This window comes from Pseudomonas sp. P39-UII1 (assembly GCF_039672635.1).
GTDB lineage: Bacteria > Pseudomonadota > Gammaproteobacteria > Pseudomonadales > Pseudomonadaceae > Aquipseudomonas.
Window position 1 is genome coordinate 1 of record NZ_JBDFPP010000028.1, and the last position, 54,445, is coordinate 54,445.

Consider the following 54,445-nt stretch of genomic DNA (forward strand, 5'->3'; position numbering starts at 1 on the left):
GGCCCCCAAGCTGCACCCAAACACTCGAAGGACTTTTCAGGTGCGATGCCCCATGCATGGAGGCATTGAAAAATACCGTGTGGCTACTTCCTCAGAGAAGTTGTCTGCTGCCATAGAATCTCCCACATTTGTTGCAACGCGCCGTTCCAGTCAGGCCATGGTTGTCCGCCTTGGCCCATCACTGAAGAGAGGTGAGGCGGCAGCAGTGCCAGCCGAAAAACCTCGTCGAGCCACCAAGGCTAACAACTATGGCCTATCAGGCCATGGCACGTTGCAACAAATGTGGGAGCGGGCTTGCCCCGCGAAGCGCCGCGCGGGCGGCGCTCGATTTGCGCACCACCGCACAACCCAAACCATGCACCCCCAAAAAACCAAAAACCAAAAACCAAAAAAGCCGCAATCAGCGGCTTTCTCTCACAAGCTAAAAACAAACAGTCAGCAAACGCAAAAAAAACAAAGGCGCCCGATTTTACAATCAAGGCGCCTTCAAAAATATGGGGTGGACGATGGGAATCGAACCCACGACAACCGGAATCACAATCCGGCGCTCTACCAACTGAGCTACGCCCACCATATTGCAGTGTTGCGGTACAGCTTACAGAAGCATGGTGCGGACGAAGAGACTCGAACTCTTACAGCTTGCGCCGCTGGAACCTAAATCCAGTGTGTCTACCAATTTCACCACGTCCGCGTAACGCTTAAAACAAAGGCGCCAGATCTACATCGAGGCGCCTTCGCAGAATATGGGGTGGACGATGGGAATCGAACCCACGACAACCGGAATCACAATCCGGCGCTCTACCAACTGAGCTACGCCCACCATATCGCTTTACAGACTTACTTGCTTGCCCAAGCTGCCTAATGGCGCACCCGGCAGGACTCGAACCTGCGACCATCCGCTTAGAAGGCGGATGCTCTATCCAGCTGAGCTACGGGCGCTTAAGCGTGAAGCCTAACCGAACGAGCAGCAAACAAACCACTCATTCTGCCCGACCTCGCCAACCAGTGCTAGGCTGTGCCCGACAAGTGCGGCGAATCTTATAGACGAGCTAGAAAACCGTCAACACCTTTTTCTAAAAAACTCAAAATATTTAAGGGGTTAGAGGATTTGCCCGACCACCCGCCTTTGCCCTCGGGCCATGTCGTGCGAGAATGCGCCCTCTTTATTGTTCCTTTCTCGATGGTTAATCACGCGTCTATGACTGCACACCTAATCGATGGCAAGGCGATCGCCGCCAACCTGCGCAAGCAGATCGCTCAACGTGTCGAGGAGCGTCGCCAGCAAGGCCTGCGCACGCCTGGCCTGGCAGTGATCCTGGTCGGCACCGACCCCGCCTCCCAAGTCTATGTCTCGCACAAGCGCAAGGACTGCGAAGAGGTCGGCTTCATTTCGCAGGCGTTCGACCTGCCCAGCGAAACCACGCAGCAAGCTCTGACCGAGCTGATCGACCGCCTGAACGACGACCCGGCCGTGGACGGCATCCTGCTGCAACTGCCGCTGCCGGCGCATCTTGATGCATCGCTGCTGCTCGAGCGCATCCGCCCGGACAAGGACGTCGACGGCTTTCACCCGTACAACATCGGCCGGCTGGCCCAGCGCATCCCGCTGCTGCGCCCGTGCACCCCGAAAGGCATCATGGCCCTGCTGGAAAGCACCGGCCAGGACCTGTATGGCATGGACGCGGTGATTGTCGGCGCGTCCAACATCGTTGGCCGCCCGATGGCCATGGAACTGCTGCTGGCTGGCTGCACCGTGACTGTTTGCCACCGCTTCACCAAGGACCTCGCCGGCCACGTCGGCCGTGCCGACCTGGTGGTGGTGGCTGCCGGCAAGCCGGGCCTGGTCAAGGGTGAGTGGGTCAAGGAAGGCGCCATCGTCATCGACGTCGGCATCAACCGCCAGGACGACGGCAAGCTGGTCGGCGATGTGGTCTACGAGACCGCCCTGCCCCGCGCCGGCTGGATCACCCCGGTACCGGGTGGTGTCGGCCCGATGACCCGCGCGTGCCTGCTGGAAAACACGCTGTATGCGGCCGAAGAGCTGCATAAGTAAGTAGCAGTGACATGAAAACGGCACCTCTGGCAGGTGCCGTTTTTTTTGCCTGAAGCTTATCGGGTGGCCGTACTGGCCCTATCGCCGGCAAGCCGGCGCCTACAGGTTCGGGTGATTTGCTCAACCCGTGGGAGCCGGCTTGCCGGCGATGGCGCCCACCCGGTCTCTAGCCGGTCACTTGCGCGCCGCCTCCCACGACTTCAGCAGTTCGCTGTAGCTGACCGTCTCGCCCTTGGGCTTCTCGTTGGCCAGCTTCGGCTTCGGCGCACCCGGCTGGTCGAACCAGTACTGGGCATCTTTCTCCGGGTTCATCTTCGGCGCACAGGTGGCCTGGGCGTTGGAGCGCTGCAACCGCTCCATCATCTTGTCCTGGTCGCGGGCCAGGCCATCCAGCGCCTCCTGCGGGGTTTTCTCACCACTGGCCACTTCGGCGATATGGCTCCACCACAACTGCGCCAGGCGTGGGTAGTCCGGTACGTTGGTGCCGGTCGGGGTCCATTGCACGCGCGCCGGGCTGCGGTAGAACTCCACCAGCCCGCCGAGCTTGGGCGCAAGGTCAGTCATGGCCTGAGAGTTGATGTCCGACTCGCGAATCGGCGTCAGGCCGACGATGGTCTTTTTCAACGACACGGTCTTGGAGGTGACGAACTGCGCGTACAGCCACGCGGCCAGGCGCTGCTTCTCGGGGGTCGATTTAAAGAAGGTCCAGGACCCGGTGTCCTGATAGCCCAGCTTCATCCCCTCTTCCCAGTACGGCCCCTTGGGCGACGGTGCCATACGCCATTTTGGCGTACCGTCGGCGTTGACCACCGGCAGCCCCGGCTTGGTCATGTCGGCGGTGAACGCGGTGTACCAGAAGATCTGCTGGGCGATGTTGCCTTGCGCCGGTACCGGGCCGGCCTCGGAGAAGGTCATACCCTGCGCTTCTTTCGGTGCGTAGGCGCGCATCCAGTCAACGTATTTCTGCGTGGCATACACCGCTGCCGGGCCGTTGGTGTCGCCGCCACGGGTAACGCTGGAGCCCACCGGGTGGCAGTCCTCCACGCGTATCCCCCATTCGTCTACCGGCAGCCCATTGGGCAGGCCTTTGTCGCCGCCACCGGCCATCGAGAACCAGGCATCGGTGAAGCGCCAGCCCAGCGAAGGGTCCTTCTTGCCGTAGTCCATGTGGCCATACACGCGCTTGCCGTCGATTTCCTTCACGTCCTCGGTAAAGAACTTGGCGATGTCCTCGTAGGCCGACCAGTTCACCGGCACGCCCAACTCATAGCCGTACTTCTCCTTGAACTTGGCCTTGAGCTCGGGCCGGTCGAACCAGTCGGCGCGGAACCAGTACAGGTTGGCGAACTGCTGGTCGGGCAATTGATAGACCTTGCCGTCCGGCGCGGTGGTGAAGGAAATACCGATGAAGTCCTTGAGGTCCAGTGTCGGCGAGGTGTAGGCCTTGCCTTCATTGGCCATCAGGTCGGTGATCGACTCCACCTTGCCGTAGCGAAAGTGCGTGCCGATCAGGTCGGAATCGTTTACCCAGCCGTCGTAAATGTTCTTGTCCGACTGCATCTGCGTCTGCAGCTTTTCTACCACATCGCCTTCCTGCAGCAGGTCATGGGTCAGCTGGATGCCGGTGATCTCGCTGAACGCCTTGGCCAGCACCTTGGACTCGTACTCATGGGTGGTGATGGTTTCCGACACCACGTTGATCTTCATGCCACGGAACGGCTCCGCGGCCTTGATGAACCACTTAAGCTCCGCCAGCTGCTGCTCGGGCGTCAGGGTGGAAGGCTTGAACTCGCTGCCGATCCACTTTTTCGCCGCGTCTTCGTACTGGTCGGCCCACGCCGCACCCTGCACGCTGGCCAGCACCAGCAACGCGGCCAGGGTCAAATGTCGCCGATTGTGTTTGTTATGGAACATTGTGATCTCCCGATTGAGTTTTCCCCGGAGCCGTCGCTCAGCCCCAGCGCAGCACTACCACCAGCCAGCCCAGCGACAGCAGCGAGGCCACCCACAACGGCCAGTCGCTGGCCCCGACTACCAGCAAGTGCAGGTAGGCGCTGACCAGCAGGCCGATGAACAACCGGTCGCCACGGCTGGTGACGATCGGCAGAAAGCCGCGCCGCTCCACGCAGGGGCGGCGCAGTTCGAGCAGGGTCATGCACAACAGCAGCACACCGACGGCGGCGAAGAACAGCGCCGTGGGCAGGGTCCAGGCCATCCATTCCATGCGTCCCCCTCCTCAGACCCGGCCCAGGGCAAAGCCCTTGGCCACATGGTTGCGGACGAACCAGATCACCAGCATGCCGGGCAGGATGGTCAGCACCCCGGCCGCTGCCAGCACGCCCCAGTCAATGCCCGAAGCGGACACGGTGCGGGTCATCACCGCCGCAATAGGTTTGGCGTTCACCGACGTCAGGGTGCGTGCCAGCAGCAGTTCGACCCAGGAAAACATGAAGCAGAAAAACGCCGTGACACCGATGCCTGAGCCAATCAGCGGGATGAAGATCTTCACGAAGAACCGCGGGAAGCTGTAACCATCGATGTACGCGGTCTCGTCGATCTCTTTCGGCACCCCCGACATGAACCCCTCGAGAATCCACACCGCAAGTGGCACGTTGAACAGGCAATGGGCCAGGGCAACGGCGATGTGGGTGTCGAACAGGCCGATGGACGAGTACAGCTGAAAGAACGGCAGCAGAAATACCGCCGGTGGCGCCATGCGATTGGTCAGCAGCCAGAAGAACAGGTGACGGTCGCCCAGGAAGCGATAGCGCGAAAAGGCATACGCCGCCGGCAGTGCCACCAGCAGTGAAATGACCGTGTTCAAACAGACGTAGTACAGCGAATTGATGTAGCCGCTGTACCAGCTGGCATCGGTGAATATCACCCGGTAGTTGTCCAGCGTGAACCCCTGTGGCCACAGGGTCAGGCCGCCGAGGATTTCACTGTTGCTCTTGAACGACATGTTCAGCAGCCAGTAGATCGGCACCAGCAAAAAGAAGAAGTACAGCAGCAGGGCCAGCGTCTTGCGCGTGCTCATGGCCTAGTCCTTGTCGGCGTGGGTCATGGCTGTGTAGAACAGCCACGACACCAGCAGGATGATCAGGAAGTACACCAGCGAAAACGCCGCCGCCGGGCCCAGGTCGAATTGCCCTACGGCCATGCGCGTGAGGGTCTGGCTGAGGAACGTAGTGGCGTTGCCCGGCCCGCCGCCGGTGAGCACGAACGGCTCGGTGTAGATCATGAAGCTGTCCATGAAGCGCAGCATCACCGCGATCAGCAGCACGTTCTTGAGCTTGGGCAACTGGATGTGGCGGAACACCGCCCAGGCCGATGCACGGTCGATACGCGCGGCCTGGTAATACACGTCGGGGATGGCGCGCAGGCCCGAATAGCACAGCAGCGCCACCAGCGACGTCCAGTGCCAGACGTCCATCACCAGTACCGTGAGCCAGGCATCGAACGGGTCGCCGGCATAGTTGTAGTTGACCCCAAGCTTGGCCAGCGTTGCGCCCAGCAGGCCGATGTCGGCGCGGCCGAAGATCTGCCAGATGGTGCCGACCACGTTCCACGGGATCAGCAGCGGGATGGCCATGACGATCAGGCACACCGAGGCCATGCGCCCCTTGGTCGGCATGGTCAGGGCAATGCCGATGCCCAGCGGGATCTCGATCAGCAGCACGCACGCGGAATAGATGAACTGGCGCAGCAAGGCGTCGTGCAATGCCGGGTCGCGCAGCACCTGGCGGTACCAGTCGGCGCCGACGAAGTAGCGGCTGGACTGGTCGAAAATGTCCTGCACCGAATAGTTGACCACCGTCATCATCGGCATCACGGCGCTGAAAGCCACCAGCAGGAACACCGGCAGCACCAGCCACCAGGCCTTGTTGTTGGGCACCTTGTTCATGGCCCGGCCTCCAGCAGCACATCGTCCACATACAGCATCAGCCACTGCGTCGGCAGGCTGACCCAGGCCTGGCCTACCGGCAACGGCCGATCCTCGGCCAGGCGCGCCTTGAGCGACACGCCGCCCAGCACCAGCGTGACGATGCGGTAGGTGCCCAGGTCTTCGACGTCCAGCACCTGGGCCGGGTACGCGGCATCGAATGGGCTGTCCCACAGCTGCACGAACTCCGGGCGAATGCCCACTTGCAGGCGCCCGCCCGGCGCCGCTGCCAAGCGTTCACGCAGGCCATCGGGCAACGGCAGGTGGACGCCCCCGAACACCACCCCTTGCGTTTCGGCCTGCACATCGATCAGGTTCATCCCGGGGCTGCCGATGAAGTAGCCGACGAAGGTGTGCCGCGGCCGTTCGAACAGCTCCCGTGGCGTGCCGAACTGGACGATGCGCCCGCCGTGCATCACTGCGATCTTGTCGGCGAAGGTCGAGGCTTCCAGCTGATCGTGGGTGACGTAGATCATGGTGATGTTGAACTGCTCATGGATCTGCTTGAGCTTGCGCCGCAGCTTCCATTTCAGGTGCGGGTCGATCACCGTGAGGGGCTCGTCGAAGAGGATCGCCGAGACGTCGTCACGCACCAGGCCGCGGCCCATCGAGACTTTCTGTTTTTCGTCGGCACTGAGGTTGCGGGCCTTTTTCTTCAGCACCGCAGCCAGGTCGAGCACCTCGGCGATCTCCTCGACCCGGCTGCGCACTCGGCCCTCGTCCAGGCCCTGGTTGCGCAAGGGGAACGCCAGGTTGTCGAACACCGTCATGGTGTCGTACACCACCGGGAACTGGAACACCTGGGCGATGTTGCGCTGCTGCGGTGAAAGGTGGTTGACCGGCTTGCCGTCGAACAGCACTTGGCCATGGGACGGTGTCAGCAGGCCCGAGATGATGTTCAGCAGCGTTGACTTGCCGCACCCCGACGGCCCGAGCAAAGCATAGGCGCCGCCCTGCTCCCACACGTGTTCCAACTCATGCAGGGCATAGTCATTCGCGTCGACGGGCTGGCGGCTGTAGCTGTGCGCCAACTGGTGCAAACGGATTTCGGCCATCAGGCACTCCTCGCCTGGCGCAGGCCCGGCGCCTGCACCAGTGCCCCGGTACTGTCGAAGACGAACAGCTTGTGGGTGGGGATGAACACACGGATCGGCGTATCCACCTGATACTCGTGTACGCCAGGCAGGTGCAGGACCATCCGCCAGTGCTCGTTACGCACGTGCAGGAAGGTCTCGGAACCACTGATCTCGGCCAGCTCAACCAGCACCGCCAGCTCCAGGTCATCGTCGTGGGCCGGCACCAGGCTGATGTGACTGGGGCGTACACCAAATTGATAATCGCCATCCACCAGGCCCTTCAGGTCGGCGCTGCGGGCAAAGTGCACCGCCAGGGCCAGGCTCACCTCGTTGCCACTGACGCGCCCGGGCACCAGATTGATCGGCGGCTCAGAAAACAGTTCGGCGGCCAGCACGCTGCAGGGCCGCTGGTAAACCGCGGAGGTAGGGCCGCTCTGGACGATGCGGCCCTCGTGCAAAAGGGTGGTGGTGCCGCCCAACGCCAGCGCTTCGTTGGGCTCAGTGGTGGCATACACGGCAATGCAGTTGCGCGCAGCGAACAGCTCGCGCAGCTCCTGGCGCAGCCCCTCGCGCAGCTTGTAGTCGAGGTTGACCAGCGGTTCGTCGAACAGGATCAGCCCGGCGTCCTTGACCAACGCCCGGGCCATTGCCGTGCGCTGCTGCTGGCCACCGGACAGCTCCAGCGGCAAACGCTGCAGGTAGGGGGCAATGCGCAGCATTTCGGCGGTTTCCTGCACCCGCCGGCGGATCTCGGGCTCGGCCAGGCGCGCCTGGCGCAAGGGTGAGGCGATGTTCTCGTAGACGCTCAGGTTCGGGTAGTTGATGAACTGCTGATAGACCATCGACACGTTGCGCCGACGCACCGGCACACCGGTGACGTCCTCGCCCGCCATCAACACCCGGCCATGCTCGGGTCGGTCGAGCCCGGCCATCAGGCGCATCAGGCTGGTCTTGCCGGCCAGGGTCCGGCCCAACAGCACGTTGAACGAACCGGGCTCGAAGCGCAGGGACGCGTCGATGATCCACGGTTGCCCGTCGACGCTGCGGCTGACCTGCTCCAACACCAGGGACATGGCGTGGCCTTCTTGTGATTATTGTCTGCCAGGCACAGCCAGTTCCGTGCCAGTTGCGCCACAAGGCTCTGGCGCGCGGCTTCCCCTGCGCAAGCCGACCAGTTGCCGTTCACAACTGAACAGTTTCGCTGAACACCTGAACAACGGCGGGTTTGACATTGAACAACCCTGAACGACACTGAACAGCGGTCGGCTGAAAACAACAATCACACAGGACAGGCCCATGGCCACATCCGCTTCGACCCATGCCCAACTGATCCAGGCTTCCTGGGCCCGCTGCCGCGATCTCGGCCTGCAGCCGCAGAGCGCGCCAGACTTCGATTGCCTGACCCACGGCGAACTCAGCGCCCTGCTAGAACGGCGCCAGGCACTGCTGCAACTGACCCGCGATACCGTGCTGCCGCAGTATGCGCACCTGCTGGGCAATGCCAGCTACCTGGTGATGCTCGCCGACGCCAGCGGCTGCCTGCTCGACACCTGGGGTTCGCGACGCTTCATCGACCCACACCATCAGCATGGCTTCAGTGCTGGCGCCCACTGGCACGAACGGGGCGTGGGCACCAACGCGCTGGGCACCGCGCTGGTCTGCGCGCAGCCCATTCATGTAGGCCAGGATGAACACTTCCTGCGCCAAAACCGCTACATGGCCAGCGCCGCAGCGCCGCTGTTCGACGCCCAGCGCCAACGTGTCGGCGTGCTCGACGTGGCCAGCGACGGCTACCTGCCGGCCAGCCAGACCCTCGGCCTGGTGCGCATGATGAGCCAGAGCCTGGAGAACCGGCTGATCCTTGCGCAGCACGGTGACCAGCACGCGCAACTGCTGTTCAACAGCGCCTCGGACAACCTCGACAGCCCCTGGGCCGGGCTGCTGATCTTCGATGAGCGCGGCCAGGTGCTCGCCGCCAATCACCGCGCCGACAGCCTGCTCGGCGGCAACCCGCTGCGCCAGAACCTGGAGCAGCTGTTCCAGATGCCCATGCGCCAATTGCTCGCCCATGCCCAGCAACAGCCATTCGCCCTGCAGGCCGCCGGGCGCAACCGTTTCCACTGCCAATGGCAGGCGCCCCGGCAACGCCCCACGCGTCCTGCCCCTCGTGCGGGCGACCCGCGCCTGGACAAAGCCCTGACCCAGGCCAGCCTGCTGCTGGAAAAGGACATCCCGGTCCTGGTCCAGGGTGAAACCGGCGCCGGCAAGGAAGTCTTCGTCGACACTCTGCACCGCGCCAGCAGCCGTGGCCACCAGCCGCTGATCGCGGTCAACTGCGCGGCCATCCCGGCGGAGCTGGTCGAATCGGAACTGTTCGGCTACGACAAGGGGGCCTTCACCGGCGCCCACCACAAGGGCAACCCCGGGCTGATTCGCAAGGCCGACCACGGCATTCTGTTCCTCGACGAAATCGGCGATATGCCGCTACCGACCCAGGCCAGGCTGCTGCGTGTACTGCAGTCGCGCAGCATCCAGCCACTGGGCAGCGGCGAACCGGTGACGGTGGACATCCGCGTGGTCTCGGCAAGCAACCGGGACCTGGCCGAAGAAGTGCGCGCCGGGCGCTTCCGCCAGGACCTCTACTACCGCGTGGCCGGGCTGACCCTGACCCTGCCGGCTTTGCGCGAGCGCAGCGACCGGCGCGAGCTGATCGAGCAGGTTCACGCCCGGTACCTGGAGCCAGGCCAGCCACGCCAATTGCCTGCGGCCACACTCGCCCTGCTGCTGCGCCACCCATGGCCCGGCAACCTGCGGCAATTGCACAGTGTGCTGCAGGTAGCGCTGGCCTTGGCCGGGGTGCAGCCGATCGGCGCCGAGCACCTTCCCGACAGCTTCCTCGCCCAGGCCAGCGAACTGCCCGCATGTGCGACCGTATCCGCACACGACGCAGCGTCGGGCGACCTGGCCGACCTGCTGCAGCGCTGCGGCGGCAACCTGTCTTCGCTGGCACGCCTGCTGGGCATCAGCCGCACCACCCTGTACAAGCGCCTGCGCGAACAGGGCACGCTCAACGCTGCCCCCTGATGCTCACAGCCGATTCGGCTGTGAGGCACTCCAATTCAGCTGCAACCGCTGTATTCAGCCCCCTCCAACACCCATGCTCGTGCTGCATCTGTCAGAAAATATACCTACAGCCCACCCTGAATGCCTGCCCGACATTCCGGTGCGTCGCTGCAGGGAGAATGTGATGACCCGCTTCATCGATGTGCAAGACCTCGCCCGCCTGGCCAATCGCAAGGGCCTGGCCACCTGCATGGTGGAGATGGCCGAGTACATTCGCCAGGACTACCTGCGCTGGCACGCCTTCGAAAAATGCCCGCGCATGGCCAACCACTCAAAAGACGGCGTGATAGAACTGATGCCGGTGTCCGACGCCAGCCTGTACGCCTTCAAATACGTCAACGGCCACCCGAAGAACACCCGCCATGGCCTGCCCACGGTCATGGCCTTCGGCGCGTTGAGCGACGTCGATTCCGGCCTGCCGCTGCTGCTCAGCGAAATGACCCTGGCCACCGCAATCCGCACCGCCGCCACCTCGGCCTTGGCCGCCCGCTACCTGGCGCGCGACGACAGCCGCAGCATGGCGCTGATCGGCAATGGCTCGCAAAGCGAGTTCCAGGCCATCGCCTTCAAGATGCTGCTGGGCATCGATGAAATCCGCCTGTACGACATCGACCCCGCGGCCACTGCAAAACTGGTGGCCAACCTGTCGGGCCGGCCTGGGCTCAAGCTGATCGTCGCCCACTCGGTCGCCGACGCGGTGCGGGGTGCCGACATCGTCACCACGGTGACGGCGGACAAGGCCTACGCGACCATCCTTACCCCAGACATGATCGAGCCGGGCATGCACCTGAACGCGGTCGGCGGCGACTGCCCCGGCAAGACCGAGCTGCACCGCGACATCGTCGAGCGGGCCCGGGTGATCGTCGAGTACGAACCGCAAAGCCGCATTGAAGGCGAGATCCAGCAGATGCCTGGCGACTCGCCTGTCACCGAGTTCTGGCAGGTGGTGGCGGGCGTTGCCAAGGGCCGTGAAAGCGTTGAACAGGTCACCCTGTTCGATTCGGTAGGCTTTGCCCTGGAGGACTACTCAGCGCTGCGCTATGTGCTGGATACAGCGCGGGCTCTGGGTATCGGCCGGGAGATCGAGCTGGTGCCGACGCTGGAGGACCCGAAAGACTTGTATGCGCTGCTACAACCACGGGTGGTAGAAATGCGCCCAGCGCAGCAGGCCGACAGCGCCTGCGCTTGAATAGACCGGGGCTGCCTCGCAGCCCAATCGCCGGCAAGCCGGCTCCCACAATGTGGAGTGCCCCCAAGAAGTTGGACACCAATCCAACCCTTGGGGGCAGCCCAGCCCTGTGGGAGCCGGCTTGCCGGCGATTGGGCCACCTCGTAATTGAGGAAGCTCACCCGATAAGCGCCTACCCTGTCCTTGCCCCTTTTTGCAAAGAAGCCGCGCGCATGGACACCAAGGACGCCACCCAGCCCCCACTGGACCGCATCGACCACGCCATCATCGACGTGCTGCGCGTCGACGGTCGCATCACCTTCGAAAAACTCTCGAGCCTGGTCCACCTCACGCCGCGCCCGTGCCTTGAGCGTGTGCGCAAGCTGGAGCGGCGCGGGGTGATCCGCGGTTATGGCGCCATCCTCGACCTGCAGAAGATCGCCCCGGGGCTGTCCCTGCTGGTGCTCGTGGCCTTGTCCAACCAGAGCGGGCGGGCTGCGCAAAAAGCCTTCGAAGCGACCATGCAGCAGTGCCCGCAAGTCTTTGAGTGCCAACTGATCAGCGGCCACTTCGATTACAGCCTGCGCATGCGCTGCCGCGACATGGAGCATTACCGGGTGCTGAGCGAAACCTGGATGAACGATGACGCGCTGCACATCGACAAACTGGTCGCCCACCCCGAGCTAGCCTCGGTCAAAAGCATGGCGCCGCAGCCCTGAGCTGCGGCAATTGGCAGGCTGCTTGCTAAGACTACCCAGGCATCGGCAAAAGGCGCCTGGTTGCGCGAATTCATAATCCTCAGTACGCACCGAATTAGAGCCCGCCAAGCCAAATTGCCCCACAACTGGTCAGACCGGTAAGGCCAAAAACCCTTGCAAAGGAGGATTTTTCGCGCTTTTATGGTCCCGCGCTGAACAAACCGGTAAGACCACAAAAATAATTAAGTCCTGCGCTCTTTCGCCCCGTGCGGCACCGAAGCAAGGACACCGATCAGAGATCACTCCCATGCTCAAATGGTGCTCGCGTTCGATCTTCCTGCAAGTCGTGCTCGGCCTTGCCCTCGGCATCGCCTGCGGCCTCAGCTTCCCCGACCTTTCCCTGCAACTCAAACCCCTCGGTGATGGCTTCATCAAGCTGATCAAGATGCTGATTGGCCTGATTGTCTTCTGCGTGGTGGTCAGCGGCATTTCCGGTGCCGGCGACCTCAAGAAAGTCGGCCGCATCGGCCTCAAGTCGGTGATCTACTTTGAAGTGCTGACCACCATCGCCCTGGTGATCGGCCTGATATTCGCCTTCAGCAGCGGTATCGGCAGTGGCGCCAACATTCACCTGGACCAGCTGTCCACCGCCGACGCCAACGGCCTGGCCGAGCGCGGCCAGCATATCCATGGCGCTACCGCGTTCTTCATGGACTTGATCCCGACCTCGGTGGTCGGCGCCTTCGCTGACAACAACATCCTGCAGGTGCTGCTGTTCTCGGTGCTGTTCGGCAGCGCGCTGAACCTGGTGGGCGACTCGGCCGCCGGCATTTCGCGGCTGATCAACGAGCTCAGCCATGTGATTTTCCGCATCATGGGCATGATCGTGCGCCTGGCGCCGATCGGCGTGTTCGGCGCCATCGCCTTCACCACCAGCAAATATGGCCTGGAGTCGCTGCAACACCTGGGTGGCCTGGTGGCCCTGTTCTACCTGACCTGCGCCGGCTTCGTGCTGATCGTCCTGGGCACCGTGATGCGGGTGTCGGGCCTCAAATTGCTGCCGTTCATCAAGTACCTGCGTGAAGAGCTGACCATCGTGCTCGGCACCGCCTCCTCCGACGCCGTGCTGCCGCAGATCATGCGCAAGCTCGAGCACCTGGGCATCGGCAGCTCCACCGTGGGCCTGGTGATCCCGACCGGCTACTCGTTCAACCTCGATGGCTTCTCCATCTACCTGACCCTGGCCATCGTGTTCATCGCCAACGCCACCGGCACCCCCTTGGAAATGACCGACCTGCTGACCATCCTGCTGGTGTCGCTGGTGACGTCCAAGGGCGCGCACGGCATCCCGGGTTCGGCGCTGGTGATCCTTGCCGCCACCCTCACCGCCGTCCCGGCGATCCCGGTGGTGGGCCTGGTGCTGGTGCTGGCGGTGGACTGGTTCATGGGCATTGGCCGCGCATTGACCAACCTCATCGGCAACTGCGTGGCAACCGTGGCCATTGCCCGCTGGGAAAAAGACATCGACCTGGAACGTGCGCAGAACGTGCTCGACGGCAAACCCGGCTTCGCTCACGCACCGCGCAAGCCAGCCACCGCCCAGCAACAGGAATTCTGAGCCCACGAGGCCGGCGCTGGCGCCGGCCCTTTCCAGGAGCGAACCGTGATCAGCTCATCAACCGTTGTCACTTCAGTGGTGGAAAAACTGCGCCAGGCCCTGGCCCGCGGGCAATGGCGCTCCGGCGACATGCTGCCCGGCCAGCGCGAACTGGCCGAGCAGCTGGGTATCAGCCGGCCGAGCCTGCGCGAGGCGGTGACCGTGCTGGAAACCCTGGGCCTGGTGCGTTCGCTGCCGGGCAAAGGGGTGCTGGTGCTGGAGGCCGAAGCCGCGCAGCTGGAACCCGGCGTCGACACCACCGCTGCGGCCAGCCTGGCCGATGTGCTGGAGCTGCGCTACACCCTCGAACCCTTCATCGTCGGCCTGGTGGCGCAATCGGCCAACAGCCAGGACATCGGCCAGCTGCGCCTGACCCTGATGGACATGCGCGAAGCCCTGGATGCCGACGACAGCGAGGCCGGGGCCAAGGCGTACATTGCCTTCCATGAGGCGCTGTTCGCCCTGACCACCAACCCGATCTTCCAGAGCGTCGTGCAGCAGACGGGCAACGCCCTCAAGCAAAGCGCCAGCATGCTGCGCAACTCCCCCGAGCACCTGGCCGCCCGGCTCAAGGAAAACGAAGCAGTGGTTCGCGCCATCCGCGACCGCAACAGTGCCCAGGCCAGCGCCCAGATGCGCCAGCATATCCTCGCCGAAGGCCTGCGCATGGGCATCGAACTGAACATCCCGGATGACCATCCGCGTCCATGACCCCAGGAGAGCGACCATGACCGCCTGCGCCCACGCCGCCCCCCACCTGCCTGCCCTGCTCGCTGTCGGCGAAACCCGCCTGTCGGCCGAGCAGATCTACCCGCGCCTGTTCGACGCCATCCTCGAGCAGCGCCTGCCGCCCGGCAGCCTGCTGCCCGAACAGGCACTGGGCAACGCCTTTGGCGTCAGCCGCACGGTGATCCGCCGGGTGCTCGGGCGCCTGTCGGACCAGCAAGTGGTGGTGCAGCGCCCCAGCCACACCGCACACCTGGCCGCCCCCGACCCACAACAGGCGCGCCAGGTGCTCAGCGCCCGGCGGTTGGCCGAAACCACCCTGATCAGCCTGGCCGCGCAACGCGCACGGCCGGCGCACATCCGCCAATTGCGCGCGCTGGTCGAACGGGAACGCCACCATCACGAACGCGGCGAACGCTGCGCGGCGATCCGCCTGGGTGGCGAGTTTCACCTCAAGCTCGCCCAGGTGGCGGCCAACGCGCCGCTGGCGCGGTTTCTCAATGGCCTGGTGCCGATGACCTCGCTGATCATCGCCCGCTATGAATCGCCTTGTTGCGACCATTGCGCCTGGGAAGAACACACAGCGATCATCGATGCCGTCGAGGCCGGTGACAGCACCGCAGCACTGGCGCTGATGCACGAGCACCTGAACCGCCTGGAAGAAAAACTCGACCTGGAGCAGTGACGCGATGGGCTGCACAGCAGCCCGCCCGAGCCCCTCTTATACTCGGGTAACCCCCCAAGCCTCTTACCCAGGAAGGCGGTCGCGTGAGCACGCGCATCCTCTTGCTGCTTTGTCTCCTGCTGGCCCTCGCGGCCTGTGCCGGCAAGCGCCCGCCTGCCCCGCCGCCGCCTGCCGTACTCACCCCCGCCGCCTGGCAACGCATCGACCAGGAGCTGATCGATGCCTCGGTGGGCGCTGCCGGCTCTGCCAACGACTATGCGCGGCGCTCGATGCGGGTGTGGAAGGAGCAGGTGCAACAACGTACCGAAAGCGATTTCATCCCGTGGTTCACAGGGTACTGGACCCAGCAATGGCTGACGCTCAAGGTGGCCTGGTACAAGCTCGACAGCGGCCAAGGCCGTGAGCCTGCGGAAAAACGCCTTGCCCTGTACCTGCAGGAGCAGTACCACAAAAGGGTGATCGAGCCCGTGGCCGAGCAGATCAACCCCGAAGGTATCCGCGACCGTGCCAGCGAGTTGTACCTGCAACTGTTCGGCCAGCAACTGCAGGGCATCATCCAGCGCTACAACGCCCCGCCCGACCAGCTCAGCCAGCGCCTCAACCGCATCCCCGCCATCAACCTGGGCCCGCCGCCGGCGCGCAATGCCAGCCTTTATCAATTGCTCAAGGCCAAACCGCTCGACCAGCAACCCGCCTGGCTCGCCCTGCGCGAGCACTTGCATCAACAAGCCACAAAAGGCCCTGGGAAGACCGATGTGGGCCTGTCGTCGGTGGCCAACCGCGCCAGCGAAAAACTCGGCGCCACCCTGGCCCCGCGCGGCATCGCCAGTGCCGTGGCGAGTGCGGTGGGCAAGGTGGCCGGGGCGATGATTTCGATCGCGGCGGCGGGCTACGGCATGATGACCCATGACCGCGAGCACCCGGAGATGGTCGAACAGCTGCGGGTGATCCTCAACGTGGCGCTCAACCAGGAATGGCAGGAGCTGATGGAAAACCGCCAAAGCGGCGCCATGGCGGGGGTGTACTACCTGTCGGGGCAAGTCGAGGACAGCTTGCTGTTGGCCAGTGCACCGCGGGCACAGGGGCAAGAACAGCAACCGCAGCCGGCGCGGCAGGCGCCATTATTGATTCGCCTGCCGCCTTAGCGGTTGTTTTTTCGGCCGCTCAGGCCGTGGCCATGGCCGATGTCGGCAAACCGAAGATCCGGTCGAACGCCCAGTTGTAGGCGAACGTGTAGCACGGCACCAGGATGATGAACGCCAGATCCACCAGGAACGCCTCTACCAGGCTCATGCCCAGCCACCAGGCGATCAGCGGAATCAGGTACACCACCAAGGTCAGCTGGAAGCCGATGGCATGCGCCACCCGCCGCGCCACGCTGCGCCCGCGCTTGGCCTGGCGGCTCTCCCAGTACTCGAACAGGCTGTTGTAGATCAGGTTCCAGAGCATGGCGATGGTGGTGATCATCACCGCCAGCGGCCCGGTGTGCGAGGCCTCGGTATCCGACAGGTAGGCCAGCCCCAGGGTCGACATGCACAGGCCGATCAATTCATAGAAAGTCACGTAGACCAGTTTGCGTTTCAGTCCCTGCACGGGTTTACCTCATGTGACAAAAAGCGAAGGGGCGCAAGGATGCTTCAATCCGCTTGACAGAAAAAGTCGGTAGCTTTCAGATTGACTGACAGGAGGCTGCCATGAACTTTTCCAGCGACAACATTCAGCTGTTTCTTGCCGTGCTCGACCGCGGCTCATTCTCGGCTGCTGCCCGCACCCTTGGCCGGGTGCCTTCGGCCGTCAGCATGGCCATCGGCAACCTTGAGGCGGAGCTGGGCTACGCCTTGTTCGAGCGCGGCCCGCGCGAGGTGCGCGCCACTGCCCAGGCACTGGCCCTGGAGCCGCACGCCAGGTTGATCGCCGAACAGCTCGGGCTGCTGCAGGTGCATGCGCTGGAGCTGTCCCAGGGCCTGGAAAGCAGCCTGACCCTCGCTGTGGTCCCGGACATCGACCACCGCCCGCTGCTGGCGGCCATCGCCACGCTCGGCGAGCGCTTTCCGTTACTGGACATCCAGGTACTCAGCGCCCCCCAGGAAGAAGCGCTGCAACTGCTCGACAGCGGCCGCGCCGACCTGTGCCTGGCGTTTGCCGGCCTGCAGGTGGATGCGCACCGGGGGTTTCAGCACATTGGCATGGAGTCGCTGGTGGCGACGCTGTCACCCGCGCACCCGGCACTGCGCGACGGGCGCATCCAGTACCTCGAAGACCTGATCAATGTGCGCCAGATCCTGGTGCGCAGCCGCGACCTGCCATTGGCCGACCCGCGCGCGCTGATCGGCGCCGCGCACTGGTCCACCGACAGCTTCGACCTGGCGCTGCAAATGGTCGAAGCCGGCCTGGGCTGGGGCGACTTGCCACTGGCGCGGGTGGCGCCGCTGATCGACGCAGGGCGCCTGGTGCGCCTGCAATTTCGCAATACCCGCAACGAACTGCAGCTGCCGCTTCATGCCTGCTGGCGCAAGCGGCAACCGCTGCGCCAGGCCGCGCGTTTGCTGATCGAACAGCTAGCAAAACGCTAGCGCACCGTCCGTCGAAATCGCCTCAGCTAGATGACGTAAGTGTTTCAATTTTTTAGGCGAATAGCCGATATCAGAGTGGACAGGCCCGCCATCGCGCCACGAGCGCGCGGCGCCCTCCCCTCAATGGCTCAAGGTCTCGAAACATGAACCTGAAATTTCGCCACAAGATCCTGCTCAGCGCCTGCGGCGTCGTGGTGCTGGCATTTGCCCTGTTCACGCTCTACAACGATTACCTGCAACGCAACACCATCCGCCAGAATATCCAGTCATCGGTGCAACAGGCCGGCGCACTGACTGCCAGCAGCGTGCAGAACTGGATGAGCGGGCGCATCCTGGTCCTGGAAAACCTGGCGCAGGACATCGCCGAACAAGGGGCTGGCGACACCCTGGCGGGGCTGATCGAGCAGCCCTCCTATACGCGAAACTTCCTGTTCACCTACCTGGGCCAGGCCAACGGCGTATTCACCCAGCGCCCCGACACGCAAATGCCGGCCGGCTATGACCCGCGCCAACGGCCGTGGTACGCCAGCGCAGCGAACGCTGGGCAAACCGTGCTCACCGCCCCCTACCAAGGCGCTGTCGGCGGCCTGATGGTAACCATCGCCACGCCGGTGAAAAGCAAGCAAAACGGCGAGCTGGTCGGCGTGGTCGGCGGCGACGTGACCCTCGACACCCTGGTGCAGATCATCAACTCGGTCGATTTCGGCGGCATCGGCCACGCCTTCCTCGCCGACAGCAGTGGCCAGGTGATCGTCAGCCCGGACAAAGACCAGGTGATGAAGAACCTCAAGGACATCTACCCAGGCGCCGGCCTGCGCGTTGCAGCCGACATGCAGGATGTCACCCTCGATGGCCAGCAGCGGTTGATTTCCTTTGCCCCGGTGGCCGGCCTGCCCTCGGCCCAGTGGTACATCGGCCTGTCGATCGACAAGGACAAGGCCTACGCCGCACTCGCCCAGTTCCGCACCTCGGCGATTATCGCGATGCTCATCGCCGTGGCCGCCATCGCCGGCCTGCTGGGCCTGCTGATCCCGGTGCTGATGCGCCCGCTGACCACCATGGGCCGCGCCATGCGCGACATCGCCGAGGGTGAAGGCGACCTGACCCGCCGCCTGGACGTGCAGCACAAGGACGAGTTCGGCGAACTGGCCACCTCGTTCAACCACTTCGTCGAGCGCATCCACACCTCGATCACGGAAGTGTCTTCGGCCACGCGGCTGGTGCACGACCTTTCCGAGAAAGTGGTCCATGCATCCAATGCCTCGATCATCGGCTCCGAAGAGCAGAGCATGCGCACCAACAGCGTCGCCGCAGCCATCAACGAACTGGGTGCCGCCACCCAGGAAATCGCCCGCAACGCCGCCGACGCCTCGCAACATGCCAGCGGCGCCAGCGAGCAGGCCAATGGCGGGCGGCAGGTGGTCGAAGAAGCGATCAATGCCATGACCGCCTTGTCGCAGCGCATCAGCGAATCGTGTGAGCAGATCGAAACGCTCAATGCCAGCACCGACGAAATCGGCAAGATCCTCGACGTGATCAAGGGCATCTCCCAGCAGACCAACCTGCTGGCGCTCAACGCCGCCATCGAAGCCGCCCGCGCCGGCGAGGCCGGGCGTGGCTTTGCGGTGGTCGCCGACGAGGTTCGCAACCTGGCGCACCGCACCCAGGAGTCGGCCGAAGAAATCCACCGCATGATCACCAGCCTGCAGGTGGGCTCTCGCGAAGCGGTGCACACCATGAACACCAGCCAGGTCTCCAGCGAACAGACCGTGCAGGTTGCCAACCAGGCCGGTGTGCGTTTGGCCAGCGTGACCCAGCGCATCGGCGAGATCGATGGCATGAACCAGTCGGTGGCAACCGCGACCGAAGAACAGACTGCCGTGGTCGAGAGCCTCAACCTGGACATCACCCAGATCAACGCGCTCAACCAGCAAGGGGTGGAGAACCTTAACCAGACGCTGCAGCATTGTGATGCGTTGGCCCAGCAGGCCGGGCGGCTCAAGCAACTGGTGGGCAGCTTCCGTATCTGACGGCGTCGACGGGGGGCTGCCATGCAGCCCCTACACCCGCCTTGCCGAGTGCGCGGCCAGGCGCGGCCGGTTATAACCTAATAACGAACAAGTCTATTTGGCTATAAAAACTACCTATATGCTGGCACCCATCCGATCACGGGCTAAAGCTGGGCAGTCGAGTAGCGTATGGATGTAGGTTCTTTCGGTTTCACCATTGCCGGACTGGTTGTGGGTTTCATCGTCGGCATGACCGGCGTCGGTGGCGGTTCGCTGATGACTCCGATTTTGCTGTGGTTCGGCATCAGCCCGGCCACTGCCGTGGGCACCGACCTGCTCTACGCCGCCATCACCAAGGCCAGTGGCGTCTGGGTGCATGGCCGCAACAAGAACATCGACTGGAAGATCACCGGCTGGCTCAGCCTGGGCAGCGTGCCGGCTGCCGCCCTGACCCTGTGGTTCCTCAGCACCCTGCACACCGACACCTCGGCGCTCAACGCCGTCATCAAGCAGGGCCTGGCCGTGGTGTTGATCCTCACCGCGCTGGCGATCCTGTTCAAGACCCGCCTGCAGGCGTTCGCCAATCGCCATGCCGGTGACCATTACTCGCTCAGCGACCGCAGCCTGAACATCCTCACCGTGCTGACGGGCGTGGTGCTGGGGGTGATGGTCACGCTCACCTCGATCGGTGCTGGCGCACTGGGCACCGTGGCGTTGTTCCTGCTGTACCCCTTCCTGGTCACCCGCCGCCTGGTGGGCACCGAGATCGCTCACGCCGTGCCCCTTACGCTGGTTGCAGGGCTTGGCCACGCCGGCATGGGCAACATGGACTGGTCGCTGCTGGGCTACCTGCTGCTCGGCTCGCTGCCAGGCATCTACCTGGGCAGCCACCTCACCGGGCGCATTTCCGACCGCGTGCTGCGGCCTTGCCTGGCGGCGATGCTGCTGTTGATCGGGTACAAGTTGGCGTTTTGAGTGGGGCGCAAGTCTTGAGTATTGGCGGTGGGGCGCAAGTCTTGAGATTGGCGGTGGGGCGCAAATCGAGCGCCGCCCGCGCGGCGCATCGCGGGCAAGCCCGCTCCTACGGTCTACCTCCGGCCAATTATGCCAGTGGCATCTTCACCGTCCGCCTTGTGTGCTCGACTCGATATCAAGGCGGGTACTGTTAGCTTCACCTCAATCGCAAGCCATGTACCAAGGCTGGCAGTGGAGATGTAGCTGACAGCACTGGCCGCAGGTAGACCGTAGGAGCGGGCTTGCCCGCGATGCGCCGCGCGGGCGGCGCTCGATTTCGACAACGCTGAAAGACCCACGACAAGCACGCCCCCAAGCCAAATCACCCAAACCGCAACCGCCACTCCCCCGCAAAGCTCAGCTCAACCCGCGATAACGGCAACACATCGACAAGCCGATACGCCGACATCGGGCAACCCAGCACCTGCACCAGCACCGCGCGAATCACCATCGGGTGGGTCACCGCCAACCACTCACCCGGCGCCTCGAACCCCGCCAGCCAAGCCGCCATGCGCTGGCACAGCGCAGCGAACGATTCACCGCCATGCGGCGCGCTGTGCGGGTCCTGCAGCCACTGCGCCAACGCCTCGGGTTGCTTCGCCTGCAGCGCTTTGAGTGAGCGCCCCTGCCAACGCCCAAAGTCACAATCGGCCAGCGCCGGCTCGACTTGCACCTGCGTCGAAAACCACGCCGCTGTCTCACCCCCACGCCGCTCAGGCGCTGTCAGCACCCGCACCTCAGGCACCAGGGGCAATGGCTGAGCGTCCAGCGCCAGGATGCCATCGTCAGGACGGTGCAGGCGCCCGACCTTCTGGGCCTGGGTCAGGGCATGGCAGATCAACGTGAGGCGTACGGCTTTCACCAGAAGGCTCTTTGCAAGGGCGGGGGCGACTGGTTTAGCACGCCCTGGTTTTTTTCCGCAACATTGTCGCTGCCGATGAGGAACACTGCGCTACGATCGCCACTCCAATTTAGGCGAAATGCCACCAGAGCCCACCCGATGCCAGCCAGTTCCTCCTCTCCTAGCCCGTTGCTGCTCGCCCTGCGCGAAGGCACCCGTGACTGCCACAAGGCGCTCGAAGCCCGCCTGCCATTCTTCGAAGCCAGCTTCGACGTCGCCGCCTATAGCCGACTGATCCAGGCTTACTACGGGTTTCATGCGCCGCTCGAGGCCCGCCTGGGGGCTTATCAGGAGCCCATGCGGACCAAGACGCCAACGCTCACGCTGGACCTGCAGGCCCTGAGCTTGAGCGCTGCCGACATCGACGCCCTGCCCTTGTGCCAGGCGCTGCCCGCCATCAGCAGCGAGGCCAGCGCGCTGGGTGTGATGTACGTGGTCGAAGGCTCGACCCTGGGCGGCCAGGTACTGAAGCGGGCCATGGCCGAACGCCTGGGGCTCGGGCCTGCCGAGGGCACGGGCTTTTTCGACGTGTACGGCGCTCAGACTGGCAACTACTGGCGCAGCTTCCTCGACCGGCTCGGCCAGGCGTCGGCTACCCCTGCAGCGCAGGCCGCGACCGTGCAGGCCGCCATCGAGACGTTCCAGTGCTTCGAAAACTGGCTTGGGCAACGCCACGTGCTGAACTGAAAGGCCCCACTCAGGCAAACACCTGTAGCCCGCCCCATGCTGGCAGCAGGCCCACCAACCCCACCGCTAGCCGTGGCCAATAGGGCAACAGCAGCACCAGCACCAACCCCGCCAACGACATCACCGCGAACCAGGCCACAGGCCCCATGGCCCAGCCCCAGGCCTGGGCGCAGAGCACCAGGCTGAGCACCAGCGCCAACCAGCCTGCAGCGCGCAGCACGCGACGCACAGCCGGCGGGCAACCCCTGCTCCAGACCTGCTTGTAATGCCGCTCCAGCCCTTGGCACAACGCGAGCATCCCGGCGTAGGCGAACAGCACGCCACCTGCGAACAGCATCATCATGCTCCGGCCTCCACGCTGCGCCCGGCTCTGCCTTTGAGCGGCGCTGGCGCGGCATGCTGCACGCGCCACGCCACCATGCCGAGCAGTACGCCCAACACCCCGGCGCACGCCACCACTCCCTGGCGCAACCCATCAGCCAGCCCGCCGAACACGCCAAGGCCGACGCACAGCAGCGCCGTCAGCCCCAACTGCTCGACCCATGCCCGGCGCGCCGGCCGGATCCCCGCATGCAATAGCGCCAGCAGCCAGACCCCGAAGAACGCGCGCACCTCCCAACCTTCGCGGTGCGCAAGTTCCACCGGCAGCAAGCGGCTGGCCCACAGCAACCCCACACACGCCAGCAGCAACCCGGCGACGAAGCCGATGTTGCACACCTCGGCAACCCGGTACCACCGCCGCGCCGAGGCATCAGCGCTGGCAGTGGCATACTTGCGCCCACGCTTGACGCAGAACAGCACCAGGCCACTGGCGATCATCACGCAGCTGATCGCTCCGCAAACGAAGTACAGCCAGCGCATCGGGTACCCGCCGAACTGGGCGAAATGCAGGCCGACCATCACCCGCTGAGTCAACGGTGCCGCGCGCCACTCGGTCACGTCGCTGAGCAGTTTGCCGCTGACACCGTCAAAGACCATTGCCTGCCCCTTGGACAGCGCGATGCGGTTACCCAGTTCGGGGCGGATTTCGATACGGGCGCCAGCGGTGTTGGGGTTGCGAATGTTGAAGCCGGATATCGGCCCCAGCGCTGCCTCGGCCTGGGCCAGCAGCGGCACCACATCGGTCAGTTGACCCGGTTGTCTGGCCTGCCCGCGCGGCTGCTCCAGGCGGCCGTTACCCTGGGCCTGGAAGTACGCACGGTTATCACCGGCGAACAGCGCATCCACACCTGCCGGAATGTAGATAAGCATGAAGATCACCAGGCCGGTGTAAGTGATCATCAGATGGAACGGCAGCAGCAGCATCGCGCTGGCGTTGTGAAAGTCCAGCCAGGAGCGCTGGCCCTTGTTTGGCCGGAAGGTGAAGAACTCCTTGAAGAGCTTCTTGTGGATGACGATGCCGGTGACCAGCGCCGCGAGCATCACCAGCGCCAGCCCCCCGACAACGAAGATGCCCCAGTTGCGCGGCAGGTCGAGGGTGAAGTGGAAGCGGAAGAAGAAGTTGCCGCCCACGCTGTCACGCACGTCGATGGCCTCGCCGCTGTGCGGGTCGAGGTGGACCGCTGTGCCATGGCGCCGATCGCCGGTGGACACCCGCAGCCCGGGCGAGCGCTCGCTGGGCAGGCTGACGCCCCAGTTGCCGGCCTGCGCTTCGTGGGTTTGCAGATAGCCGATGGCACGCCGTGCGGCATCGGCCTGGGACACGCCACTGGCCGGGATCTCCGGTTGCATCCAGTGGTTAAGTTCCTTGTCGAACACCGCCAAGGTGCCGGTCACGAAGATGGCGAACAGCAGCCAGCCGAAGATCAAGCCGCCCCAAGTGTGTAGCCAGGCCATCGATTGGGTGAAGGTGTTTTTCATGCCAGCCACTCCAGCGCCTGCGGCCAGAAGCCAACCAGCGCCAAGGGCACGGCCGCGGCCAGCGGCGCCCAGGCGCGCCAGGCGTCACGGCTGGCGAAGGCCCAGAGGATGGCGGCGGTGTAGAAAACGAACGCCGGCAGTGTGGCGACGATGACGGCGTCGGCAGGGGCCAGCGGCAGGAGGCGGGCCAGGCAGGCGCTGGCGGCGTAGCTGAGGGCGTAGCCACCCAGCAGTGCGGCGCTGCTGCGGGAGAGGATCTGCAACCAGGCGGGGGCTTGGATCATCGGGTAGTCCTTTGCAGGGGGCAGTGGCTTCTGGGGCTGCTGCGCAGCCCTTTCGCGACGCAAGGCCGCTGTTACAGGGGGTCGCGTAATGCCTGTAAGAGTGGCCTTGCGTCGCGAAAGGGCCGCAGAGCGGCCCCTTGCAATCAAAACGAGATATTCAGCGAAGCAAACACCGCCCTGCCCGGCTGGTTGTAAGTGTTGGCGCCGGAACTGCTGGCGTTGCCCCCACGCAGGATCTGTTTATCGAACACGTTGTTCACCCCCACCCGCACGTCATAGTTGGCGTTGAATTTGTACCCAGCGCTGACGTCCACCAGCCCGTACGCCTCGACATCTTCCTGTGCCTCGACGTCGTAGTCCTCCTGGGTGCGGTAGTTGTAGGTCGGCGACTTCTGCTTGCCGTAATAGGTACCCGCCACCTGGAACGACAGCTTGTCGGTGGCGCGCCAGTCCAGGGTGCTGTTGACCGTGTATTCGGGGATCACCGACAGCGGCTCGCCCGTCTCGCGGTTGTCGTTGTCGAGCATCCAGGTCAGGTTGGTGTTCCAGTCCAGCGTCGGCGCCAGTTCGATGAAGAAGTTGCCCTCGATGCCTTCCACGCGCGCTTCGCCCGCATTCTCCCACTGGGTCACACGGCGGCCGCTGTTGATGGTGTAGAGCACATCGGTATCACCGATGATCTTGTTCTTGTAATCGTTGCGGAAGTAGGTCGCGCTGGTGCGCCAGGTGCCACGGTCGTACAGCAGGCCGATCTCCTTGTTGACGCTGATTTCCGGCTTGAGGTCGGCGTTGCCCTGCAGGTAGCAGCCACCCGAGTTGGACTGCTGCACGCTGCAGCCGTTGCCACGGCTGTAAAGCAGGTAGTTGGGGTTGGACTGGTACAGGTTCGGCACCTTGTAGGCCCGGGCGATGCCACCTTTGACCGACAGCGCGTCAGTCAGCTTGTGCGACAGGTTGAGGCTCGGGCTGAAGTTGTCGCCGAAGGTTTCGTGGTGGTCAAAGCGCAGGCCCGGGGTGACCGTGGTGTTGCCGAGGATGATGTTGTCCTCGACGAACAGCGCATAGCTCTTGGCGGTCATCTTCGAGTTGCTGCGGTCGAAACCGCTGATCACATCGCTGCCACCGCCACTCGGGTCGAAACTCTGCGGGCGGAACGAGCCTTGGTCGTTGAGCGATTCGTACAGGTACTCGCCGCCCAGGGTCAGCACGTGTTCGCTGCTGCCCATGGCGAACGGCAGGTTTACCTCGCTGCTCAGGCGGGTGTTGCGCAGCCGCGACATGGCCGCGCCACTGTCGTTGATCGCGCCTTCCGGCCCACCGGCCAGGCCTTCGTTGAGGCGCCAGTTGCGCACGTACTCGTAGGCCAGGCTGGTCTTGCTGGTGCCCCAGCTGAAATCGCCCAGGTGGGTCAGGTCGTAGGTGTTGCGCTGCATGACGTTGGTTTCATGGCCGTACAGGCTGTTGATCAGGTCGAGGTTGCCACCCCCGTTGCTGTTCATGGTGTCGCCGGCGTAGATGTTGCCTTGGCGGCCATAACCGGCGCTGGCTTCGAGGCGGTGCTCGTCGTTGAGTTTCCAGCTCAGCAGGCCGTTGATGTCTTTATTGCGCACGCCTTCACGCCCGGCGACCAGTGCGCTGTTGGCGTGGTCGGCGTTGATGTCGAGGTCGTCGGCATCGGTCTTGGCCAGGCCGCCATACACGCGCAAACCGAGGTTGTCGGTGAGCCCGCCGCTGACGTTGAAGTTGGCACGGCGGCTGACGCCCTCGGCGCTGTCTTCGGGCATCTGCGTGTAAAGGTTGAGGTTGCCCTTGAACTGTTCGGAGGGGCGCTTGGTGATGATGTTGACCACCCCGCCCATCGCCCCCGAACCGTAGCGCGCCGCAGCCGGCCCGCGAAGGATCTCGATACGCTCGACCGCCTCGGCCGGCACCCAGTTGGTGTCGCCACGGGTATCACGGTCGCCGTTCCAGCCATAGCGCACGGCATTGCGCGCGCTGGACGGTTTGCCGTCGATGAGGATCAGGGTGTTCTCCGGGCCCATGCCGCGCAGGTCGATCTGCCGGTTGTTGCCGCGCGCGCCACTGGCGCTGTTGCCGGTCAGGTTGACCCCAGGTTCGCGGCGGATGATGTCGGACAGGTCGTTGGCCGGTGGCCGGCGCTTGATGTCCTCTTCGGTGATGACCGACGAGCCCAGCGCCTGCCGGGCTTCGCGCTCTGCGGTGACCAGGGTGTCCTGGATCACCAGCGCATTGTCGGCGACCGGCACCTCCAGCACCTCACCGGCGCGCCGCTGCTCGGCTTCGGCTGCGGTCGCCATCATGGCCGGCGACGCCAGCGCGACGAAGGCCAGGGCCAGGCTGTTGGGTGAGGTTCTGGACTGCATTGCTACATCTCCTGCGGTAGGTAAGCGAATGGGCACATCCCTGCCAGGAAGCCGGGGGCCCACGCCCACCGGCCTCGCAAACACTGCTTGGGGGCCAACAGGGGTGGTAAATATAGTGATTCTCAATTGAGGTGGAATCTTATTTACGAAACTTACATGTTTGTAACGGAACTTTTCAAAAGCCGAGATGGCCCGTGTACAGTCACCACACCCCTCCTCCCTGTGTCGAGACAGCGTGTTCATGCTCCCAGCCGCCCTGATCTTCCTGTTCACCCTGACCCTGGTCATCTGGCAACCCAAAGGCCTCGGCGTTGGCTGGAGCGCCACCCTCGGCGCCGTTCTGGCGCTGGTGTTCGGCGTGGTGTCGTTGCATGACATTCCTGCGGTGTGGGCGATCATCTGGAACGCCACCGCCACGTTCATCGCCCTCATCATCATCAGCCTGCTGCTGGACGAAGCGGGGTTCTTCGAGTGGGCGGCGCTGCATGTGGCACGTTGGGCGCGCGGTGACGGGCGCCGACTGTTCGCCTTCATGGTGCTGCTGGGCGCGGCAGTGTCGGCGCTGTTCGCCAATGACGGCGCGGCACTGATCCTCACCCCGATCGTGATGTCGATGCTGCTGGCGCTACGCTTCTCCCCGGCGGCGACCTTGGCGTTTGTCATGGGCGCAGGGTTCATTGCAGACACCGCCAGCCTGCCGCTGGTGGTGTCCAACCTGGTGAACATCGTTTCGGCGGATTACTTCAAGCTGGGTTTCAACGCCTACGCCGCGGTAATGGTGCCGGTGAACCTGGTGGCCGTGGCGGCCACGTTGCTGGTGCTGTGGCTGTACTTTCGCCGCGACATCCCGCTGCGCTACGCCACCGATGAGCTCAAGCTGCCGGCCATGGCCGTGCGCGACCGGGCGACCTTCCGCGTCGGCTGGGTAGTGCTGCTGGCGCTGCTGGCCAGCCTGTTCGTGCTCGAACCCATGGGCATCCCGGTAAGCGCCGTGGCCGCAGCGTGCGCTGCGGTGCTGTTCGCCGTCGCCGCCCGTGGCCATGTGATTTCCACCCGCCGCGTGCTGCGTGAGGCGCCGTGGCAGATCGTGGTGTTTTCGCTGGGGATGTACCTGGTGGTCTACGGCTTGCGCAACGCCGGCCTGACCGACTCGCTCGTCACCGCACTCAACTGGCTGGCCGGGCATGGGCTGTGGGCTGCGTCGCTGGGTACCGGGCTGATTGCGGCGCTGCTGTCGTCGGTGATGAACAACCTGCCCAGCGTGCTGATCGGTGCATTGTCGATTCACGCCAGCGATGCCCAGGGCGTGGTGCGCGAGGCGATGATCTACGCCAACGTCATTGGCTGCGACCTCGGGCCGAAGATCACCCCGATTGGCAGCCTGGCCACGCTGCTGTGGCTGCATGTGCTGGCGCGTAAAGGGGTGTATATCGGTTGGGGGTATTACTTCAAGGTTGGGCTGCTGTTGACCGTGCCGGTGTTGCTGGTGACGTTGGCGGCGCTGGCGCTGCGGTTGAGCTTTTGACGTCTAGGCCAAGCGACGCAATGTCTCTACGTCTGAGACGTAGGGATGCAGTATGCTGACGATCATTGAGTCGCCACTTTCCACCAAGCAGTGGCCCGATTAATGGATCGCACAAATCATGCCCCTGACCGAAAAAGAACTGATGCTGCGTGATGCCACCCGCAACATCGGCGAAGAACTCCTGGCGTCCATCCGCGATGTAAAAGCTGGCCGCCAAGGTGCGGTACATCAGGTGGAAGTGACCGAAGCCGCTGAGGCGCGAAGCAGAACAGGGCTTTCACAACTGAAATTTGCAGCGTTGCTGGGCGTCTCGGTACGTACGCTTCAAGAGTGGGAGCAAGGTAGGCGCACGCCTTCTGGCGCGGCGCGGTCGCTGCTGCATATTGCAGCTTCCCGTCCCGACGTTTTCCGCGACGTACTCCAAGGCCGCTGATTTCGGAGCCAAAAGGGCCGCATCAGTTGGCGCCCACCCACCCATCCCATTTGCATCCTGCGCACAGGCTCCTACAGTTTCGAACGTAGCTACCCTGCCGAGGCGCCCATGCGCAGCGTCGAAAAAACCACGCAAATGGCCACTTCCAAGGCCCTGGTGAAAATCCCGCGCAGCGTCTGGGTGCTGGGGTTCGTGTCGATGTTCATGGACATTTCCTCGGAGATGATCCACGCCCTGCTGCCGCTGTACATGGTCACCGTGCTCGGCACCTCGGTGGTGGCGGTGGGCGTGATCGAGGGTATCGCCGAGGCCACCGCGTCGATCACCAAGGTGTTCTCTGGTGCACTCAGCGACCGGCTGGGCAAGCGCAAGCTGCTGACGGTGCTGGGCTATGGCCTGGGCGCCCTGACCAAGCCGGTGTTCCCCATGGCGTCGGGGCTGGACTGGCTGATGGGTGCGCGTTTCGTCGACCGTATCGGCAAGGGTATCCGCGGGGCGCCGCGGGATGCGCTGGTGGCCGACGTGACCCCGGCCGAGTTACGCGGCGCAGCGTTTGGCCTGCGCCAGGCACTGGACACCGTCGGCGCATTGCTTGGGCCGTTGCTGGCGATCATGCTGATGTGGCTGACGGCAAGCCATTTCCAGACGGTGTTCTGGGTGGCCGTGATTCCGGCGTTCATCGCCGTGTACATCCTGGTGGCTTTCGTCCGCGAACCTGAAGCCTCGCCCACTGCGCGCCCGGTACGTGCGCCGCTGGCATTGCACGAGCTCGCACGCCTGGGCCCGGCCTACTGGCGGCTGATCGGCCTGGCCATGGTCTTCACCTTGGCCCGCTTCAGCGAAGCTTTTCTGCTGCTGCGCGCGCAGGACATGGGCCTGGCGCCGTTATGGGCGCCAGCCGTGCTGGTGCTGATGGCGCTGGCCTATTCGCTGTCGGCCTACCCCGCCGGCGCGCTGTCGGACCGCGTGGGCCGGCGTGGCGTGCTGGTGACCGGGCTCGGGCTGCTGATCGCCGCCGACCTGCTGCTGGCGCTGATGCCGGGCTGGGCCGGGCTGGTGCTGGGGGTGGCGGCCTGGGGGCTGCACCTGGGCTTCACCCAGGGCATCTTCGCCGCGCTGATTGCCGACACTGCGCCGGCCAACCTGCGGGGCACGGCGTTCGGCCTGTTCAACCTGCTGACCGGGGTGGCGCTGCTAGTGGCCAGTGTGGTGGCAGGGCTGCTGTGGGATGGAGTCGGGTTTCAGGCCACGTTCCTGGTCGGTGCCGGTTTTGCCGGCGCTACCCTGGCGGGGGTGGCGTTGGGGGCTTCATGAGTCGGTTTTCGTCAAAGGGGGGGTAGATGAATGTTTGAGATGCGGGCGCATGCCTGCAGGTAGTTGTCGCCATCAAGATCGAGCGCCGCCCGCGCGGCGCATCGCGGGCAAGCCCGCTCCTACGGTCTACCTCCGGCCAATTATGCCAGTGGCATCTTCACTGTCCGCCTTGTGTGCCCGACTCGATATCGATGCAGTGGAGATGTAACTGACTGCACTGGCCGCAGGTAGACCGTAGGAGCGGGCTTGCCCGCGATGCGCCGCGCGGGCGGCGCTCGATCTCATGAACATCAATCCAACAACGGCGAGCGCTTGAAGCTCATGCCGCATCCGAGAAGCCCGCGAAGCGGCCGGGGCCGTCGACCTAGACCTGAAGCTCAACCTCCGGCCGCTGCTCCAGCAACGCCCAGCCACCCTGCCCGTCCACTTCCAGCCGATGGGTATGAAACGCACCCAGCGTGCTGCGGTGCCCGACGCTCACCAGCAAGGTCTGCGGCAGTTCATTGCGTAACAGCGAATACAGCGCATGCTCCAACCCTTCGTCCATCGCCGAGGTGGACTCGTCGAGGAACACCACCTGCGGCCGGTTGAACAGCACACGGGCAAAGGCCAGGCGCTGCTGCTCGCCCACCGACAGGATGTGCGACCAGTCGCAGCTCACCGCCAGGCGCTCGGCCAGGTGGGCCAGGTTCACCTGGCGCAGCGCCTGCTGCATGCGCGCTTCATCCTCGAGCGTGCTGCCTGCCGGGTAGGCAATGGCGGTACGCAGATCGCCCAGCGGCAGGTACGGGCGTTGCGAGAGGAACAGCGCCTGGCTGCCGGTGGGCCGCCTGACCTCGCCCTCGGCATAGGGCCACAAGCCCGCCAGGGCGCGCAGCAAGGTCGTCTTGCCGCTGCCCGAAGGCCCTTTGATCAGCAGCGCCTGGCCGGCGTGAAGGCGCAGGTCGAGGTCGGCGATCAGCGCGTGGCCGTCGGGGCGCAGCACCTGCAAGCCAGTGATATCCAGAGCCTGTGCCTGCTCTCGGGTGCTGACCCGAGGCAGCGTACTGGCCTGCTGGTTGGCATCGAGAAACCCGGTCAGACGGTCGAGGGTGGCGCGGTACTGCGCAAATGTGTCGTAGGACTCACGGAAGAACGACAGCGCATCCTGCACCTGGCCAAAGGCCTGGGACGTCTGCATCACATCGCCCAGCTTGATGGCGCCACTGAAAAACCGCGGCGCCTGGAGAATGAACGGGAACACCACGGCAACCTGGCTGACACCCAGGTTGAAACCGCTGAACTTCAGGTTCCGGAACACCAACGCCCAGGCGTTGACGATCAGCGCGCCAAAGCGGCCCAGCAAGGTACCCCGCTCTACCTGCGCGCCCTGGTAGAAGGCGATGTTCTCGGCGTTCTCACGCAGGCGCATCAACGCGTAACGGAAGTTGGCGGTGAGTTTTTCGTTGAGGAAATTCAAGCGGATCAACGGGCGCCCAAGGCGGAAGGCAATCCACGTGGCGATCAGCACATACACGTACACGGCAAACACCATCGCCCGCGGGATCTCCACCCCCGCCACCGCCAGCGGCGCCGACAGCCCCCAGAGGATGCCGGTGAAAGCCACCAGCGACACCAGCGCGCTGACCGCGCCCAGGGCCAGCGTGACCGAATTGGTCACATAGGCATTGACGTCCAGTTCGATACGCTGGTCCGGGTTGTCCACCGGCTCGGCGAGGAATTGCCCGCGGTAATAGGCATCGCCGTGCATCCAGTCGCGGGTCAAGCGTTCGGTCAGCCAGACGCGCCAGTGGATGCTGAAGGCCTGGGTCACATAGAAGGTCAGCAACGCGCGCAGTACATGGAGGGTCGCCAGCACCGCGAACACCCCGAGCAGGTACCAGAACGCCGCCTGGTCAAGCGCTTGCAGGGCGCTGTAGAAGCCGTTGTACCAGAACGAGAACAGCACGTTCATGCGTACCGAGAACAGCGTCAGCACCAGCAGCACTGCGAACACCAGCAGTGGCCGCCAGCTGCGCCTGAAGGTGAAATACGGGCCGGCGAGCTGCCAGAACTGGCTGCCCCAACGCGTGTAGCGTATGGCCAGGGTAGCGGCGGCGGTGAAGCCGATCAGGGTGATGAACGAGGCGATTGCAAGCCAGCTCAGGCTCTCTTGCAGGGCCTGGTGCCAGTTCATGTCCATGGTGGGTATCCGTGACGAGTGTTTCGGCGAGCGTAGCATTGCGCAGCGGCTGGCCTGGCATTCATGACGGACATTTCATGTTGGCTGTACCGGCCCTATCGCCGGCAAGCCGGCTCCCACAGGTACGCTGTAGGAGCGGGCTTGCCCGCGATAGGGCCGGTACAGCCAACAGTTAACCCAAAGCCTCCACCACCTTGGGGTCCAACCCCTCCCCTGCATGGGCCGCCACCCACTCCCCCAACTGCCTGCGCATCGCCGGTGTCCAGAAGCTCTGCAAATGCTGGCGCACCCCTTTTACCGCCAGCGCATGGTCCGGCTCGCTGTCGAAATAATGGGCAATCTGGTTGGCCATCTTGACCAGGTTGTCGCTGCTCATCGGCGCACCTCGGCTTTCTCCGGTTTGTCGGCCGCACGGCGCTCCTTGAGCAAGCGCCGCTGTTCATCACTGAAGTCCTGGTAGCGCTTCTGCCATTCCGACGGGTGGAACACCTTCACCACCTCCACCGCCGTGACCTTGTACTCAGGGCAGTTGGTGGCCCAGTCGGAGTTGTCGGTGGTAATCACGTTGGCGCCGGACTCGGGGAAGTGGAACGTGGTGTACACCACCCCGGGTGCCACCCGGCCGCTGACCTTGGCGCGCAGTACCGTCTGCCCGGCGCGGCTGCCGATGCCGACCCAGTCGCCGTCGCGGATGCCACGGCTTTCAGCGTCGCTCGGGTGCAGCTCGAGGCGGTCGGCGTCGTGCCAGGCGGTATTGCCGGTACGGCGGGTCTGGGCGCCGACGTTGTACTGGCTGAGGATGCGCCCGGTGGTCAGCAGCAGCGGGTAGCGGCTGTTGACCTTCTCGTCGGTGGGCACATAACCGGTGAGCATGAAACGCCCCTTGCCGCGCACGAACTGGTCGATGTGCATGGTGGGCGTGCCATCGGGCGCGGCGTCGTTGCACGGCCACTGCAGGCTGCCATGGCGGTCGAGCTCGGCGTAGCTGACGCGGTGGAAGCTCGGCGTCAGGCGGGCGATCTCGTCCATGATCTCGGACGGGTGGCGGTAGCTCATCGGGTAGCCCAGCGCGTTGGCCAAGGCCACGGTGGCCTCCCAGTCGGCCTTGCCGGCCAGCGGCTGCATCACCTTGCGCACCCGCGAGATGCGGCGCTCGGCGTTGGTGAAGGTGCCGTCCTTTTCCAGGAACGAGCTGCCCGGCAGGAACACGTGGGCGAACTTGGCGGTTTCGTTGAGGAAGATGTCCTGCACCACCACGCACTCCATGGCGCGCAGCGCAGCGGTGACGTGCTGGGTGTTGGGGTCGCTCTGGGCGATGTCCTCGCCCTGGCAGTACAGCGCCTTGAAGCTGCCGTCCAGCGCGGCCTCGAACATGTTGGGGATGCGCAGGCCGGGGTCGGGCTGCAGGGTCACGCCCCAGGCCTGCTCGAATTCGGCGCGCACGCCCTCGTTGGAAATATGCCGGTAGCCCGGCAGTTCGTGCGGGAACGAACCCATGTCGCACGAGCCCTGCACGTTGTTCTGCCCACGCAGCGGGTTCACCCCTACCCCTTCACGGCCGATGTTGCCGGTGGCCATGGCCAGGTTGGCGATGCCCATGACCGCAGTGCTGCCCTGGCTGTGCTCGGTCACGCCCAGGCCATAGTAGATCGCCGCGTTACCGCCGGTGGCATACAGCCGGGCGGCGGCGCGGATCTGCTCGGCGGGCACGCCGCACACGGGCCCCAGTACTTCTGGGGCGTTCTCTGGCTGGCTGACGAAGTCGCGCCAGCGGGCGAAGTCTTCGGTTTCGCAGCGGGCGTCGATGAAGCGCTGGGCCAACAGGCCCTCGTTGACGATCACATGGGCCAATGCGTTGAGCATGGCCACGTTGGTGCCGGGGCGCAGCTGCAGGTGCAGTTCGGCGCGTGCGTGGGGCGAATCGACCAGGTCGATGCGCCGGGGGTCGATGACGACCAACCGTGCGCCCTGGCGCAGGCGGCGCTTGAGCTGCGAGCCGAACACCGGGTGGGCATCGGTGGGGTTGGCGCCGATCACCAGGACCACGTCGGCCTGCATCACCGAATCGAAACTCTGGGTGCCGGCCGACTCGCCGAGGGTCTGCTTGAGGCCATAGCCGGTGGGCGAATGGCAGACCCGCGCGCAGGTGTCGACGTTGTTGTTGCCAAACGCCGTGCGCACCAGCTTTTGCACCAGGTAGGCTTCTTCGTTGGTGCAGCGGCTGGAGGTGATGCCCCCAATCGAGTCACGCCCGTACTTGAGCTGGATGCGCCGGAATTCGCTGGCCGCGTAGGTGACGGCTTCGTCCCAGCTGACCTCCTGCCACGGGTCTTCGAGGCGCTTGCGGATCATCGGTTTGGTGATGCGGTCGGGGTGGGTGGCGTAGCCCCAGGCGAAGCGGCCTTTGACGCAGGCATGGCCGTGGTTGGCGCCGCCGTTCTTGTCCGGGACCATGCGCACCAGCTGGTCGCCCTTCATTTCGGCACGGAACGAGCAACCGACGCCGCAGTAGGCGCACGTGGTAATCACCGAGCGCTCGGGCTGGCCGATCTGCACCAGGCTTTTCTCGGTCAGGGTTGCGGTCGGGCAGGCCTGCACGCAGGCGCCGCACGACACGCATTCGGAAGACAGGAAATCGTCACCACCTGCGGCCGCTACACGCGATTCGAAACCGCGCCCGGTGATGGTCAGGGCGAAGGTGCCCTGGATGTCTTCGCAGGCGCGCACGCAGCGGCTGCAGACGATGCACTTGCTGGGTTCGTAGTCGAAGTACGGGTTGGAAACGTCTTTTTTCTCGGCCAGGTGGTTGGCGCCGTCATACCCGTAGCGCACCTCGCGCAGGCCGACCTGCCCGGCGACGGTCTGCAGCTCGCAGTTGCCGTTGGCCGAACAGGTCAGGCAGTCCAGCGGGTGGTCGGAGATGTACAGCTCCATCACGTTGCGGCGCAGGTCGGCCAGGCGTGGAGTTTGCGTGCGCACCACCATGCCTTCGCTCACCGGGGTGGTGCACGAGGCCGGGTAGCCGCGCATGCCGTCGATCTCGACCATGCACAGGCGGCACGAGCCGAACGCTTCCAGGCTGTCGGTCGCGCAGAGCTTGGGGATATGGGTGCCGAGCATCGCGGCGGCGCGCATCACCGAAGTGCCCGCGGGCACACTGATGCTGCGGCCGTCGATGTCGAGGTTGACCTGCACATCGCTCTGGCGTGCCGGGGTACCGAGATCGGTCTCGGGGTCGAAGTAATTGATCACTGCGCGGCCTCCGTGGTGGTCAGCCCGAAATCGGCGGGGAAGTACTTGAGGGCGCTGGCCACCGGGTAGGCAGTCATGCCGCCCATGGCGCACAGCGAGCCGTACTGCAGGGTGTCGCACAGGTCGCGCAGCAGCAGCGCCTGGTCGTGGCGTTCGGTGAAGTCCTGGGTGGCGATCAGGCGGTCGACCACCTCCATGCCGCGGGTCGAGCCGATGCGGCATGGCGTGCATTTGCCGCACGACTCCTCGGCGCAGAACTGCAACGCGAAGCGCGCCATGCTGGCCATGTTCAGGGTGTCGTCGGCCACCACCACGCCGCCGTGGCCCAGCATCGCGCCCATGGCGGCGAAGGCCTCGTAGTCCAATGGCGTGTCGAAGTGGCTGGGCGGCACCCAGGCGCCGAGCGGGCCACCGACCTGCGCGGCCTTCAGTGGCCGGCCGCTGGCGGTGCCGCCGCCGTAGCCTTCCACCAGCTCACGCAAGGTCAGGCCGAAGGCACGCTCCACCAGGCCACCGTGGCGGATGTTGCCGGCCAGCTGGAACGGCATGGTGCCCAGCGAACGGCCCATACCGAAATCGCGATAGAACGCCGCGCCCTTGGCCAGGATGATCGGCACCGACGCCAGGGTGAGCACGTTGTGCACCAGCGTCGGCAGGCCGAACAGGCCCTGCAGCGCCGGCAGCGGCGGTTTTGCGCGGACGATGCCGCGCTTGCCTTCGATGGATTCGAGCAGCGCGGTTTCCTCACCGCAGATATAAGCGCCAGCGCCGACCCGTACTTCCAGGTCGAAGGCATGGCCGCTGCCGGCCACGTCGTTACCCAGGTAGCCGGCAGCTCGGGCGATGGCACAGGCTTGCTCGAGCACGCGGATCGCGTCGGGGTATTCCGAGCGCACGTAGATGAAGCCCTTGTCGGCACCCACGTCGAGCCCGGCGATGATCATGCCTTCGATCAGCAGGAACGGGTCGCCTTCCATCAGCATACGGTCGGCAAAGGTGCCCGAGTCGCCTTCGTCGGCGTTGCACACCACGTACTTTTGCCCTGCCCCGGCGTCGCGCACGGTGCGCCACTTGATGCCCGCCGGGAACGCCGCGCCGCCGCGGCCGCGCAGGCCGGAGTCGAGCACGGCGGCGACCACTGCAGCGCCGCCCAGCGCAACAGCGCTTTGCAGGCCTTTGAAGCCGCCGTGCGCACGGTAATCCTCCAGCGAAAGCGGCCGGGTGACACCCGCGCGGGCGAATAGCAGGCGCTGCTGGGTTTTCAGATAAGGGATTGCCTCCACGGGCCCCAACGCCAGTGGATGGCCACCGGGTTGCCCGGCCAACGCGTCCAGCAATGACGGCACGTCTTCAGGGGTGACCGGGCCGAAGCCCTGGCGGCCTTCTGCGCTTTCGCACTCCACCAGCGGCTCGAGCCAATACAGCCCACGTGCACTGGTACGCTGGATATCCAGCGGCAACTGGCGGCGTTCGGCCTCGCGCTGCAAGGCCTCGACGACCTGGTCGGCACCCACGGCACGGGCCACCGAATCGCAGGGGATAAACAGCTTCAACATGCTGTGTCCTCCAGGCAACCGTTCACCAACGACCGCAGCCGCTCGGGGGTGAGGCGCGCATGCAGCTGGCCGTCCAGCTCCAGGGCCGGCGAGCAGGCGCAGGCACCCAGGCAATACACCGGGCGCAGGCTGATGGCACCGTCGGCGCTGGTGCCATGGTCGTCCAGCGCCAGCTGTTCACGCAGTTGCGCGGCCAGGGCTTCGCTGCCACGGCTCTGGCACGACTCGGCGCGGCACAGGCGCAGGGTGTGCCGGGCGGGCGGCGAGGTACGGAAATCGTGGTAGAAGCTGATTACCCCGCGCACCTCGGCCAGGCTGAGGTTGAGGGCGTGGGCAATGTCAGGCACGGCGGCATCGGGGATGAAACCGACGCTTTGCTGAACGGCATGCAGGATCGGCAACAAGGCGCCGGGAGTACCCTGGTGGCGGTTCAGGATGCTGTGGATCACGGGCAGGTGGAGCAATTCATCAGGCATACAGCGGACCTCGGCATCACGGCCCCCGCCTGTTGTTGTCAGTGGGCAGGTAACCGGCGTGTTCTGCTGCGGCACACCGCCCACGTCACGGTAGCGTGGTTGTCGGTAGCCTCCTTGCCGATGGCCGTGCGTCTGCGCGCACTGGGCTCAAGGGCATCCCACAAGCATGGCACTTGTGGCGCCGAAGGGATGCGCGCGAACGACCAGGCGCATCCTGAAACCGACCAGAGGGCGAGTCAGCCCAGCACCACATACAGGTCGCGGTCAGCTGTTTTTGCGCATGCCCATGTGCGCATCGTCCATCAGTGCCTTGGCCATCTCGCACAGGTAATGCGCGGCCCAGACCAGCGCGGGTTCGTTGTCCATCACACCTATGAAGGATGCGCGCCGCGAGCAGTCCATCAATATCGAGGCCTGCTCGATGGCATGGGTACTGCAGTTGCCGGGCTCTACGCGAAACAGTCGCTTTCCTTTGACCACGCCTTCCATGCAGTTTGCCGAGCCCACGGTGAAGCCCAGCCTGCCGATGCCCTCTGGGAGTGCCTCGTCCATTTTCAATCCTCTTGATCTGTTGGGGCTGTGCGGGCCGCTTCGCGGGGTAAACCCCGCCCCCACAGGCCTGCGCTGTACCTGTAGGAGCGGGTTTACCCGCGAAGAGGCCCGCATAGACGCTGAAGTGGCCAGGCTAGTGCAACGTGCGCACCTGCCGCCTGCCCTTCAACTGCACCTGGGCAATCGCCGACTCCAGCAATGTGCGCACCGCTTCCATTTCGTGCATCACGGTCATGGTCATGATGGTGGCGGGAGATTTGGGCAACGTGGTGATGGCTTGATGGGCCACGGCCAGGCCGCACAGCAGGCATTCGGTGGCTTCGATCAGGGTGTCTTCGAGGTAGTGGGATGAATCGGCGGAATAAGGGGGATCGGGGACTATTTTGATCATGGCAACTCCAAACAAAATGAGTGGGGCCGTCGCCATATCACTTGCAGATGATTGGGTGGCGGCTGCGCACGGGCCTGCAAGACCGGACTTGGAGGCCTTTTATCCGGCTGGTCCGAAAACCACCCGCACGCAGCCACCATTGAAAATCAACAGTAACTGAGGCCAAAACCAAGTTCGGGCTTGCAGACCCGGCCGCTGTTTTTTTCCAGCGACCCGGCGAGACTAGAGGGCTCAGGTTTCCATCGCAATGGCTCAAAGGCGCGAGGAGGATGATTCAGAAAAGGACTACACGCTAGGGGAAAAATCTGATTCCTTTCTTGTAGGAACCACTAGAAAACAACCCGTTTTTCCCTCTAAGGAAATACCCCGTCACACCTACAAAAGCTCAATGGGAAGCGTAACGATCAGCCGATTCTCGGTAAAATCGTTCGCGCCAAAATCACGCCCGACCTTCGCATTGATCCAGCGAACACTAAGCCCCTGCAGCCTGCGAAACTGAAACGTATAGGTCAGCGCCACATCCCGCTCCCATTCCCGGCCATCCGCAGTGTCGGCATTGTTGATATGGTCGCCATGGGTATAGCGCGCCAACAGCATCAACCCTGGTATGCCCAACGCTGCAAAGTTGTAGTCGTAACGCAGTTGCCAGGACCGTTCGTTGGCATACACGAAGGTGTTGGCGAACATGTCATTGGCCAGGGTGCTGCCCAGCGTGCGATCGAGGGTCACCCAGCCGTCCTCCCCGTACATCCGCTGCAACCCCAGATAGAATCGATGGCCACCGTGCGCGGCAGAGACCAGCAGTGACGCCGCCTGGTTATCCAACTGCCCTGCGTAGGCATGCCCCGTGTCGCGAGTATCGAAGGCACCGAGCACACCGCTGAGTGTCCAGCCCCCAACCGGCCGAGCGTGAGAAATGCTGAAGTAGTTCTGCCGGTAGATATCTTGCAGTTCAGCCGTCCACGCGCCCACAACCGAGTCTTTAGCCAACGCGTACTCACCGCCAAAATAAGTGAAGCGGTCCGCTGTCGCGGTGGCCACGGTGCGGCCACCGATCGACGGGTAAAGGTCTTCGCTGTCCGCCGCGCTTCGCGGGCTGAATGAGTGAATGCGCCCCGCGTGCAGCGTGAGGTGCTCTATGTCGTTTGAGGTCAGCATCGCGCCCTGAAAGGTTTGCGGCAGTAACCGGCCGTCATTGAAGCGCAGGATGGGCAGCTCGGGCATCAGTTCACCCAGCCTTAGTTCAGTGTGCGAAATACGCACCTTGGCCGTCAGGCCCAGCCGACCATATTCACCGGGTGCGCGGCCATCATCATGGTCATAAGGCAGCAGCTCCGTGCCCGTGCGGTCACGGCTGCTATCCAGCTTCACACCCCATAACCCCAGCACATCCAGGCCAGCGCCGACAGCCCCTGGGCTGAAGCCCGAAGTGGCTTTGAAGATGAACCCCTGAGCCCATTCCTGGCGCTGGCTTTGCACCGCGCCAGCATCGCTGTAGTCACGATCGAAGTAATAATTACGCAGCAATAACGTTGCCTTGCTCTCGTTCAGCACGCCCGCATCGGCATCCACCGTGCAGGCAGACAGGCACAGCAACCCCGCCCAACCAGTGGGGAGTTTCACATTCAACATGGCGAATTCCTTTGTTGTACTTGTTGTGGAATACGGCGGATGTCAGTTACTGCACCAGCAACAGCGCCCCGGACACGAAGGCGAAGATGAGCACGAAACGGCGCAGGCGCGTTTCATCGAGGTAATGGCGCGCCCAGTTGCTGGCTATCACCCCCAGCGCCAAGGGCAGACACAGCGCCAGCACCGGCGAAACCTGTTCGGTATGCAGATGCCCGCCCAGGGCCAACACCACCAGCGAGATCACCTCCCCCACCAGAAAACACAGCGCGACAGACCCCCTCAACGTGGCCACCGGGGAGTGCTGGTACACCAGGGCAAGCGGCGGGCCACCCACCCCAGTGGCGGTTTCGGTGATGCCCGTGATCACCCCCGTCGAAATCAGCGCCCGCCGCCCGGGCACGAACGACGGCGCCATCCAGGTAACCAGGCAGGCGGCGATGGTCGACAAGCCGATAAACACATTGAGTTGCGACAGCGGCAGCCAGAGCAGTATCCAAACACCGCCGAACGTGCCAGCGAACCGCCCCAGGGTTATCCACGAACTGCCTCTGAAATCGATGGCACTGCGCTCGCGCCAGGCGACCGCGGCGTTCAATGGCAACATGAGAATCAGCAGACTCACAGGTAGCGTTTCAGGCGCCAACAAGCCCATCACCGGTGCAACGATCAGCGCGAAGCCCATCCCCGTTGCACCCTGAATGAGCGCACCGCACGCGACGGCGACAGCAATGATGTACAGGGGGTCGAAAGGTAGATTCATTTTCAATCGTTCCAGGTGTGTCATGCCACAGTCGGCAGGGGATGCACTTTATGGATGGGGGCCTGGTGCACGGCGTTTCTGGCCAGTTCATCGACCTGGCGCATTAGCGACCGCGCGTCCCAATCCGTCGGCCACCCCTGCCACAGGCGCACATTGCCCTGCACCACCACCGCCTGGATCTGGTCGCGATTGGCCAGCCTGACCAAGTCCCAGCTGAGGTTCCAGGACGGCAGCAACTCGGGCACCGCCAGGTCCACGAGCAGGAAGTCCGCCGCGTAGCCGGCAGCGATGCGCCCGGTTAGCTTGCCCAGGCCAAGGGCATCGGCGGCGTGGCAGGTGCCCATGTCCAGCCATAGCTGACCACCCCCACACACCGAGTCGCCCACCGGCAAACCATGGGCAAAGCGTTGCGCAGCCTCGGCATGGTCGAGCAAACGGAACCCGTCACCGCGGGTGCCGTCGGTGCCGAGCGCGACAGGAATATTCAGGCAATGCATCAGATGCGCCTGGGCCACTGCATTGCCTTTCCAGGCACTGGCCACCGGGTTGTAACTGACCGCGGCACCGCTGTCGCGCAACAGGCAGATCTCGTTGGGCGTAAGCAGCGTTGCATGGGCAAGCAATGCCCCAGGCCCAAGCGCGCCGGCCCGGTGCAGGTGCTCCAAAGGCCGCACGCCATAGCGTTCGAGCGAGCGCTCGACGGCCACCAGATGCTCGTTGACGTGGCTCTGGAACACCCAGCCCGCTTCATGGCATAGCCGGTACACCGCGCCCAACGTCTTGTCGGTGGCGATCTCCGGGATGGGAATCGCCAGGGACGGTGTGATCAAGGGGTCGTTGGCCCAGGCCGACAGGTGATGCTCAGCCAGCGAAAGCACGTGGCTGGGGTCGAGTACCCGCTCGCCTTCGAGGTCGTTGCAGGTTTTGGCAAGCACGCAACGCATGCCCACTTCACGCACCGCCTGGGCGATGGCCTCGACGCCTTCCTTCGAGCGGGTACCGGCATCGCAGACCGTGGTGAATCCGCCGCGCAGCGATTCGAACGCAGCCAGTTTGCTGGTCAGGTACAACAGGTCGGTATCGAGCGAGCCCTCAAGGGGGATCCAGACACGGCGGAAAATCTCCGAGGGCTCACCAAACACCAAGCCCTTGCCAAAGCTCTGGCTGAGGTGGTGATGGGTGTCGATGAAGCCCGGCATCAACAACTGGTTTTCCAGGCGGCGGACCGTGTGGCCAGGGTAACGGCCTTGCAGTAGCGCCAGCGGGCCAACATCGGCGAAAAGCCCATCGACCACCAGCACGGCCTGATCGCGCCGCGGCCCTTCGGGCAGCAGCAGCCACTCAGGGGCTAACAGTTGACCAGCCGCAATCAGTTGTTCAGGCGAAAGCGCCAAGTGATTGGAAACAGTGCAGTTCATAAGTAAGCCTTGATGTGCGAGTCAGGGGTTGATCAGCTTTGCCTTGGCTTCTGCCGGGGAGGCTTGCGCGCCAGTGCAGTGAAAGAGGAAATTCATGACGGCCGCAGTGAGCGCGCCCATGGCGACGCCATTGCCGAGCAAGCCGGCCAGGCCGCTGGGGAACTGGCTGTAAACGCCGGGGACGAGAATCGGCAGCAAGCCGACGGCCAGTGCGATCGACACCACGTACAGGTTGCCGTGGCTGCGCATGTCCACTTTGCGCAGCATGTCGATGCCCATGGTGCCGACGATGGCGAACACGATCAGGCTGGTACCGCCGACCACGGCCTCAGGCACACCCTCGATCAGCCGCGCCAACGGGGCGAGCACCGCAAACAGCAACAGCAGCACGCCGGACACGGCAGTCACATAGCGTGAGCGCACCTGCGTGGCACGGATTACACCGATGTTTTCGCCGCTGGTGATGATCAGCGAAGTGCCCATGAAGCCACCCAGGATCGACGTCAGGGCATCGGCGCGAATGGTGCGCACCACATCACGGTCTACATCCAGGGGTTTATCCACCGCCTCACTGATGGCCACGGTCTGCCCCGTGGCCTCGACCATCGAAACCAGGCAGAACAGCATCAGCGGGATGGAAGCGAACAAGTCGAAGTGCGGCACGCCGAAGGGCATGAAGGCTGGCAGGCTGAACAGCGGATAAACGCCCGCCGAGTGATCGAATGCGCCCATGGCGACCGCCAGCACACTGCCCCCCAGCAACCCGAGCAAAATCGACAGCTGCGCCAACATCCCGCGCAACAGCCGTGCGCAGACGACCGTGATACCGATGGTGGCAAAGGCCAGCAGCAGCTGCTCAGGCGCAGCAAAGCTGCTGCTGCCGGGTTGGCCGACGATCAACTGGCCCGAGAGCTTGACCAGGTTTACCGCGACCAGCAGCAGCATGGTGCCGACCACTACGGAAGGGAAAAACCGCAGCAGGCGCCGGAACAGCGGCAGCACCAGAAAGTAGAACGCGCCGGTCAGGATTACAGCCCCCGACGCCGTCGCAACGCCGTTTTGCTGGGCGATCAGGATGAACAGCATGATCGGTGCGCCGCCCGGAAGCATGATGAACGGCAGCCGGGCGCCACAGCCTCGCAACCCCAGCGACTGTAAAAGCGTGCCCAAGCCGCAGACCAGAAAGGTAGCGCTCAGCAACTGCAGCGTCAGTTCACCTGAAAAGCCCAACGCAGTGGCCATCAGGAACACCGAGGCAATGGGCGATGCGGCCATCACCAGCACATGCTGGGCGCCGAACATCAACAACTGGCGCCAGGGCAAGCGTTCATCAACAGGGCAAACAAGCTTGTTTTCGTACTTCGGCATATCCCACCTCGAGATGAGCCAGCTGAGCGGCTCACTGAATTATTGTTATTTGGAGCTGGAGGAAGCCGCCTGGAAAATGAAGGCATTTCCCAGACCAAATCGATTTTAATTGTTACCCAAATCGATTTGGGTGAAATCTAGACCCAACCCTTTGCAGTGTCAATGCAGCTTCACCAATGGGCAGCAAGTAGCCGCTGACTACGAGGCAGCGTATAACTGCGGCCATCGCTTAAAGAGCCCTCCAGCCCATGCCCAGCAGCACACCTCGTCGCCTCACCATTGCCGATGTCGCCGACGCCGCGGGCGTTTCGCGCACTACCGTTTCTCACGCACTGAACGACCGCGGCCAGGTCGATCCGGAGACACGGGCACTGGTGAAGGCCGTTGCCGAGCGCCTCGGGTACAGCCCCAACTTGCGCGCTCAGCGCCTGCGTACCGGCCGCGCCAATGCCATCGCCCTGCTCTCTTCGATGCCCTTTGCGGTTGCCGGTGGCTCTTCGCGCCTTGGGTTCCTGATGGAAATTGCCGCGACCGCAACAGAAGCCGCACTGCGCCAGGGCGTGGCGTTGGTCTTGGTGCCCCCGATGGATGAAGCGCAAGCCCTGCTGGGCACCCTGGATATAGACGGTGCAGTGATCATCGAGCCGGTGGCCAATGACCCGCACGTGGCGTGCTTGCGCAAACGCGGCGTAAAAATGGTGTCCATCGGGCGTCAACCCGAGGCGCAAGACGCGCTGCCGTATGTCGACATGCATGGCGAACAGACCGGCGCACTGCTGCTGGAGCACCTGCATCAACAAGGCGCACGGCGCATCGGCCTGCTAATCGGGGTTCAGTCCAGGCATTCCTATCTGGACATGGAGCGGGCCTACCGCGCCTATTGCACGCAGCATGACCAGGTGCCGGCGATTGTCCGGGCAGACGAAGGCGGTGGCGAAGCAGCAGGCGCGGCGGCGTGCCTGGACCTGCTGCAGGCGTACCCCGACATCGACGGTTTGTGTGTGCCGGTAGATGCCTTCGCGGCAGGCGCGGTACGTGCGCTGCGCGATAGCACGCTGAACGTTCCTCGGGACGTAAAGGTGGTCACCCGCTATGACGGCTTGCGCGCGCGCGAATGCTCGCCGCCGCTGACATCGCTGAACATGCACCTGGAAGACGTGGCGGCACTGGCCATCGAACTGCTCTTCGAACACATCAACGGCACTGGGCAGCGCCAGCGCATCGATGCGCCCATGCCAACCCTGGTTCAGCGTGAATCAACCCGGCAATCGTAGCCAGCGCCGCGCCGAGAATGACGCTCGATACATTTTCCATGCCCCGTTGACGTTATTTTCACACCCTCCCCACTAGCGTCACTGCCTCTCCGGCAGCCCGCACATTGGGTTGCCGCCATGGTTCAATGAGGCACACGTGGCAAACACCGCATCCCCATCCACCGCAAAGCGTGTGGACTGGGCCGGCCTGGGCTGGCTCCTGCTGTTCTTCTGGTATTTTTCCGGCGTCACCCAGGCGCTGTTGATGTTCAGCGGCACCACCGGTTTCGCCGGTTTTCGCAACGCATTGTTCCTCAGCACCTTGTGGCTGGTACCCGTGCTGCTGTGGCCCCGTGCAACCCGCGCCACCGCCGCCGTCATCGGCCTGGTGCTGTGGGCTGCCTCGCTGGTTGGCCTGAGCTACTTCGGCATCTATGGCCAGGAATTCTCGCAAAGCGTGATCTTCGTGATGTTCGAGTCGAACACCGCTGAAGCAGGCGAGTACTTCAGCCAATACTTCAACATCTGGCTGATGCTGGGGCTGCTGCTGTACACCGTTGGTGCGGTGCTGCTGTGGAAACGCCTGCGCCCGGTCACCCTGCCCCTGCGCAGCCGCCTGCCGATTGCCGTGCTGCTGCTGGCTGCCAACCTGGTTTTGCCGTTCTACAAGCAGATGGTCACCCAGGAGCGCAATTTCGCCGATGCCGCGGAGAAAGTGCAGCAACGCATGGAGCCTGCCGTACCGTGGCAGCTGGTGGTCGGCTACCGGCAATATCGCCAGCAGCTGGACAACATGCAGACTCTGCTGGCCCAGAACGCCTCCCTGCCACCGCTGCAAAACCTGCAGGACAGCAGCGGTGATGCGCCGCGCACCTTGGTGCTGGTGCTGGGCGAGTCCACCACCCGCGAGCACATGCACCTGTACGGCTACAACCGCGACACCACGCCCAACCTCGACGCACTGGCCGCCAGCGACAAGAGCCTGACCGTGTTTCGCGACGTGGTATCGCCGCGCCCCTACACCATCGAAGTGATGCAGCAGATCCTCACCTTCGGTAACGAGCAGCACCCCGACCGCTTCCTCACCGACCCGTCGCTGATCAACCTGATGAAGCAGGCCGGCTACAAGACCTTCTGGATCACCAACCAGCAGACCATGACCAAACGCAACACCATGCTCACCACCTTCTCGCAGCAGACCGACGCGCCGGTGTACCTGAACAACCAGCGCAGCCAGAATGCCAGCCAGTATGACGACGTGGTGCTGGCACCGTTCGACAAGGCCCTGCAGGACCCGGCGCAAAAGAAGTTGATCATCGTGCACCTGCTGGGCACGCACATGGATTACCGCTACCGGTACCCGGACAACTACCAGCATTTCACCGACCGCCAGGGCGTGCCGTCCGCACTGAATGACGAGCAGGTGAAAACCTACAACTTCTACGACAATGCGGTGCGCTACAACGACTACGTGGTGTCGAGCCTGATCAAGCGTTATTCGGCGACCACCCCCAACGGCTTTTTGCTGTACCTGTCCGACCATGGCGAAGACGTTTACAGCTCCGGCAAGCACGACCGCCTGGGCCGCAACGAAGGCGCCCCGACCCGGCCGATGTACACCATCCCGTTCCTGTTGTGGACCTCACCCAGCTGGCAAGCCGCCCACCCTCGCGACCTGCAGGCCATGGCCAACCGACCGTACAGCAGCTCGCACCTGATCCACACGCTGTCGGACCTGGCGGGGCTCAGTTATGACCGCTACGAGCCGGCGAAAAGCCTGGTGAACCCACTGTTTGTGGTGGCGCCGCGCTGGATCGGCGACCCGTATCGCCAGGATGGGCTGCATGAGTTTGATTTGCTGCCGATGGACAAGGCGCAGCGGGTGCAGGAGACCGCCGCGAACGGCAAGGCCGTACCAAGCAAGATGTGACACAGCTAGTATGTCGGCCCCTGCCCGATGGGCGGGCGGACGCCGGCCACTCGTGGTAACTAGGGCAACTTTTTTTGAAGGCTGATCCGGGCGGGGCACAGTACCGCGCCATCGGCCTTTTTCCCTTGTTCTGATGGTTGCCGTAGACCCGAATGTCTCTAGACATCCGCTTCTCGCCGGCAAGCCGGCTCCCTCAGAAATATCACCAGTCTCCGGGCCTGCGCGGTACCTGTGGGAGCCGGGCTTGCCGGCGATGGGCCGCGAAGCGGCCCCGGCATTCGGATGTCCACTATGGGCCGAAATAGGTCAGTGGTGACCGGCTGCTTTCGACCCGAAGCGGTCCCTACATGCCCTGGGGTTAGTGCGGTGTTCGGATGTGTTCGCCTTTAAATCTTCAGCGCCTATGAGATCGAGCGCCGCCCGCGCGGCGCATCGCGGATAAATCCGCTCCTACGTTTGTTTCAGGCCAGTAACGTCAGTGACAGACGCGCGCGAACCCTTGTTTGTACGACTCGATATTGCGTCATGCACCAAGGCGGTCGCGCGCACCCCTCCGACATAATTGGCCAAAAACAAATGTAGGAGCGGATTTATCCGCGATGCGCCGCGCGGGCGGCGCTCGATCTCATAGGCGCAGACGATGTCATGGCGAACGTCCGCAATGGGTCGAAAGCTATGGTTTGCCCCATTTTTTGCCCCATCTGCTCAAGAGCGCCTGTCGCAAATTTGACCAATGCAATCTGATCTCTGAGCGAGATTGCTGCGATATGTGCGCTCAGAGTTGAGAGGGTTTCGCCTGTATTGGGGCTGCTGCGCAGCCCATCGCAGGCAAGCCAGCTCCTACAGGTGCAGCGTAGCGTTTGAAATTTATGCTTCCGACGCTGGTGCTGGTGCTGGTTGCCAACGATGGAATGTAGTGTGGAATGGCGTGTAGGGCCTCATGTCGCCCCAACAGCATTCGAAGGACGTGTTTCCGGACGAACCGCGATCTCTCTTGGTAAACTAGCTGCCTTCTCTCCTCAAGCGAACAGGGCCTGTGTAGAAGGCTTAACAATCTGCCCTGCGTGCGCTGCCCGTTGCCACGGGCATTTGCTACACGTTGCAGCCCGGTTGCTACATCGCAGCCTTCGCTTGCTGAAATCACCCTGAAAACCCCGAATCCGGTATGAAACACGTTGAACGAAATGACTGCAAAATCAGGCTCTAACCCAGTTGCGACAAGGCCTGAGCCGTCGCGCCGGTTCTCCGTTGCCCCCATGATGGACTGGACCGACCGCCACTGTCGCTTCTTCCTGCGCCTGCTCTCCAAGCACACGCTGCTCTACACCGAAATGGTCACCACCGGCGCCCTGCTGCACAACGACGCCCACCGTTTCCTCCGCCATGACGTCTCCGAGCACCCGCTGGCGCTGCAACTGGGCGGCAGCGTGCCGGCCGACCTGGCCGCGTGTGCGCGCCTGGCGGAGGATGCGGGTTATGACGAGGTCAACCTGAATGTCGGCTGCCCGAGCGACCGGGTGCAGAACAACATGATCGGCGCCTGCCTGATGGCCCACCCCGTGTTGGTTGCCGATTGCGTCAAGGCCATGCGTGATGCCGTGTCGACGCCGATCACCGTGAAGCACCGCATCGGCATCAATGGCCGTGACAGCTATGCCGAGTTGTGTGATTTCGTGGGTACGGTGCGCGAGGCGGGCTGCCGCAGCTTTACCGTGCATGCGCGGATCGCGATTCTCGAAGGGCTGTCGCCGAAGGAAAACCGTGAGATTCCGCCGCTGCGTTACGACGTGGCCGCGCAATTGAAAGCGGACTTCCCGGACCTGGAGATTGTGCTCAACGGCGGCATCAAGACCTTGGAAGAATGCCAGGCGCATCTTCAGACGTTCGATGGCGTGATGATGGGGCGCGAGGCGTACCACAACTCGTATGTGCTGGCTGAGGTGGATCAGCTGCTGTTTGGCAGTGATGCGCCGGTGGTCAGCCGTAGCGAGGCGATGGCGCGGTTGCGGCCTTATATCGTGGCGCATATGGAAAGTGGCGGTGCGATGCATCACGTCACCCGGCATATTCTGGGGTTGGGCCAGGGCTTCAAGGGGGCGCGGCGGTTCCGGCAATTGCTGTCGGCGGATATTCACAAGGCGTCGGAGCCACTGGTGGTGTTTGACCAAGCGGCGGAGTTGTTGCAGGGGCGGTAAGGTGGTCTGGCGGGCCTATCGCCGGCAAGCCGGCTCCCACAGGGACCGCGCTGTTCTTTGTGGGGAACCTCGTGCTGGCTGGTGACTCGAATCATCACCTTCGACAATTCGCCACCGCCCCAATGGCCCCTTGAGCGGCCGTCGGGGCTCGGGTAATGTCGAGACATCGCACAGGACAGAGCACGCCATGACTTCCAAGCTGGAACAACTCAAGCAGTTCACCACCGTTGTCGCCGACACCGGGGACCTGGACGCCATCACCCGCCTCAAGCCGGTGGATGCCACCACCAACCCGTCGTTGTTGCTCAAAGCTGCCGCCATCCCGGGCTATGCCGAGCTGCTCAAGCAGGTCAAAGGCGACGCCAAGGGCGATGTCGACCTGGCCTGCGACAAGTTCGCCGTGGCCGTGGGCGCGGGTATCCTCAAGGCGATCCCGGGGCGTATCTCCACGGAAGTGGATGCTCGCCTGTCGTTCGATGAGCCGGCACTGCTGAACAAGGCCCGCCAGCTGATCGGGCTGTATGAAGCGGCTGGGGTGCCCAAAGATCGCGTGCTGATCAAGCTGGCCTCCACCTGGGAAGGCATCCGTGCTGCCGAGAAGCTCGAGAAGGAAGGCATCCAGACCAACCTGACCCTGCTGTTCTCGTTCGCCCAGGCACAAGCCTGCGCCGATGCCGGGGTGTTCCTGATTTCGCCGTTCGTGGGCCGTATCTACGACTGGTACAAGAAAAGCACCGGCCAGGAATATGTCGGCGCCGAGGACCCGGGCGTGCAGTCCGTCACGCGCATCTACAACTATTACAAGGCCAACGGTTACGACACCGTGGTCATGGGCGCCAGCTTCCGCAATATCGGCCAGATCGAGCAACTGGCCGGCTGCGATCGCCTGACCATCAGCCCGGAGCTGCTGCAGCAATTGAGCGATGACCAGGGCGAGTTGCCGCGCGCACTCAAGCCGGGCAATGCCGGCGAGGCCAAGCAGGTGCTGAGCGAAAGCCAGTTCCGCTGGGCAATGAACGAAGATGCAATGGGCACCGAGAAGCTGGCCGAGGGCATTCGCCAGTTTGCGCGCGACCAGGAGAAACTGGAAAAGCTGATGGCTGACAAAGCCTGACACAAATCTGGTTTGCCAGGCGGGCGGGAAATGTTCAGCATTTTCCGCCCGTTTTGCTTCACTCCCGCCGAAACGGGCCTTTCAGACACCAGAGCTGTTGATGACCCTCACCTCCTTGCCCCTCGTTCTCGCCGGCCCGGTACTGCGCCGCCTGGAGCCCCAGCGCCTGGCCATCTGGCTAGTCGGCAGCCAACCGTTGCAACCCGAGTTCATCATGGATGGCGCGGCCAAGGTGGGGTGCCAGGTCATTCCGATCGGCCAGCAGGCTTTTATTCACCTGCTGGACATCCATTTCGACCAACCCCTGCCCTGTAACGTCGCCATCGAGTACGACCTGCTGGTCAACGACCAGGGCATCGCCGACTGGGCGCCACACCTGCTCTACCCTGGCACCCAGCGGCCGAGCCTGGTGCTGCGCGATCGCCTGGAGCAACTGCTGCACGGCTCGTGCCGCAAACCCCATCACCCAGCCGCCGACGGCCTGCTGTGCGCCGACCGTTTGCTGGCAGCCTGCAAGCCTGAAGCGCGCCCTGCTGTGCTGCTGATGACCGGCGATCAGGTTTATGCCGATGACGTTGCCGGCCCGATGTTGCGGGCCATTCATTCGCTGACCGAGCGCCTCGGCCTGTTCGATGAGCAGCTGGAAGGCGCTGTCGTCGCCGACAGCCAGTCGCTCTACCAGCACCCTGCCAGCTATTACCACCGCGCCGACCTGCTGCCCGCCCAGGAACGCAACGAAACCTTGCGCGAGCGCTTCTTTGGCGGCAAGCGCAAACCGATATTCTCCTCCAGCAATGCCGACAACCACCTCGTGACCTTCGCCGAGGTCATGGCCATGTACCTGCTGGTGTGGTCGCCCGTGCCCTGGCAACTGGTCAGCCTGCAGATGCCCGCAGGCCTCGCCGAGCCGCACCAGGCGCGCTACCGCGCAGAACTGCCGTTGATCGAGGCGTTTGCCGCCAACCTGGGCCAGGTGGCGCGGGTAATGGCCCACCTGCCCTGCCTGATGATCTTCGACGATCACGACATCACCGACGATTGGAACCTCTCGGCGCAATGGGAAGAAACCGCCTATGGCCACCCCTTCTCGCGGCGGATCATCGGCAATGCCCTGCTCGGTTACCTGCTGTGCCAGGCCTGGGGCAACGACCCGGATAGCTGCACGGCCCTGGCCGAGCAGTACCAGGCGCTCGCCCGCCCGCAGCTGGACCGCCAGGCGCAAGACCAACTGATCGGTGACCTGCTGCGCTTCCAGGGCTGGCAGTTCAGCCTGCCCAGCAACCCGCCGCTGCTGGTGCTGGACACGCGCACGCGCCGCTGGCGCAGCGAGAGCGACCTGGCCAAACCTTCAGGCCTGCTCGACTGGGAGGCGCTGAGCGAGCTGCAGCAAGCGTTGCTCGACCACCCTTCGGCGATCATCGTGTCACCGGCGCCGATCTTCGGGGTCAAGCTGATCGAAACGGTACAAAAGCTGTTCAGCTGGCTGGGATACCCGCTACTGGTGGATGCCGAAAACTGGATGGCCCACCGCGGCGCCGCCCAGGTGATCCTGAACATTTTCCGCCATTCGCGCACGCCCGGGCATTACGTGGTGCTGTCGGGCGATGTGCACTACTCGTTCGTCTACGAGGTGTTGATTCGCCATCGCCAGCGCAGCCCGCACTTGTGGCAGGTCACCAGCAGCGGGATCAAGAATGAATTCCCGCGACGGCTGCTGGATGTGCTCGACCGGCTCAACCGCTGGCTGTATTCGCCGCGCTCACCGCTGAACTGGTTTACCCGGCGACGGGAAATGGAGGTGGTGCCGCGGACCCCTAGCCATAGCAAGGCCGGGGAGCGGTTGTGGAACAGTGCGGGGTTGGGGCAGGTGTTTTTTGATGAACAGGGGCGGCCGGCGCGGGTGTTTCAGCTGAATGCTGATGGCGCTGAGGCGACGGAGTTTGCGCGGCGGGAGTGATTGGGCGGGGGTACTTTACAGGGCTTGCCGGCCTCTTCGCGGGGCAAGCCCGCTCCCACAAACTGGACTGGCCCCCAAGGGTTGGATTGGTGTCGGACAGTCCAAACCCGTGGCTCCTGTGGGAGCGGGCTTGCCCCGCGAAGAGGCCCTTGCGAACGAACAATCAGGACCGCTCTAGCGCACTCACCAGGTCATGGAAGGCTTCACGGTTGGAGTCATTCAAGCCCATGAGAATCTTGTGCGCCTCCAGCACCTTGGAACGCACCACGTCTTCGTTCTGATCTTGCGAAGGCAGGTCGGTCAGGCACTCCGGGCATGGCACTGGGCGGTCGACGATGTTGAACACCTGGTCGAACCCCATGGATTGCAGCAGTCGCGAAATATCCGGGTTGGTGGTGACCACAGTCGGCAGCAGGCCGACTTTCTGCCGCGACAGAATCGACAGCTTCGCCAGCAGGCCCAGCGTGGTGCTGTCGATGCTTTCGGTTTCCGTCAGGTCGATGACGATGGCCGAGAAATTCAACGCGGTGAAGATTTTCTCGATCGTCGCATCCAGCGCCGAACACAGCGTCAGGCGCACTTCACCGACGAACTTCAGAACGAAGGTACCACTCTGCTCGGCGAACTGGATTCTACCGGTACTCATTGAAGGTTCCTGCTCAACACCATTAGGGCGATATCATCCGGCATCTCCCCAAGCGTAGCCAATCCAAATCGTTGGCGCAGCCCATCCAGGCTGCCACCCGCTGCCTTGACGATTTCCGGCAAGGCGGCCTCTTTATCTTTGAGCGTGTCACCTGGCAAAAGGTCCAGGATGCCATCGGACATCAGGCTCAGGCTGAATTGCGGCGGCAGCTCCATGACCAGGTCCTGGTAGGTGGCTTCGTCGAACAAACCCACCGGCAGGCCACGGCCTTCCAGGTAGCGGGCCTGGCCCGGGGTATACAGCACCGGCAGCGGCAGGTGGCCGCCAACGGCGTAGGTCAGCAGGCCGGTGTCTTCGTCGATTACCCCGCCAACCATGGTCACGTGCTTGCCCAGCTTGGAGTTGATCAAGCCACGGTTGATATGGCTGAGCACTTCCGACGGTTTGAATTCGCGCAATTTGCTGTTGCGCTTGAATTCGAACATCAGCCGGGTGGTCATGAATTTCAGCAACACGGTGACGAATGCCGATGACGCGCCATGCCCGGAGACATCGGCCAGATAAAACGCAATGCGCCGATCATCCACACGAAAATAGTCGGTGAAGTCGCCAGACAGGTACAGCGACGGGATGATCTGATGCTCGAAGGCGAACTCCCCGACAGCCCAGGGGCTCTCTGGCAGCATGTTCATCTGCACCTGCCGACCGGCGGTCTGGTCCTCCTGCAACAGGTGCAGGCTGGCCTCCAGCTCGCGGTTGGCCGCTTCGAGCTTGTCGCGGTAACGCTGGTTTTCCACCACCAGGCGCGAACGGTCGAGCGCTCGGCGCACCGAGTGCTCGAGCACGGCAAGGTCTTCCAGCGGCTTGATCAGGTAGTCCGCCGCGCCAAGGCGCAAGGCCTCGACCGCGTCGCTCATCACGCCGGCCCCCGATACCACGATCACCGGCAACTGCGGGGCGCGCTCGCTGACCTGGCGGATCAGTTCGAGGCCGCCCATCTGCGGCATGCGCAGATCGCAGATCACGAGGTCGGGCTGGTGTTCTTCAAAGACCTGGAGCCCCTGCTGGCCATTACTGGCCTGGAGGACGCTGAAGCCACTGTCTTCCAGATAGGCGGCGAGGCTCGCACGGACCACGTCGTCATCATCGATGATCAGCAGCGTTGCACTGATTTTCTGCATGTGGGCGAACGGCGCCGATTTGGGTTGGTGCAGGGGCGTCTGCAAGGCTGACATCCGGCTGCTGGAATACTCTGTGGTAACACTCTACTTGAGTTGTAGGCCAAGAAGGCGGCCCAGGCAACCGGCAGAGGTACCTTGTAAGGCGCAGACGGTACTCCCATCCGCCAGGCGTTTCAAGCATGCGTGGGTCGAGTTCGATGCTCTTTGCAGGCGAAATCACCGGGAGTTATAAGAAAGGTGACCTGTGTAACCCAATGAGCAGGATGCCGGACGCCAGCGAAGCCCTCAAATCGATGAGAAACGCGGCTTCATCCGCATGCGCATCCTCGCCATGCATTGATCTGTGTCTAGTCCTGAAATAGGTTTACATCTGTTCAGGTAGGCCGACAGGCCTCAAAACGCCCGATGCACAGCATCGGGCGTTTTGTTTTTCAGGGCCATATGAGGCCGTTCTGTGTTGTAGATCTGC

Annotated in this window: 45 protein-coding genes and 4 tRNA genes; 20 read left to right on the top strand and 29 right to left on the bottom strand. The window is 63.8% G+C overall.

The genetic code is table 11. The features are described 5' to 3' along the window. Positions 1 to 495 precede the first annotated feature (495 nt). The 4 genes from ABEH27_RS23055 to ABEH27_RS23070 form a co-directional block, all read right to left on the bottom strand. Positions 496 to 571, bottom strand: a tRNA-His gene (locus ABEH27_RS23055). Positions 572 to 606: 35 nt separating this feature from the next. After that, positions 607 to 691, bottom strand: a tRNA-Leu gene (locus tag ABEH27_RS23060). Between the two features lie 53 nt (positions 692 to 744). Then, positions 745 to 820 (bottom strand) — tRNA-His (locus tag ABEH27_RS23065). A gap of 42 nt (positions 821 to 862) precedes the next feature. After that, positions 863 to 939 (bottom strand) — tRNA-Arg (locus ABEH27_RS23070). A gap of 259 nt (positions 940 to 1,198) precedes the next feature. Between ABEH27_RS23070 and folD the strand changes: the two genes are divergently transcribed. After that, positions 1,199 to 2,053, top strand: coding sequence for a bifunctional methylenetetrahydrofolate dehydrogenase/methenyltetrahydrofolate cyclohydrolase FolD (gene folD, locus ABEH27_RS23075; RefSeq protein ID WP_346615781.1), 855 nt, complete (start codon positions 1,199 to 1,201; stop codon positions 2,051 to 2,053). A 174-nt stretch (positions 2,054 to 2,227) separates the two neighbouring features. On the opposite strand, the gene ABEH27_RS23080 is transcribed toward folD, so the two are convergent. Genes ABEH27_RS23080 through ABEH27_RS23105 form a run of 6 tightly spaced genes read right to left on the bottom strand, consistent with a single transcriptional unit; the run spans position 2,228 to position 8,145 of the window. Beyond that, positions 2,228 to 3,967 carry an ABC transporter substrate-binding protein gene (locus tag ABEH27_RS23080; RefSeq protein WP_346615782.1) on the bottom strand — a complete coding sequence of 580 codons (1,740 nt, stop codon included), beginning with the start codon at positions 3,965 to 3,967 and terminating at the stop codon, positions 2,228 to 2,230. A 37-nt stretch (positions 3,968 to 4,004) separates the two neighbouring features. Next, a complete protein-coding gene (locus ABEH27_RS23085; protein ID WP_346615783.1) occupies positions 4,005 to 4,277 on the bottom strand; it encodes a DUF2160 domain-containing protein in 273 nt (90 codons plus the stop codon). A gap of 12 nt (positions 4,278 to 4,289) precedes the next feature. Continuing rightward, positions 4,290 to 5,090 (bottom strand): carbohydrate ABC transporter permease, encoded by an 801-nt coding sequence (locus ABEH27_RS23090; RefSeq protein ID WP_346615784.1) that lies wholly within the window; start codon positions 5,088 to 5,090, stop codon positions 4,290 to 4,292. A 3-nt stretch (positions 5,091 to 5,093) separates the two neighbouring features. Then, complete coding sequence (locus tag ABEH27_RS23095) at positions 5,094 to 5,957, bottom strand: sugar ABC transporter permease (protein ID WP_346615785.1); 864 nt, start codon at positions 5,955 to 5,957, stop codon at positions 5,094 to 5,096. Continuing rightward, positions 5,954 to 7,051, bottom strand: a complete 1,098-nt coding sequence (locus ABEH27_RS23100) for an ABC transporter ATP-binding protein (RefSeq protein ID WP_346615786.1) — start codon at positions 7,049 to 7,051, stop codon at positions 5,954 to 5,956. The genes ABEH27_RS23095 and ABEH27_RS23100 overlap by 4 nt, the downstream gene beginning before the upstream one ends. After that, a complete protein-coding gene (locus tag ABEH27_RS23105) occupies positions 7,051 to 8,145 on the bottom strand; it encodes an ABC transporter ATP-binding protein (protein WP_346615787.1) in 1,095 nt (364 codons plus the stop codon). The genes ABEH27_RS23100 and ABEH27_RS23105 overlap by 1 nt, the downstream gene beginning before the upstream one ends. A 223-nt stretch (positions 8,146 to 8,368) precedes the next feature. Here ABEH27_RS23105 and ABEH27_RS23110 point away from each other — a divergent pair, with 223 nt between their 5' ends. From ABEH27_RS23110 to ABEH27_RS23140, 7 genes are all read left to right on the top strand, one after another. Then, positions 8,369 to 10,156, top strand: coding sequence for a sigma-54-dependent Fis family transcriptional regulator (locus ABEH27_RS23110; protein WP_346615788.1), 1,788 nt, complete (start codon positions 8,369 to 8,371; stop codon positions 10,154 to 10,156). Between the two features lie 163 nt (positions 10,157 to 10,319). Further along, positions 10,320 to 11,384, top strand: a complete 1,065-nt coding sequence (locus ABEH27_RS23115) for an ornithine cyclodeaminase (RefSeq protein ID WP_346615789.1) — start codon at positions 10,320 to 10,322, stop codon at positions 11,382 to 11,384. A gap of 212 nt (positions 11,385 to 11,596) precedes the next feature. Further along, the gene (locus ABEH27_RS23120; RefSeq protein WP_346615790.1) at positions 11,597 to 12,082 is read left to right on the top strand and encodes an Lrp/AsnC family transcriptional regulator; all 486 of its coding nucleotides are present in this window, start codon (positions 11,597 to 11,599) and stop codon (positions 12,080 to 12,082) included. Positions 12,083 to 12,368: 286 nt separating this feature from the next. Next, positions 12,369 to 13,679: a C4-dicarboxylate transporter DctA gene (locus ABEH27_RS23125; RefSeq protein WP_346615791.1), complete on the top strand. Its 1,311-nt coding sequence runs from the start codon at positions 12,369 to 12,371 to the stop codon at positions 13,677 to 13,679. A gap of 45 nt (positions 13,680 to 13,724) precedes the next feature. Beyond that, a complete protein-coding gene (locus tag ABEH27_RS23130) occupies positions 13,725 to 14,429 on the top strand; it encodes a FadR/GntR family transcriptional regulator (protein WP_346615792.1) in 705 nt (234 codons plus the stop codon). A gap of 16 nt (positions 14,430 to 14,445) precedes the next feature. After that, a complete protein-coding gene (locus ABEH27_RS23135) occupies positions 14,446 to 15,129 on the top strand; it encodes a GntR family transcriptional regulator (RefSeq protein ID WP_346615793.1) in 684 nt (227 codons plus the stop codon). A gap of 83 nt (positions 15,130 to 15,212) precedes the next feature. Next, a complete protein-coding gene (locus ABEH27_RS23140) occupies positions 15,213 to 16,274 on the top strand; it encodes a hypothetical protein (protein ID WP_346615794.1) in 1,062 nt (353 codons plus the stop codon). A gap of 19 nt (positions 16,275 to 16,293) precedes the next feature. Here the strand turns inward: ABEH27_RS23140 and ABEH27_RS23145 are convergent, their stop codons facing one another. Then, positions 16,294 to 16,722: a PACE efflux transporter gene (locus ABEH27_RS23145; protein WP_346615795.1), complete on the bottom strand. Its 429-nt coding sequence runs from the start codon at positions 16,720 to 16,722 to the stop codon at positions 16,294 to 16,296. A 101-nt stretch (positions 16,723 to 16,823) separates the two neighbouring features. Between ABEH27_RS23145 and ABEH27_RS23150 the strand changes: the two genes are divergently transcribed. The 3 genes from ABEH27_RS23150 to ABEH27_RS23160 all read left to right on the top strand — a co-directional run bounded on the left by ABEH27_RS23150 (position 16,824) and on the right by ABEH27_RS23160 (position 20,686). After that, positions 16,824 to 17,702 carry a LysR family transcriptional regulator gene (locus tag ABEH27_RS23150; RefSeq protein ID WP_346615796.1) on the top strand — a complete coding sequence of 293 codons (879 nt, stop codon included), beginning with the start codon at positions 16,824 to 16,826 and terminating at the stop codon, positions 17,700 to 17,702. A 143-nt stretch (positions 17,703 to 17,845) separates the two neighbouring features. Further along, positions 17,846 to 19,732, top strand: a complete 1,887-nt coding sequence (gene mcpA / locus ABEH27_RS23155) for a methyl-accepting chemotaxis protein McpA (RefSeq protein WP_346615797.1) — start codon at positions 17,846 to 17,848, stop codon at positions 19,730 to 19,732. A 168-nt stretch (positions 19,733 to 19,900) separates the two neighbouring features. Then, positions 19,901 to 20,686: a sulfite exporter TauE/SafE family protein gene (locus ABEH27_RS23160; RefSeq protein WP_346615798.1), complete on the top strand. Its 786-nt coding sequence runs from the start codon at positions 19,901 to 19,903 to the stop codon at positions 20,684 to 20,686. Between the two features lie 361 nt (positions 20,687 to 21,047). Here ABEH27_RS23160 and ABEH27_RS23165 read toward each other — a convergent pair whose 3' ends face one another. After that, positions 21,048 to 21,587, bottom strand: a complete 540-nt coding sequence (locus ABEH27_RS23165; RefSeq protein ID WP_346615799.1) for a histidine phosphatase family protein — start codon at positions 21,585 to 21,587, stop codon at positions 21,048 to 21,050. Between the two features lie 138 nt (positions 21,588 to 21,725). Between ABEH27_RS23165 and ABEH27_RS23170 the strand changes: the two genes are divergently transcribed. Continuing rightward, positions 21,726 to 22,313: a biliverdin-producing heme oxygenase gene (locus tag ABEH27_RS23170; RefSeq protein ID WP_346615800.1), complete on the top strand. Its 588-nt coding sequence runs from the start codon at positions 21,726 to 21,728 to the stop codon at positions 22,311 to 22,313. A gap of 10 nt (positions 22,314 to 22,323) precedes the next feature. Here ABEH27_RS23170 and ABEH27_RS23175 read toward each other — a convergent pair whose 3' ends face one another. From ABEH27_RS23175 to ABEH27_RS23190, 4 genes are all read right to left on the bottom strand, one after another. After that, positions 22,324 to 22,656, bottom strand: coding sequence for a DUF3325 domain-containing protein (locus ABEH27_RS23175; protein WP_346615801.1), 333 nt, complete (start codon positions 22,654 to 22,656; stop codon positions 22,324 to 22,326). Beyond that, complete coding sequence (locus ABEH27_RS23180; RefSeq protein WP_346615802.1) at positions 22,653 to 24,173, bottom strand: PepSY-associated TM helix domain-containing protein; 1,521 nt, start codon at positions 24,171 to 24,173, stop codon at positions 22,653 to 22,655. Before ABEH27_RS23180 ends, ABEH27_RS23175 begins: the two co-directional genes overlap by 4 nt. Then, entirely contained in the window at positions 24,170 to 24,457 is a 288-nt protein-coding gene (locus tag ABEH27_RS23185) for an iron transporter (protein ID WP_346615803.1), read from the bottom strand. The genes ABEH27_RS23180 and ABEH27_RS23185 overlap by 4 nt, the downstream gene beginning before the upstream one ends. Positions 24,458 to 24,600: 143 nt before the next feature. Further along, the gene (locus tag ABEH27_RS23190; RefSeq protein ID WP_346615804.1) at positions 24,601 to 26,841 is read right to left on the bottom strand and encodes a TonB-dependent siderophore receptor; all 2,241 of its coding nucleotides are present in this window, start codon (positions 26,839 to 26,841) and stop codon (positions 24,601 to 24,603) included. Positions 26,842 to 27,082: 241 nt separating this feature from the next. Here ABEH27_RS23190 and ABEH27_RS23195 point away from each other — a divergent pair, with 241 nt between their 5' ends. From ABEH27_RS23195 to ABEH27_RS23205, 3 genes are all read left to right on the top strand, one after another. Continuing rightward, positions 27,083 to 28,366 carry an arsenic transporter gene (locus ABEH27_RS23195; protein ID WP_346615805.1) on the top strand — a complete coding sequence of 428 codons (1,284 nt, stop codon included), beginning with the start codon at positions 27,083 to 27,085 and terminating at the stop codon, positions 28,364 to 28,366. Positions 28,367 to 28,484: 118 nt separating this feature from the next. After that, positions 28,485 to 28,799, top strand: a complete 315-nt coding sequence (locus tag ABEH27_RS23200; RefSeq protein WP_346615806.1) for a helix-turn-helix domain-containing protein — start codon at positions 28,485 to 28,487, stop codon at positions 28,797 to 28,799. A 108-nt stretch (positions 28,800 to 28,907) separates the two neighbouring features. Continuing rightward, positions 28,908 to 30,113 (top strand): MFS transporter, encoded by a 1,206-nt coding sequence (locus tag ABEH27_RS23205; protein ID WP_346615807.1) that lies wholly within the window; start codon positions 28,908 to 28,910, stop codon positions 30,111 to 30,113. 364 nt (positions 30,114 to 30,477) lie between these two features. Here ABEH27_RS23205 and ABEH27_RS23210 read toward each other — a convergent pair whose 3' ends face one another. The 11 genes from ABEH27_RS23210 to ABEH27_RS23260 all read right to left on the bottom strand — a co-directional run bounded on the left by ABEH27_RS23210 (position 30,478) and on the right by ABEH27_RS23260 (position 43,700). Further along, positions 30,478 to 32,295, bottom strand: a complete 1,818-nt coding sequence (locus ABEH27_RS23210) for an ABC transporter ATP-binding protein/permease (RefSeq protein WP_346615808.1) — start codon at positions 32,293 to 32,295, stop codon at positions 30,478 to 30,480. A 172-nt stretch (positions 32,296 to 32,467) separates the two neighbouring features. Next, entirely contained in the window at positions 32,468 to 32,671 is a 204-nt protein-coding gene (locus ABEH27_RS23215) for a formate dehydrogenase subunit delta (protein ID WP_346615809.1), read from the bottom strand. Then, complete coding sequence (gene fdhF / locus ABEH27_RS23220) at positions 32,668 to 35,547, bottom strand: formate dehydrogenase subunit alpha (protein WP_346615810.1); 2,880 nt, start codon at positions 35,545 to 35,547, stop codon at positions 32,668 to 32,670. Before fdhF ends, ABEH27_RS23215 begins: the two co-directional genes overlap by 4 nt. Continuing rightward, complete coding sequence (locus ABEH27_RS23225; protein ID WP_346615811.1) at positions 35,544 to 37,103, bottom strand: NADH-ubiquinone oxidoreductase-F iron-sulfur binding region domain-containing protein; 1,560 nt, start codon at positions 37,101 to 37,103, stop codon at positions 35,544 to 35,546. The genes fdhF and ABEH27_RS23225 overlap by 4 nt, the downstream gene beginning before the upstream one ends. After that, positions 37,097 to 37,579 (bottom strand): formate dehydrogenase subunit gamma, encoded by a 483-nt coding sequence (locus tag ABEH27_RS23230; RefSeq protein ID WP_346615812.1) that lies wholly within the window; start codon positions 37,577 to 37,579, stop codon positions 37,097 to 37,099. Before ABEH27_RS23230 ends, ABEH27_RS23225 begins: the two co-directional genes overlap by 7 nt. A gap of 264 nt (positions 37,580 to 37,843) precedes the next feature. Next, positions 37,844 to 38,131 (bottom strand): DUF3077 domain-containing protein, encoded by a 288-nt coding sequence (locus tag ABEH27_RS23235; protein WP_346615813.1) that lies wholly within the window; start codon positions 38,129 to 38,131, stop codon positions 37,844 to 37,846. Positions 38,132 to 38,264: 133 nt separating this feature from the next. Then, the gene (locus tag ABEH27_RS23240; RefSeq protein ID WP_346615814.1) at positions 38,265 to 38,522 is read right to left on the bottom strand and encodes a hypothetical protein; all 258 of its coding nucleotides are present in this window, start codon (positions 38,520 to 38,522) and stop codon (positions 38,265 to 38,267) included. Between the two features lie 375 nt (positions 38,523 to 38,897). Next, the gene (locus ABEH27_RS23245) at positions 38,898 to 40,154 is read right to left on the bottom strand and encodes an OprD family porin (RefSeq protein WP_346615815.1); all 1,257 of its coding nucleotides are present in this window, start codon (positions 40,152 to 40,154) and stop codon (positions 38,898 to 38,900) included. A 46-nt stretch (positions 40,155 to 40,200) separates the two neighbouring features. Next, entirely contained in the window at positions 40,201 to 40,914 is a 714-nt protein-coding gene (locus tag ABEH27_RS23250) for a sulfite exporter TauE/SafE family protein (protein WP_346615816.1), read from the bottom strand. Between the two features lie 20 nt (positions 40,915 to 40,934). Further along, positions 40,935 to 42,332: an amidohydrolase family protein gene (locus ABEH27_RS23255; protein WP_346615817.1), complete on the bottom strand. Its 1,398-nt coding sequence runs from the start codon at positions 42,330 to 42,332 to the stop codon at positions 40,935 to 40,937. Positions 42,333 to 42,353: 21 nt separating this feature from the next. Continuing rightward, positions 42,354 to 43,700: a uracil-xanthine permease family protein gene (locus tag ABEH27_RS23260; protein WP_346615818.1), complete on the bottom strand. Its 1,347-nt coding sequence runs from the start codon at positions 43,698 to 43,700 to the stop codon at positions 42,354 to 42,356. A gap of 248 nt (positions 43,701 to 43,948) precedes the next feature. On the opposite strand from ABEH27_RS23260, the gene ABEH27_RS23265 reads away from it, so the two are divergent. The 5 genes from ABEH27_RS23265 to ABEH27_RS23285 all read left to right on the top strand — a co-directional run bounded on the left by ABEH27_RS23265 (position 43,949) and on the right by ABEH27_RS23285 (position 52,149). Further along, positions 43,949 to 44,974, top strand: a complete 1,026-nt coding sequence (locus tag ABEH27_RS23265; protein ID WP_346615819.1) for a LacI family DNA-binding transcriptional regulator — start codon at positions 43,949 to 43,951, stop codon at positions 44,972 to 44,974. Between the two features lie 136 nt (positions 44,975 to 45,110). Next, entirely contained in the window at positions 45,111 to 46,883 is a 1,773-nt protein-coding gene (locus ABEH27_RS23270) for a phosphoethanolamine transferase CptA (protein WP_346615820.1), read from the top strand. A 1,184-nt stretch (positions 46,884 to 48,067) separates the two neighbouring features. Beyond that, positions 48,068 to 49,078, top strand: a complete 1,011-nt coding sequence (dusA, locus tag ABEH27_RS23275; protein WP_346615821.1) for a tRNA dihydrouridine(20/20a) synthase DusA — start codon at positions 48,068 to 48,070, stop codon at positions 49,076 to 49,078. A 187-nt stretch (positions 49,079 to 49,265) separates the two neighbouring features. After that, the gene (gene tal, locus ABEH27_RS23280; RefSeq protein WP_346615822.1) at positions 49,266 to 50,192 is read left to right on the top strand and encodes a transaldolase; all 927 of its coding nucleotides are present in this window, start codon (positions 49,266 to 49,268) and stop codon (positions 50,190 to 50,192) included. A gap of 100 nt (positions 50,193 to 50,292) precedes the next feature. Next, entirely contained in the window at positions 50,293 to 52,149 is a 1,857-nt protein-coding gene (locus ABEH27_RS23285) for an alkaline phosphatase D family protein (RefSeq protein ID WP_346615823.1), read from the top strand. 163 nt (positions 52,150 to 52,312) lie between these two features. On the opposite strand, the gene rssC is transcribed toward ABEH27_RS23285, so the two are convergent. Both rssC and rssB read right to left on the bottom strand, forming a co-directional pair. Further along, positions 52,313 to 52,795: an anti-sigma factor antagonist RssC gene (gene rssC, locus ABEH27_RS23290; RefSeq protein WP_186555062.1), complete on the bottom strand. Its 483-nt coding sequence runs from the start codon at positions 52,793 to 52,795 to the stop codon at positions 52,313 to 52,315. Next, positions 52,792 to 53,976 carry a two-component system response regulator RssB gene (gene rssB, locus ABEH27_RS23295; protein ID WP_346615824.1) on the bottom strand — a complete coding sequence of 395 codons (1,185 nt, stop codon included), beginning with the start codon at positions 53,974 to 53,976 and terminating at the stop codon, positions 52,792 to 52,794. Before rssB ends, rssC begins: the two co-directional genes overlap by 4 nt. Positions 53,977 to 54,445: the final 469 nt, after the last annotated feature.

Excerpts from the sequence above, each read along its gene's own strand:
- ABEH27_RS23115 (WP_346615789.1), top strand. The coding sequence starts at position 10,320 with ATGACCCGCTTCATCGATGTGCAAGACCTCGCCCGCCTGGCCAATCGC.
- ABEH27_RS23245 (WP_346615815.1), bottom strand. The coding sequence starts at position 40,154 with ATGTTGAATGTGAAACTCCCCACTGGTTGGGCGGGGTTGCTGTGCCTG.
- rssC (WP_186555062.1), bottom strand. The coding sequence starts at position 52,795 with ATGAGTACCGGTAGAATCCAGTTCGCCGAGCAGAGTGGTACCTTCGTT.
- ABEH27_RS23085 (WP_346615783.1), bottom strand. The coding sequence starts at position 4,277 with ATGGAATGGATGGCCTGGACCCTGCCCACGGCGCTGTTCTTCGCCGCC.
- ABEH27_RS23170 (WP_346615800.1), top strand. The coding sequence starts at position 21,726 with ATGCCAGCCAGTTCCTCCTCTCCTAGCCCGTTGCTGCTCGCCCTGCGC.
- rssB (WP_346615824.1), bottom strand. The coding sequence starts at position 53,976 with ATGCAGAAAATCAGTGCAACGCTGCTGATCATCGATGATGACGACGTG.
- ABEH27_RS23265 (WP_346615819.1), top strand. The coding sequence starts at position 43,949 with ATGCCCAGCAGCACACCTCGTCGCCTCACCATTGCCGATGTCGCCGAC.
- ABEH27_RS23255 (WP_346615817.1), bottom strand. The coding sequence starts at position 42,332 with ATGAACTGCACTGTTTCCAATCACTTGGCGCTTTCGCCTGAACAACTG.
- ABEH27_RS23105 (WP_346615787.1), bottom strand. The coding sequence starts at position 8,145 with ATGTCCCTGGTGTTGGAGCAGGTCAGCCGCAGCGTCGACGGGCAACCG.
- folD (WP_346615781.1), top strand. The coding sequence starts at position 1,199 with ATGACTGCACACCTAATCGATGGCAAGGCGATCGCCGCCAACCTGCGC.
- mcpA (WP_346615797.1), top strand. The coding sequence starts at position 17,846 with ATGAACCTGAAATTTCGCCACAAGATCCTGCTCAGCGCCTGCGGCGTC.
- ABEH27_RS23205 (WP_346615807.1), top strand. The coding sequence starts at position 28,908 with ATGCGCAGCGTCGAAAAAACCACGCAAATGGCCACTTCCAAGGCCCTG.
- ABEH27_RS23120 (WP_346615790.1), top strand. The coding sequence starts at position 11,597 with ATGGACACCAAGGACGCCACCCAGCCCCCACTGGACCGCATCGACCAC.
- ABEH27_RS23230 (WP_346615812.1), bottom strand. The coding sequence starts at position 37,579 with ATGCCTGATGAATTGCTCCACCTGCCCGTGATCCACAGCATCCTGAAC.
- dusA (WP_346615821.1), top strand. The coding sequence starts at position 48,068 with ATGACTGCAAAATCAGGCTCTAACCCAGTTGCGACAAGGCCTGAGCCG.
- ABEH27_RS23285 (WP_346615823.1), top strand. The coding sequence starts at position 50,293 with ATGACCCTCACCTCCTTGCCCCTCGTTCTCGCCGGCCCGGTACTGCGC.
- tal (WP_346615822.1), top strand. The coding sequence starts at position 49,266 with ATGACTTCCAAGCTGGAACAACTCAAGCAGTTCACCACCGTTGTCGCC.
- ABEH27_RS23135 (WP_346615793.1), top strand. The coding sequence starts at position 14,446 with ATGACCGCCTGCGCCCACGCCGCCCCCCACCTGCCTGCCCTGCTCGCT.
- ABEH27_RS23195 (WP_346615805.1), top strand. The coding sequence starts at position 27,083 with ATGCTCCCAGCCGCCCTGATCTTCCTGTTCACCCTGACCCTGGTCATC.
- ABEH27_RS23125 (WP_346615791.1), top strand. The coding sequence starts at position 12,369 with ATGCTCAAATGGTGCTCGCGTTCGATCTTCCTGCAAGTCGTGCTCGGC.
- ABEH27_RS23110 (WP_346615788.1), top strand. The coding sequence starts at position 8,369 with ATGGCCACATCCGCTTCGACCCATGCCCAACTGATCCAGGCTTCCTGG.
- ABEH27_RS23095 (WP_346615785.1), bottom strand. The coding sequence starts at position 5,957 with ATGAACAAGGTGCCCAACAACAAGGCCTGGTGGCTGGTGCTGCCGGTG.
- ABEH27_RS23175 (WP_346615801.1), bottom strand. The coding sequence starts at position 22,656 with ATGATGATGCTGTTCGCAGGTGGCGTGCTGTTCGCCTACGCCGGGATG.
- ABEH27_RS23190 (WP_346615804.1), bottom strand. The coding sequence starts at position 26,841 with ATGCAGTCCAGAACCTCACCCAACAGCCTGGCCCTGGCCTTCGTCGCG.
- ABEH27_RS23235 (WP_346615813.1), bottom strand. The coding sequence starts at position 38,131 with ATGGACGAGGCACTCCCAGAGGGCATCGGCAGGCTGGGCTTCACCGTG.
- ABEH27_RS23150 (WP_346615796.1), top strand. The coding sequence starts at position 16,824 with ATGAACTTTTCCAGCGACAACATTCAGCTGTTTCTTGCCGTGCTCGAC.
- ABEH27_RS23080 (WP_346615782.1), bottom strand. The coding sequence starts at position 3,967 with ATGTTCCATAACAAACACAATCGGCGACATTTGACCCTGGCCGCGTTG.
- ABEH27_RS23185 (WP_346615803.1), bottom strand. The coding sequence starts at position 24,457 with ATGATCCAAGCCCCCGCCTGGTTGCAGATCCTCTCCCGCAGCAGCGCC.
- ABEH27_RS23100 (WP_346615786.1), bottom strand. The coding sequence starts at position 7,051 with ATGGCCGAAATCCGTTTGCACCAGTTGGCGCACAGCTACAGCCGCCAG.
- ABEH27_RS23225 (WP_346615811.1), bottom strand. The coding sequence starts at position 37,103 with ATGTTGAAGCTGTTTATCCCCTGCGATTCGGTGGCCCGTGCCGTGGGT.
- ABEH27_RS23260 (WP_346615818.1), bottom strand. The coding sequence starts at position 43,700 with ATGCCGAAGTACGAAAACAAGCTTGTTTGCCCTGTTGATGAACGCTTG.
- ABEH27_RS23210 (WP_346615808.1), bottom strand. The coding sequence starts at position 32,295 with ATGGACATGAACTGGCACCAGGCCCTGCAAGAGAGCCTGAGCTGGCTT.
- ABEH27_RS23215 (WP_346615809.1), bottom strand. The coding sequence starts at position 32,671 with ATGAGCAGCGACAACCTGGTCAAGATGGCCAACCAGATTGCCCATTAT.
- ABEH27_RS23180 (WP_346615802.1), bottom strand. The coding sequence starts at position 24,173 with ATGAAAAACACCTTCACCCAATCGATGGCCTGGCTACACACTTGGGGC.
- ABEH27_RS23090 (WP_346615784.1), bottom strand. The coding sequence starts at position 5,090 with ATGAGCACGCGCAAGACGCTGGCCCTGCTGCTGTACTTCTTCTTTTTG.
- ABEH27_RS23200 (WP_346615806.1), top strand. The coding sequence starts at position 28,485 with ATGCCCCTGACCGAAAAAGAACTGATGCTGCGTGATGCCACCCGCAAC.
- ABEH27_RS23160 (WP_346615798.1), top strand. The coding sequence starts at position 19,901 with ATGGATGTAGGTTCTTTCGGTTTCACCATTGCCGGACTGGTTGTGGGT.
- ABEH27_RS23250 (WP_346615816.1), bottom strand. The coding sequence starts at position 40,914 with ATGAATCTACCTTTCGACCCCCTGTACATCATTGCTGTCGCCGTCGCG.
- ABEH27_RS23240 (WP_346615814.1), bottom strand. The coding sequence starts at position 38,522 with ATGATCAAAATAGTCCCCGATCCCCCTTATTCCGCCGATTCATCCCAC.